Origin of the sequence: Hymenobacter psoromatis (genome assembly GCF_020012125.1) — a bacterium.
Lineage (GTDB): Bacteria > Bacteroidota > Bacteroidia > Cytophagales > Hymenobacteraceae > Hymenobacter > Hymenobacter psoromatis.
The window spans coordinates 3,668,715-3,725,510 of sequence record NZ_JAIFAG010000001.1 but is presented as its reverse complement, the minus strand read 5'-3'; the positions used below and the strand labels follow the sequence as shown (position 1 = coordinate 3,725,510).

The following is a 56,796-nucleotide window of genomic DNA, read 5'->3' as shown; positions in this document are numbered from 1 at the left end:
TGGGCATCGTGAACGCCGGCCAGCTCGCCGTGTACGACGAGATTCCGCCCGAACTGCTCGAACGCTGTGAGGATGTGCTGCTTAACCGCCGTGACGATGCCACCGAGCGCCTCGTGGACTTCGCCGAAACGGTGAAGCAGAAGGGCAAGGTGGAGGTAGTAGCCGACGCCTGGCGCTCGCTACCCGTGGCCGAGCGCCTGCAACACGCCCTGGTGCGCGGCATCACCGAGTTTATCGACCAGGATACCGAGGAGGTGCGTCAGCAATTGCCCCGCCCGCTCGACGTGATTGAAGGCCCGCTGATGGGCGGCATGAACGTGGTCGGCGACCTGTTTGGGGCCGGCAAAATGTTCCTGCCCCAAGTGGTGAAGTCGGCGCGGGTAATGAAGAAGGCGGTGGCGTACTTGCAGCCGTTTCTGGAAGCGGAGAAGGAAGGCACGGCCCGCCGCACGGCCGGTAAAATCCTGCTGGCCACCGTAAAAGGCGACGTGCACGACATCGGTAAAAACATCGTGGGCGTGGTGCTGGCCTGCAATAATTTTGAAATTGTGGACCTCGGCGTGATGGTGCCGCTGGAACGCATTTTGGACGAAGCCCAGAAGCAGGGCGCGGATATTATTGGCCTGAGCGGCCTCATCACGCCCTCGCTCGATGAGATGGTGTACGTGGCCCGCGAGATGGAAAAGCGCAAGCTCACTACCCCCCTGCTCATCGGTGGAGCCACGACCTCACGCCTGCATACGGCCGTGAAAATCGCGCCTTCCTACTCGGGCTCAGCCGTGTACGTGAACGATGCCTCGCGCTCGGTGGGGGTAGCGGCCAGCTTGCTGGGCTCGGGTAAAGACGCTTACACGCAGACAATTAAGGTGGAATACCAGGCCATGCGTGACGACCACGCCAGCCGCCAGCGCGACAAAAGCTACCTCAGCATCAAGGCGGCCCGCGCCAACGGCTTCCACGCCGATTGGGAAACTACGCCCATCACCAAGCCGAGCTTTTTGGGTACGCAGGTGTTAGATAATTACCCTTTGGAAGAGCTGGCGCGCTATATTGATTGGACGCCCTTCTTCCACACCTGGGAATTGAAGGGCCGCTACCCCCGCATTCTGGAAGATGAGAACCTGGGCGAAGCCGCCCGCCGCCTCTTCGAAGATGCGCAGCAGATGTTGGCCGAAGTCATTGCCGATAGAACCCTCACGGCCCGCGCCGTGCTAGGCTTTTGGCCCGCCAACACGAAGGACTACGACACCATCGAAATCTACGAAGACGACACCCGCCAGCAGGTGCGCGACGAGCTTTTCACGCTGCGCCAGCAGGGCGAAAAAGGCCCCGGCGTGCCTAACGTGGCCTTTTCGGACTACCTCGCGCCCCGCGAAACCGGCCGCGCCGACTACCTCGGCGGCTTCGCCGTAACGGCCGGGGTAGGGATTGAAAAGCTCATCGAAAAATACGAGGCCGACCACGACGACTATTCCAGCATCATGATAAAAGCGCTGGCCGACCGCCTGGCCGAAGCCTTCGCCGAGCGCCTGCACCAGCGCGTGCGCGAGGAGTTCTGGGGCTACGCGCCGAACGAAAACCTGAGCGGCGAGGAGTTGATTAAGGAGGAATACCGCGGCATCCGGCCCGCGCCCGGCTACCCCGGCTGCCCCGACCACACCGAGAAAATCACGCTTTTCCGCCTACTGGACGCGGAAAACCAGACGGGTATCATCCTCACCGAAAACCTGGCCATGTACCCCACCGCCGCCGTGAGCGGCATGTACTACGCCCACCCGGCGGCGCGCTACTTCGGCCTGGGCAAAATCGGCGCGGACCAGGTAGCCGACATGGCCGAGCGCAAGCACATGCCGCTGCCGGAGCTGGAGCGGTGGCTGATGCCGAATTTGAACTACGACCCGGCCTGATGTAGCGTGGACTCTGCGAGTCCGCGCGTAGGAACGTTCGATTGCTCCCACGCGCAGACTTCCAGAGCTCGCGCTACTTACTAAAACCCTCTTCCAAACTGCCCACGCGCGGCCTCGCAGAGTCCACGCTACTCTCCATGAAAGTAACCGACCACTTGGCCCGCGCCGCCGGCAAAACGCTGTTTTCCTTCGAGGTCCTACCCCCCCGCAAGGGCGAGAATATCCACTCGCTATTCGCGAATATCGAGCCGTTGATGGAGTTCAAGCCGCCGTTTATTGACGTCACCTACCACCGCGAGGAATTTGTGCTGCGCGAGCGGCCGGGCGGGCTCTTGCAGCGCAAGGCCGTGCGCAAGCGGCCGGGCACGGTGGGCATCTGCGCGGCCATCAAAAACCGCTTCGACGTGGATACCGTGCCGCACCTCATCTGCGGCGGCTTTGCCAAGGAAGAAACCGAGAATGCGCTGATTGACTTGCACTTTTTGGGTATTGATAATGTGCTGGCGCTGCGTGGCGACCCCATCAAGAGTGAAGGGCACTTCCAGCCGCACCCCGACGGCCACCGCTACGCTTGCGACCTCATCGGGCAGGTGGATTCCCTTAACCACGGCCGCTACCACGACCACGACGAGCAGTACCAGCCCGCTGGCTCCGAGCCCGTGCTGTGCACCGATTTCTGCATCGGCACGGCCGGCTACCCCGAAAAGCATTTTGAGGCCCCCAATCTAGGCTCCGACATCCGCTTTCTCAAGGAAAAAATTGACCGCGGGGCCGACTACATCGTGACGCAGATGTTTTTCGATAACGAGGAGTTTTTCAAATTTGAGAAGCACTGCCGCGAGGCAGGCATCACGGTACCCATCATCCCCGGCCTTAAGCCCCTGACTACCAAGGCGCAGCTCATCGCCCTACCCCGCGCTTTCTTCCTTAATATCCCCGAGGCGCTGGCCGAGGCCATTCATAAGGCTCCCGACAATGCCGCCGCCCGCGAGGTCGGCATTGCGTGGTGCCTGCACCAGAGCCGCGAGCTGCAAGCCCACGGCGTGCCCTGCCTGCACTATTACTCAATGGGCAAAGCCGATGCCATCAGGCGCGTCGCGGCGGAGCTGTTTTAGGGATTATGACTTACTAAAGAACGTCATGCTGAGCTTGTCGAAGCATCTCTACCACGCCGCTAGGGTTACTAACCCAACGAAGCGGTAGAGATGCTTCGACAAGCTCAGCATGACGTTCAACCCTAATCCTCAATTCCTAATGAAACTTCCCTTCCGGGTCGGGAAGCTTGGCCATCAACTCCCCGAGGAAATCGAAATCTAGGCTGGCGAGGTTAAGACTCTGGCCTTTATGGACGGCCTGCCAGGCGGCGGGATAATTTTCCTGGAAGTAGCGCACGCGGGCCTGGGTTTGCCAGGCGTTGGCGTTGGTACTGTCGGCCAGCAGGGCGCGCTCGACGTAGCTGCTGGCTTGTTGCAGCTCCTTTTTCTTCTTGGTTTGCTCGTAGCGGCCCACGGCGGCGGCCGCGGCGTCAGCGAGGAGCAGCGGATTGGTGGGGGCCACGACCAGGCCCTGCGACACCAGCTGCTCCACGGCGGCGGGGCTGACGTTGGGGCGGCGGCTCATGACCACAGCCAGGCCCTGGTAGGGCTCGGGGTTAGTAGGGTCGAGCGCCCAGGCCAGGTTGAAGCGTACTACAGCCGTATCGGGCTGACTATCATTTAAATACTCAAAGCCTTTACGGCTGAAAAACTTGCTGGCCTCGGGCCTGGAGGCGAAGTTGCGGTCCACATCGGCCAGCACCGCCGCGCCCACCAGCTGCTGCGCCTGCGCCGGGCTCACGCCGCCATACAGTGGCTGCAGCTGCGGCGGGCCGCTGGCCGCGGGGGGGGTAGGGGCCGCTTTGCGGCTCTTCTGCGCCTGAGCGGGCAGGCCGAGGGTGGCGGCCAGCAAAATGAGAAACGTGCCGCGTCGAACGCAGGGAGTCAGCCAAAAAAACACGCGGTAGGGAAATGAAGAGCCAAGTGAAAGAAGAAGCGGCCCGGTTGGGGATGGGCAAAAATAGCCCTGCCCCGGCGAAATGCCGGGGTAATAATTTCCTAACCAACTCGTAACCGGGCCGGGCCTACCAGAGGCGCGTGTCGGTGATGCCGGGCGGCAGCGGAGCCACGTTGCCCAGGCCTAGCACGCACCAGCCCGCCTCGACGCCAAACGCGCCGCCGGGCATCACGTAGCTGACCCAGCGTAGCAGCGTTTGGCCGCTGTATGTTCGGTCATCGGGGTCGAATTCCCGGATTAAAAGCGCGTCGCCGACCTGAAAATCAGCATCGTTTTCGCGCACGTCGAAGGGCTTGGTGCCGGCCGCTACGGCCTGGAAGCAGGGCGTCCAGAGCTGCAGCTCATGGGTGCGCGTGCGGGCAGTAGTGACGACGGACATGGGGGAAGCAGTGTAGTGTTGCATAAGGAAGGGCCATTGGAGAAGGCCGAATACATGTAATTTACGAACAAAACATGACAGTCTCTATTTCCGTGCCGCTTTGCTCCAACCACTTTGGCCGCCCCGCCGTAGGTCGGGGGCTCCCTACCCCCCTGCTTACCCTCTCCTTATGAAGCCTTTTTTTCGTTGGCTGGCGCTGCCGCCGCTGGGCCTGCTGCTGGCCGCCGCCACCGTGCTGCTGGCCAACGAGTGGGCCGTGGCCCGCGCCAGCCACCGCGTGGCCAACATCGCCTACGTGTCCGCCTCGGCCCCCGATTTTGACCCCAAAAGCCAGCTGCTCGACGTGTATCAGCCCACCAAAGCTAGCCCTACCCCCCGGCCGGTGGTGCTCTTCATCCACGGCGGCAGCTGGGACAGCGGCAGCAAAGATGATATCTTGTATAAAGCCATCGGGCGGCGCCTGGCCCGGCAAGGATTTGTGGGCGTGGTAATTAGCTACCGGCTCGCGCCCCAAGTGTTGGTGCCCGCGCAGGCTTACGACTGCGCCCGCGCCCTGGCCTGGACGGTGGCTCACATCGGCGAGTACGGCGGCGACCCGGCCCGCCTTGTGCTGATGGGCCACTCGGCGGGCGGTGGGCTGGCCGCCCTGCTGGCCACCGGCTCCGATACGCTGCTGGCGCGGGTGGGCCTACCCCCCCGCGCCGCCCACGCCGTGCTGCTCGACGACCCCGCCGGCCTCGACATGCTCGACTACCTCACCAAAATGCAATATGCCGGCGATGAAAAATACCTGGTGCCGTTCAGCCAGGACCCGGCGGTGTGGCGGCAGGCGTCGGCCCTGTACCACATGCGGGCCGGTGCGCCGCCGTTTAGCATCTATATCGGCGGCGATACCTACCCCTCCATTAAAATCAGCAGCGAGAAATTCCGGCAGCGCATGAAGCAGCTGGGCCAGGAGCCGAAGTACACGGTGCTGCCCGGCAAGAAGCACGTGGGTATGGTAACGCAATTGTTTTGGGAGAATAATCTGCTATATCAGGAGCTGCACCGGCTGGCGGAGTGAGCTGCCGCAATGCGAGCCCGCTAGTCAGAGCTTCAGTTGCAGCGGCAGTTTAAAACTGAACCTAGCCGGCTCGCCATTAATGAGCGCTGGTTTGAAGCGCTTCAGCTTGCTGACTGCTAGCATGGCTTCCGTATTAACGGATGGCCAAAGGCCCTCAATAACCTTTATATCTTCCACTTGGCCCTGCGTGTTGACAAAAAACGTAAGCACGACCTGGCCTTGAATGCCCATGCGGCGGGCATCTTCCGGGTACGTGAAGCGCTGGCCAACGGCCGCCGCAATAGCGCGCGGGCTGCCATCTCCTCCCGAGTACACGGGCATAATGTAGTACTCGAAGTAGGGCATGGTGGCTCCATTGGCGGCAAAGCACTCGCCATCAAGGCGCTTACCGGCGGCGTAGTGCTAGCGGCGCTTTAGCTGCCCACCGGGGTAGTAGTGGCGATGTTCGCCCGTAGTCTCGCCGTGCGTGAACTCCTTGTGGCTAAGCAGTTGGCCATCTTTCGCAAAATACTCGCTTACTCCATCGTAGCGGCGTATGCGAATATTATCAAACTCCTCCCGGCTTTGCAATTGCCCACTCAGAAAATAGTCGCGCACTTCGCCCGCCGTGCTGTCGCGCCATTCGGTTTCGCGGCGGTAGTGAGCCCCGACCGCCGAGGGCAGTACGTGCCAGGCGGAGTCGAGAAAGTCTTTTTTCAGCGGTGGAATTACTTGCTGAGCCGCCGCTTCGCTTACGGTAAAGCCGGCGCAGAGCAGGACCCATAATAAGTATTTCATGCTCAAAAATAAAGCAAGATTCGGGCTATGCCAACTCAAATTTTGCTTTTAATAAACTAAAAAAGAACGGTCATGCTGAGCTTGCCGAAGCATCTCTGCCACGCCGTTCAACAAAGCAGATGAAGCGGTAGAGATGCTTCGGCAAGCTCAGCATGACCGTTCTTTTTTATAATGTTCTTATTGTGCCAGCGGGTACTTCAGCCCCATGTTCTCAAACATGAACGCCCACTTATCAACTTGCTCACCAATGACTTGGGCCGTGGAGCGGCCCGCGCCGTGGCCGGCTTTGGTTTCGATGCGGATGAGCACCGGGGCCGGGCCCTGCTGGTCGGCCTGGAGGCGCGAGGCGAACTTGAACGAGTGCGCGGGCACCACGCGGTCGTCGTGGTCGGCAGTCGTGATGAGGGTAGCGGGGTAGGTGGCTGGCTTCAGGGCGTGGTAGGGCGAATATTTATACAAATACTGGAACATTTCGGGTGAGTCCTGGGCCGTGCCGTAGTCGTAGGCCCAGCCCGCGCCGGCCGTGAACTGGTTGTAGCGCAGCATATCCATCACGCCCACCGCCGGGAAAGCCACCTGAAACAGCTCCGGCCGCTGGCTCATGGTGGCCCCGATGAGGAGGCCGCCGTTGGAGGCCCCCGAAATGGCCAGGTAGTCCTTCGAGGTATAATTGCTCTTAACCAAGTACTCGGCTGCCGCGATGTAGTCGTCGAACACGTTCTGCTTCTTGAGCTTGGTGCCCGCGTTGTGCCAGCTTTCGCCGTACTCGCCGCCGCCGCGCAGGTTGGGCACGGCGTAGATGCCGCCGTTTTCGAGCAAAATGATATTGGAGGTGCTAAAGGCGGGCGTAATATTCACCCCGAAGCCGCCGTAGGCGTAGAGCAGGGTAGGGTTTTTGCCGTTCAGCGCCAAGCCCTTTTTATACGTCAGCAGCATCGGGATGCGCGTGCCGTCCTTGGAAGTGTAAAATACCTGCTTCGACTCGTATTTGCTCGGGTCGAACTGCACGCCGGATTTCTTGTAAACCGTGGATTGGCCGGTCACCAGGTCATATTTAAAAATGGTGGGCGGGTAGACGTAAGAGGTGAAGGTATAGTACGTTTCCTTATCCAGCAGCTTGCCGTTGAAGCCGCCCGCCGAGCCTACCCCCGGCAATTGGATGGTGCGCAGCTTCTTGCCGGCCAGGTCGTATTCTTCCACCAGCGAGGTCGCATCTTGGAGGTAAGTGGCGAAGATTTTGCCGCCTACCGTGCTCACGTCCAGCACGTTCTTGGTTTCGGGAATCAGGTTTTTCCAATTAGCTTCCTGGGGCGCGGCCGCGTCGGCGGTCACGAGCCGGAAATTGGGAGCCTGGTGGTTCGTGTAGACATAGAGCTTGCTGCCTACATTGTCTATCACTTGGTTGATGCTCTTTTCGTCGGGCACTACGTTCACGATGGCGCTGCCGGGCTTGCTCAGGTCCTGCAAATACAATTTATTACCGGTGGTGGTATTGGCGGCCGAGATGACCAAAAAGCGCTCGTCCTCCGTCACGCTGGCCCCCACGTAGCGGTTGGGGTCTTTTTCGCCGCCGAAGATGAGCTTATCGGTATTTTGGGGCGTGCCTAATTTATGGTAGAATAGCTTGTGAATCTGCGTTTTGCCGGCCAGCTGGCTGCCGGCCTTGGGCTTATCGTAGCTGCTATAGTAGAAGCCCGCGTTGCCCTTCCAGGCCAGGCCCGAAAACTTGACGTCCTTCAGCGTATCGCCCACGATGGTTTTGTCGCTGGTTTTCAACACAATCACCTTGCGCCAGTCAGAGCCGCCCTCCGAAATCTGGTAGGCCGCCAGGCTGCCATCGAGGGTGAAGTTGATGCCCGCCAGCGACGTCGTGCCGTCCTTGGAAAAGGTATTGGGGTCGAGAAACACCTCCGGCGCGCCGCTGCCCAGCTGCCGATACAGCACGTACTGGCTTTGCAGGCCGGTATTTTTGGAGAAATACGTGTACTTGCCCTCCTTGGTAGGCGAGGAGTATTTTTCATAATTCCAGAGCTTGGTGAGGCGCGTGCGAATGGCCTCGCGGAACGGAATCTTGCCCAAATAATCCTGCGTCACCTGGTTTTCGGCCTGCACCCACTCCTTGGTATCGGCAGCCTGGTCGTTTTCGAGCCAGCGGTAAGGGTCGGGCACTTTGGTGCCGAAGTAGGTGGTGGTGGTATCCACCTTCCGCGTCTCGGGGTAGGGTAGGGGCTTGATGGCCGCCATCGTTTGGGCGGCGGCCGGGCCGCCCGCCAGCAGCGCGGCCAGCAGTATGGCAAGGTTTTTCATGAGAAAAGCAAGAAGGTAGGGCCCGCAAAGTAAGCAGAATACGGGAGGCAACCAGTGTAAAGGGAACGGTCATGCTGATGAAGGAAGCATCTCGCCCGCTTCGTTGCAACGGCATTGCTTACTTGCGCGGGCGGGATGCTTCCTTCGTTAGCATAACCGCGCTTCTTTGCTGGCCAAACCAGCCACTCAGCCAAAAAGCGCGCCCTGGCGCTCGGGCCGCTCAAAGTCCAGCAGCCAGCGCTTGCGCAGCAGGCCGCCGGCGTAGCCGGTAAGCGCGCCATCGGCCCCCACCACGCGGTGGCAGGGCCACACAATGGCCAGCGGGTTCTGCCCATTGGCCGCGCCCACGGCCCGCACCGATTTCGGGTTATTCAAGAGCTGGGCCACGTCCAGGTACGAGGCCGTGCGGCCGTGCCCAATGCCCGCCAGCGCCGCCCACACTCGCCGCTGAAAGTCGGTGCCGCCAAGCGGCGCGCACGGCAAATCGAATTCGCGCAGCTCGCGGCCGAAATAGGCTTTTAATTGCTGATAAGGCGCTTGCAGGCAGGCAGCTACGGCCGCCGGGGGGGTAGGGGCCGGTGCCTCGCGGTCTACGAAGCCTACGGCGTGCAGGCCCGCGTCGGAGCCGCGCAAAGCCAGCATCCCAATGGGCGAGTATAAATGGGCGATGGCTTGCATAGCGCGTAGGGTAAGCTTTAGCTTGCCGACTGAACGAGTGTGAGGTAAACTTTAGTTTGCCGTAAATTACTGATTTCTGCAATAATACGGCAAGCTAAAGCTTACCCTACGCGCTACCCGGCCAGCACGCGCCGGGGCCGGGGGTTAGGAGCTTTAGGTATAGCCTGCCGCACCAGTTCTTGGGCTCGCAATAGGGCCGCGGCACTCTCCTGGTGCAGGTGGCGGCGGGGCGGGCCATCGGGCACTAATCCGGCATCCCAGAGACCGGAGCGGTGCCACTGGTCGAGGTGGTCCCAGTCGGGGCGGTCGATGATGGGGTAGAGGCACACCCCGAGCAGGGGTAGGCCCTTGCTTAGCGCCTGGGCGCACTCGCGGCCAATCATGTTCCACCACAGGGGCCGGTCTTCGCCGGGGTGGCTGGTTTCGGTAATCACGAAGGGGCGCTGGTAGCGCTTGTGCGCCTGGCGCAACAGCTCGCTAAGGGGCACCCAGCGGGGGTCCATCACGGGGTCGTTCCAGCCCAGGTGGCGGTGCGGGCGCAGCTGCCACTGGTTGTCGTAGTAGTAATTAAAGCCGATGATGTCGAGCAGGCTTTCGTGGCCGCCCAGCTCGGGGCACATGCGGCCCGAGAGGATGTCAATAGCCTGGAACTGGTCACGGTGCATCCGGCGGGCTTCGCGCTGATGGCTGACCCAGGGGTTGGGCGGGGCCACGATATTGATGAGCGGCTCAGTACTGAGAAAGCGGATACTTGGGTCGGCCTCGCGCAGGGCCCAACTACCCTCAATGTAGGCGCGCATCAGGCCGTATTTCACTTCCCAGCCCTGACCCACGCAGTAGGGCGAGGTGCCGCGCGCGTCGCCCCCCAGCCACGACATAAAGCTGACCTCATTGATGGGTGTGACAATGAGCGTGCCCTCGGGCCGCTCGGCGCGGTAAAAATCCACGAAGGCCCGGCACAGCGCCGCAAAGCGCCGCGCAAACATGGGGTGCAGCGGCGTCAGGTCGTCGGGGTAGCCGAAGTGGCACAAGTCCCACACCTGCTGAATGCCGTGGCGCTGCCCGGCTTGCAGCATCGTGCGCACCGTGCTGAAATCATACTGGTAGGGCGTTTTCTCAATCATCGCCCAGCGAATGCCTTCGCGCACAGTCTTGATGTTGAACGGCTTCAGGTCCTGGTAGTCTTCATCCAGCAGCTGCAAGTGGCCGGTGAGGGGTAAAAAATCCACCCGGTTGCCGAAGGCGTTGAGCTGGTCAGTGCATTCGTAGCCGCCCCACCAGAAGGAGGCGAACGGGTTGTCGGTCACTAGTTTTCCCATAATTTTTTTTAGTTCTTACTTGCTGATGTTGAGCCCGCGACAGTAGGAGGTAGGCCGCTACCCGGCCACTAGTAGGCGCGGCAGCGCTGCCTTCGTCAGCCCCCGCCAGCGCGGAAATGTTTTCGGCGAGCATGGCCCATAAACCCGTGCGACATGCCGCCGCGAATGCGCGACCGGCAAGAGCCCCGTGGGCCGCCAGGCCCCCGCGGCTAGCGAGTTTGGAAGATGCTGTTGACATAAACAACCTTTCTGTACGCGCCTGGCGGGGCCGGGGTTGGCGGCGGGCCGCCCGTATGCCGCGGGCCGGGGGGTAGGCGGCTCCCTAAAAATTACCTACAACTAGGTATTGCCTGGTCTACCCAACTGGCTGAACCTTTGCTGAAATGACCCGCGCCAGCCGGCCATGAGCGCCCAATAAGCATTTGGGAGTTAGCTTGTTACTTTAAGTGCAGGTTGAGGTAGAATTCCTGGCCCTATCCACGCCCCGTTGCCTATGCGCTACGCTTTACTTATTGGCTGGCTGTGGCTGCTGCCATTGGGGGCCGCGCTGGCCCGCCTCCCTACCTCCCCCGCGCCCGCCAACACCCTCCGGCTGCAAGCCCGCAATGACGGCCCCTGGCTGCCTTACTTCGCCTACTGCTTCGACCCCGGCGCGCAGTCCCTGAGCGGCGGCCGGGCGGCGGCCCTGTGGGCGGCGGGCCGCTTCCGGTCGATGCCGCCGGGCCGGGTGTTTCAGGCGGGCTTCACCCGCGACCGGCTGTGGCTGCGCGCCACGGTAGTGAACATGCTGCCCCAGCGCACGCGCTTCGTATGGAGCCTCTACTCGTTCGTGGATAGCGCGGCGCTGTTTGTGCAGCCCGATGGGCGGGGGCCGGCACGCTTCGTGGCCGGCACTAGCGGCCGGGTAGTGGCCAGGGCGCGGGGCTTTCCGGCGCGGGCCAGTTGCCTGCCCTTCTGGCTGGAAGCCCACGCCCAGGCCGTGGTGTACCTGGCCGTGGAAAACCACACCGGGGCCACCTACCTGCCCACCGACCTAACGACCACCGAAGATTTCCTGGCCTACGAGCAGGCTTTTTTCTTCACCAAAAACTGGACCTGGCTGCTGGGTTTCTACCTGGGCAGCGCCCTGCTCAGTCTACTGCTGTTTGCCTTCTTGCGCGACCGCCTCTACCTCTGGTACGGGGCTTACATCCTGTTCGGCACCTGGTTTTTGCTGATGGAAGACGGCCTCGATGCCTGGCTGCTGCCGCAGCCAGTGTATAGCCTGGGCTGGCAGCTGGGGCAGTATAGCCTGCTGCTGCTGGCCCTGGCCTGCCAGCTGCGGGTGCTGAGCCGGTTCGTGCGCCTGCGCCAGGGCTGGCCCCGCCTGCATCGCCTCAGCTGGGGGCTGAGCGGGCTGGCGGCCGCCGCCTCCCTGGCCTACGGGCTGCTGGTGCACCCGGTTAGCCGGGCGGGCGCGGGCGCGCTGGCCGCTCTCAACGGCAGCCGCGAGGCCGTGTTGTGGATAATGCTGGTGGGCGGCGGCCTGCTGCTGCTGGCCGTGGTCGTGCGGGGCCGCCGGCCGCAGCGCCGGCTGGCGGCCTCCTACGGCTTGGCCTACGCCTGCTTTTTTGGGGGTAGCCTTAATTTTATGCTCAATCGTTCGGGAGTGGTCAATATTCACCTGGTCAACCCCAACGCCCTGGCCTGGGGCCTGGCCCTGGAGCTGCTGTTGCTGAGCGCGCTGCTTCCGGCGCGCTTCCGGCAGGCCCAGCGCCAGAACGCCGACTGGCGCGTGCGCCACCTGCGCGAGCGCGCCGCCGCCGGCCAGCGCCTCATCGTGGCCCAGGAAGACGAGCGCGAGGCCCTGGCCCGCGAGCTGCACGATGCGCTGGCCCCCGGCCTCACGGCCCTGCACCTAGCCTGGCAGGGCCGGGCCGTGCGCCAGGCCCTCACCCACGGCCCGCCTGCCCTCACCGAGGCCCACGTGCACAGCGCGGCCCTGCTGCGCCAGTTGCGCCACGACGTGCGCGCCCTCAGCCACGCGCTGCTGCCCACGCCGCCCGGCGCGCCCCTACCCCTGCCCGAAGCCGTGGCCCTGCTCGCCGAAACCCTGAGCCTGACCGACGACGGCCCGCGCATCAGCTGCCACTGCGATGCCGCCGCCGCCGCCCTACCCCCACCCGTGCAGCAAGCCGCCTACCGCATGGTGGCCGAGCTGCTGCACAATGCCCTGCGCCACGCCCAGGCCCGCCACGTGCAGGTAGCGGTGCGCCGCCTGCCCACTACCCTGCTGTTGCGCGTGGCCGATGATGGCCTGGGCTTCGACCCGCAGGCCCCGCCGCCGCGCCGGGGTGGTCTGGGGCTGCGCGGCGTGCAGGCCCGCACGGGCTACCTGCGCGGCCAGGTGCGGGTGCGCAGCCAGCCCGGCCAGGGTACCACCGTGACGGTAGAGCTGCCCATCTGACTAAGCTCGCCGAGCCCCGACCAAGTGCCACAAAGTGGCAGGTAAGCCATCGGTCAAAAAAAAACCGGCACTTAAGGTAAAGTTAATGGACTGATGCTCAACCTATAAATTCAGCGCCTGAATGATTCTCAAAATGATGGATAAGGTAGCCGGGCCCATCCGCAAAACCGTGCTGACTAACTGACTCACTAACTTACTCCTTCGCCCCATGCCGTGCCGCCTGCTACTCGTTGATGACCACCCGGCCCTCACGCGCGGGCTGGCCGCGCTCTTCTGCCAGGAGCCGGATTTGGAAGTGAGCGGGCAGTTTGCCAGCGGCGAGGCGCTGCTGGCGTACCTGGAGGCCGGCCCTACCCCCCCCGCCAGCCTGCTATTGCTTGACCTGCACCTGCCCTCGCCTCACGACGGCCTGCGCCTGCTGCCGCTGCTACGCCGCCAGTGGCCGGCGCTGCGGGTGCTGGTGTTCAGCAGTGCCACTTCGCCGGTGCTGGTGGCGCAGGTGGCAACAGCAGGGGCGCACGGCTTCCTGGATAAGTCGGCCGAGGCCGATGCGCTGCTGGCCGCCATCCGGGCCGTGCACACGGGGCAACTCGTGTTTCCGGCGCGGGTGCGCACCCGCCCGCCCCTGCCCGGCCTACCCCCCGTGCCGGGGCAAGTCGATGCCGACGTGCTGCTGCGCCTGCGGCAGCTGTCGGCCCGCGAGCGCGAAATCGTGGGGCTGGTGCGCGAAGGGCTTTCGACCCGCGCCATCGCCGCCCGGCTCTCGCTGGCCGAGCTCACAGTCAGCACCCACCGCCGCAACCTGATGCAGAAGCTGGGTGTGCACGGCCTGGCCGAGCTAGTACGCTTTGCCCACGAGCATGGACTGTGAAAACGGGGCCCGGCAACTTGCTCTTTCGCTATAGGATAATCACCAGGAAAAAATTACCTAAAACTGGGTATTGTAGCTGGTTAAGGAGTGAGGGAGCTTTGTAGTGGGGGTTGGGCTACCGCATAGCCAGCCACCACTTACGCTCTCTTTCCTCAACTATGAAAACAAATAGTACTCCGCGTCGGAGCCGGGTAGCGGCGTGCCTGCTACCCGGTCTTTGGCTGCTGGCGGGCGCGATGCAGCCGGCCGCGGCGCAGAATTGGCTGGGCCTGGCCCAGAGCAACTACGGCGGCACCAACAGCGCCTACCTCAACCCCAGCGCCCTGGCCGACTCGCGCCTGAGTGCCTACCTGAACCTGGCCGGTGCCGGGGCCAGCTTCAACAATACTTACCTGCGCCTAAACCTGCCCCAGAAGCCCTAGGAAAGCGGCTTTTCTTTTAAAAAGGACTATCTAGTGGAGCAGGAGGGCCGTAGCGGGCCGCAGCAGGCCAGCGCCACCGCCGAGGTGCGCCTACCCTCCTTCATGCTGACGCTGGGGCCGCGCGCGGCCATCGCCTTCAGCAGCCGGGTGCGGGGCTTCGCGCAGGCCAGCGGCGTGAGCTACAGCCTGGCTCAGCTGGCGCGCTATGGCCTGGGCCAGGCCGACCAGCTGGGCCTGGCCAACCAGCTGCTCACCGACAACAGCTTCCACCTGGAGGCCAGCGCCTACCACGAGTTTGCCCTCACCTACGCCCGCACCTTCACCCCCAATACCACCCATTTTTTCAAGGGCGGCCTCACCCTGAAATACCTGGTAGGGCTGGGCGGCGGCTATGTGCGCAACGAGGGCGTGCAGTTTAAGGTGCTGGATAAGAACAGTATTGAGCTGCAAAGCCGCCAGCTCAGCTACGGCCTCACCGACTACCGGCTGTATGGGCAAAATGGCTTTACGGCGGGCTCGCTCTACGGCAACCAGCAGCTGGGCCGCGGCTACGGGGCCGACCTGGGCTTGACCTATGAGTGGCGGCCCGACTACGAGCAGCACAATTACCAGATGGATGGGCAGGACCGCCCCGACGACAGCCAGAACAAGTACCGTCTGCGCCTGGGCCTGGCCCTCACCGACCTCGGGGCCCTGGCCTACAATAACGACCAGCACGTGCGCCAGGGCCAACTGGCCAATACTGCCACGGTGCGCCTAAGCCAGCTCGATACGCTGAGATTCAAAACTTTGCAGTCAGTCGAAAACACGGCGCAGCGCCTGGTGGGCCTCAGCAGCACGAGCCGCGAATTCACAACCTACCTGCCGGCGGCCCTGCGCTTCACGGCCGACTACCAGGTGGCCGGCCACTTCTACGCCGGCCTGCTCTGGACCCAAAGCCTGCTGCCAGCGCGTAGCCTCGGCAGCCACACGGCCAGCCTGCTGGCCCTCACGCCGCGCCTCGAATTCAGTCGGGCCGAGCTGGCCCTGCCGGTGGTATGGGCCAATGGCTACCGGCAGCTGCAAGTGGGCGCGATGCTGCGGATGGGGCCGCTGGTGCTGGGCTCCGATAACCTGGGCGGCCTGCTGGGCCTGAGCACGGCCACCGGGGCCGATGTGTATTTTGGGCTGGCCCTGGCCCTGCGCCGCCACCGCCGCCCCGATAAGGATGGCGACGGCGTGAGTAACCGCTACGACAAGTGCCTCAAGGAAAAAGGCAGCTGGGCCACCCGCGGCTGCCCCGCACCCGCGCCGCCGAGTACACCGACTGAGGTGGCACCGCCTACCCCCCCGCCGTGGCCTGCACCCGCACCCAGCAAAAATCCGCCCTCGCCTCCGCCCACCGAAGCCCCACTTACGCCCGCGCCCGCGCCCAACTAGCCAAAGATTACTTTTTTATCCTTCCGCTTACCCACTCTTTCTCTTTTTGCTATGAACAAGTTGCTGACCCTCGTTTTTCTTGGCTTGCTGCTGGCCATCCTGCGCCTTTCGGCCCCTGCCCCCCACCACAAAGTGGCTCGCTTTGCGGCACCTACCCGCTACGCTGCCGGCCTGCCCGCTACTACTACCACTATACCGACCGGTAGCAAAGCCCTGGACGGTTACCTGAGCAGGCCCCGCTTGCTTGTCACTGCTCAATAACAGGCCGTGCCGTAAGGTTGCGGCTGCGCCCGCCCGAGTCCCCTAGCTTTTGGGGCTAGGGCACAGCTATAAGCTGCCAGGGGTTTCAGGGTTGGAAACCCCTGGGGCCAGACGTAAAAAACCCGGAAAACTGCCTTCACGACGTGAAAATCAGTTTTCCGGGCGTTCCGGTACTGCAAGTGTGAGCCGATTATTGGACTCGAACCAACGACCTGCTCATTACGAATGAGCTGCTCTACCAGCTGAGCTAAATCGGCAATGCCCGGCCAGCGAAGCCGCCGGGGCTGCAAAGATAAGGTGCCACGCCGCAGCCGCGCAACCTTAGGCAAAATTTTGCGCAACCCGGTAGGCCGCTTTGCGTCTGACTATGCGGCACCGCTAACCGCGCCTACCACCATGAGCATTCTGCGTTCTCTTGCCGCTGGCTTTGCCGGGGCTATTGTTCTCACCGCCCTGCACGAAACCGTGCGCCGCCTGCGCCCCCACGACGCCCCCCGTATGGACGTGCTCGGCGAGCGCGGCCTGCGCAAGCTGCTGCGCCTCGAAGACCTGCCGCAGCCCGACCACGCAACCGCCTACTCGGCTACCATGTTTGGCGACGTGCTTACCAACAGTCTCTACTACAGCCTAGTAGGGAGCGGCCGGCACAGCCTGGGCCGGGGGGTAGGGCTGGGCGTGGCGGCCGGGGTAGGCGGCGTGCTGCTACCCGGCCCGCTGGGACTGGGCACTGTCCCCAGCCGCCGCACCCCCCAAACCGAAGCCATGACCGTAGCCTGGTACACCATAGGCGGCCTGGTGGCCGGCCTGGCGGCAAGGCGCGGTAAATAGATAAATAAATAATAATTTTTCTGCTTACCCAATTGCCAATTCACTACCCCTTGGCCCTACGGTCAGGGTAGCCGCGCGGCCCACTACCAGCGCTCGGTTATCAGGCTCGTGGCCCACCGGGAAGCCATAACCCACGGGCCAGTCGTAGTGCAGCGCGTAGTGGTGAATAATCTCGTTCACCGTTTGGCCAAAGGGCACTACGTTGTCTTTTATCTCGGAAAAATGACCCACCACCAAGCCGGCCAGGCCGGCGAGCTGGCCGCTGCGATGCAGGTGCAGTAGCATCCGGTCGAGGTGATAGAGGTACTCATCAAGGTCTTCGATAAATAGGATGCGGCCCACGAAACTGGCCTGCGACGACGTGCCGGTGCTGGTGTGCAGCAGGCTCAGGTTGCCGCCCACTAGCTCACCGGTGGCCGTGCCGGGCCGGTTGAGGGGGTAGGGCGGCGCGGTGTACCTCACCGGCTCACCAAATAATACGCGGCGCAGGCTCTCGACCGCCGCCTCGCCGCCGGCCTGCCCAAAGAGCACCGGCATCACGCCGTGAATACTCTGGTAGCCCAGCCGCAGCAAGTGGCTGTTGAGCACGGTGATATCTGAAAAGCCTACTACCCACTTAGGCTGCTCGGCAAAGTGGCGAAAGTCCAGGGCATCGACTAGGCGGGCGGTGCCATAGCCGCCACGGGCGCAGAAAATAGCCCGGATGGCCGGGTCGTCGAGCTGGTGCTGAAAGTCGCGGCGGCGCAGGTCATCGTCGCCGGCAAACTGGTGGTGCGCCGCGTCGATGCTCTCGCCCAGCACTACCTCCAGGCCCCAGGCGCGCAGCATTTGCATGGCCGGCTCGATTTCAGCAGTGCTGATTTTGCGGGCCGGGGCCACCAGCGCCACGCGCTGGCCAGCTACCAAAAACGGCGGAGCAATGCTAGAAGACATAAGCAAAAGCAGCGGCCATAATCAGCCGCTAGTGTACAAAGAAACCACCGGGCGGTGGGTAGCGCCGCGGCCCCATCCGCCCGGCGCGGTTTCGAGGCCCGTGAACGCTGGCCCCGAAACTGGGCCGGACTGTCATTGCCAAGCTAGCCGGCGGGCGTATCTTCCTGCTCCAACCTATTCGCCGCTTGGCAATCACTTTTTTTACTCGCTACTTTATGAAATCACTTTTTCGCCTTTTGAGTGCGTTGCTGCTGCTGGCCGGCCCCGGCCGGGCGCTGGCGCAAGTTGCCCCGCCTGACACCACCGGCGGGCGCTACTACCAGCCGATTTTTACCAACGTCACGGTTACGAGCAACGTGGCCTACGGCTCGGCTACTACTTACCTGGGTGCTACCCAGCAGCTGCTGCTCGACGTGTATCAGCCCACCGGCGACACGGTGGCGCGCCGGCCGCTGCTCATTTTCGCGCACCAAGGGGGCTTTGTAACGGGCTCAAAGACAGATGCCTATATGGTAAGTATCTGCACCCGTATGGCGAAGCTGGGCTACGTGGCGGCCAGCATCGAGTACCGGCTGCTCTTCCCGCTGACGGGCATCGCCGCGCCCGCCGATACGGTGGGCTTGGCCCAGGCCGCCATCCGGGCTATGCAGGATATGCGGGCCGCCGTGCGCTTTTTCCGCCAGGATGCGGCCACCGCCAAGGCGTACCGCGTGCACGGCGGCTATATCGTGGTGGGCGGCTCGTCGGCCGGGGCCTTCGCAGCCCTCGAAACCGGCTACCTCGATAAGCCCAGCGAAGTGCCCACCTACGTCGGCCTGGCCGCGCTGGGTGGCATTGAGGGCACCGGCGGCAACGCCGGTTTCAGCAGTGCCGTAGCCGCCGTCATCAGCCTGAGCGGGGCCACTGAAAGCCCGAGCATCATCGAGGCCGGCAACGCGCCATTGTGCAGCGTGCACGGCAACGCCGACCGCACGGTACCCTACTTCCAGGGTAAAATCGGCTCCCTGCTACCCCCCAAGTACGTGTACGGTAGTGGCCGCCTTAACCCCCGCGCCACGGCCGTGGGCATCCGCAACACCCTGCGTACCCTCCAGGGCGCGGGCCACATTCCGTTCGAGAATAACGCCCAGTACGCCGACACAGCCTTCTGGACCATTCGTGATTTCCTGCGGCCGATTCTGCGACTGCCCGGTACCGCGCTGGCGGCGCGCTCGGCCGCAACGGCCGCGCCCCTGGCCTCGGCCTACCCCCTGCCCGCCCGCGACTACGTGCAGCTGGCCCTACCCCCCACCTGGCGCGCGCTTGGCGAAGCCGACCTGCTCGACCCGCTGGGCCGCGTGGTGCGCCGCCTCGCACCCACGGCCCAACTCTGGCAGGTGCCGCGCGGCGGCCTGGCCGCCGGCAGCTACTGGCTACGCTTCGCCGGGCAGGTTCCGGTACGGGTAGTATTTGAGTAGGGGTAGTTGATTAACAATCAACTACCAAATAAAACCGCTCTAACTGCTCGCTTATTTGCTTGGTTTCCAGCAGAAAGCCATCGTGCCCGTAGTCTGACTCTAGCTCGCCATAGCTGGCCCCGGCGATGCCCTGGGCCAACTCGCGTTGCTCATCAAGGGGAAAAAGCACGTCGGACGTGATGCCCAGCACCAGCGTGTGGGCCCGGATGCGGGCCAGCGCCGGCCCTACCCCCCCGCGGCCGCGGCCCAGGTGGTGGGTGTCCATTGCCCGGCTCAGGGTTACGTAGCTATACGCATTGAAGCGGGCCACGAGCTTGTCGCCCTGGTAGCGCTGGTAGCTACTGGCGCGGTAGTCGCGCAGGCGTGGGTCGGCCTCGTCGTCAGTTTGGGTGGCATTATAGGCCGCGTAGCCGCGATAGCTAAGCAGGGCCACGGCGCGGGCGGCGCGCAGGCCCGCGCTACCCCCCTCCGGCGCGTGGGCCAGGTAAGTAGGGTCGGCCTCGATGGCCAGTCGCTGCGCCTCATTAAAAGCAATGCCCCAGGCCGAATGCCGGGCATTGGTAGCAATAACTACCAGGTGCTGAATAACTTCGGGCTGGGCCACGGCCCATTCTAAGGCCTGCTGCCCGCCCAGCGAGCCGCCGATGAGCGTGTGAATACTGCCTAGCCCCAGGTGCTGCCGCAGCGCCTCATGCGCCGCCGCCAGGTCGCGGATGGTGAGCAGCGGAAACGCCTCATAGCGCGGCGCGCCGGTGGTCGGGTCGGAGCTGAGCGGGCTGGTACTGCCGTAGCACGAGCCCAGCACGTTGGCGCACACGATGTACCAGTGGGCGGGGTCAAAAAAGCAGCCCGGCCCAAACAGGCCCGCCCACCAGTCCAGCACGTCGGCGTTGGCCGTCAGGGCGTGGCACACCCACACCACGTTGTCGCGCGCGGCGTTGAGCTGACCCCAGGTGCGGTAGGCCACCTGCGCGCCGGCCAGCGCGGCCCCGCTCTCCAGCGGCAGGGGGGTAGGGAGGGGAAAAGATAACTCGGGCATAACGGCGGATAGGATAGCGGGCGAGGGAAAGGCACTACAACGCAAAATGGTGCCCCCGCCCAAAGGCAGTGGCACCATTGCTAAGAGCTTGATAATCTATACTTCGAGCGGTTGGGCGTGCTCCGGCTCGGGCTCGGGAATTGTATCCACAGCCTCGTCCTTCCCCTTAGGCACGGCGGCCGTAGCGGCGGCGATGGCCTGCGCCAGGTCGGCGAGAATATCCTCAATGTGCTCGATGCCCACCGATAGGCGCAGTAGCGTAGGCGTGACGCCCGAGGCGTGCTGCTCGGCTTCGCTCAGCTGCTGGTGGGTAGTGGCCGCCGGCTGAATAATGAGCGTCTTGGCATCGCCCACGTTGGCCAGGTGGCTGATGAGCTTCAGGTTATCAATCAGGGCCGTGGCCGTTTCCTTGCTGCCGTGCAGCACAAACGACAGCACTCCGCCGAAGCCGCGCTTCAGGTACTTGGCCGCGTTTTTATGGTGCGGGCTGCTGGGCAGGCCGGGGTAGTTCACGCTGGCCACTTCGGGCTGCTGCTCCAGCCACTGCGCTACTTTGAGAGTATTCTCCACGGTGCGCTCTAGCCGCAGACTCAGGGTTTCGACGCCTTGCAGCAGCAAAAACGAGTTGAATGGGCTTTGTGCGGGGCCAAAGTCGCGCAGCCCTTCTACCCGCGCCCGAATGATGAAGGCAATGTTGCCAAACGGCCCGTTTTTACCAAACACGTCGTTGAAAACCAGCCCGTGGTAGCCCTCGCTGGGCTCCGTAAACTGCGGGTACTTGCCGTTGCCGAAGTCGTAGGTGCCGCCGTCCACAATCACGCCGCCGATGCTGGTGCCGTGGCCGCCAATCCACTTCGTGGCCGACTCCACCACGATGTTCGCGCCGTGCTCCAGAGGCCGGAACAGGTAGCCGCCCGCCCCGAACGTATTATCCACCACCAGCGGAATATCGTGCTTCTTGGCCACCGCCGCCAGGCGCTCAAAATCGGGCACGCTGAACGCCCCGTTGCCAATGCTCTCGACGTAAAGGGCGCGCGTCCGGTCATCAATCAGCGCCTCGATGCTGTCCACATCGTCTCCTTCGGCGAAGCGCGCCTCGATGCCAATGCGCTTGAACGCCACCTTAAACTGGTTGTAGGTGCCGCCGTAGAGGTAGGAGCTGGAAACTAGGTTATCGCCGGGCTGCAGGATATTGTTGAGCGCGATAAACTGCGCCGCCTGCCCCGAGCCCACGGCCAGCGCCGCCACCCCGCCTTCGAGCGCCGCAATGCGCTGCTCAAACACGTCGGTAGTCGGGTTCATGAGGCGGGTGTAAATGTTGCCAAACTCCTTAAGGGCAAACAGGTTAGCACCATGCTCCGCGTTCTTAAACACGAAGCTGGTGGTTTGGTGAATGGGCACCGCCCGCGAGCCGGTGGTGGGGTCGGGCTGCTGCCCGGCGTGCAGTTGCAGCGTCTCGAAATGAAGGGTTGGAGTAGCCATGAGAAGAAGAACAAAAAGATATTAAAGCTGAAAATCAAGTAGAAGTAATGCGCAGTTGCTAGTCTAAGCCGGCACAGTGGCTGGTAGTCGCGCCAGCTCGGTCAGCAGAGCGGCCGGGTCGGGCCGGTGCTTAAAATTGGCCTCCACCTGCGCCCAGGCAATCAGGCCGTCGGGGCCAATGAGGAAGGTGGCCGTAAGCGGCAGCTCATCGTCGGCAGTGCCATTGTAAGCGGCCAGGTCGATGCCGACGCTGCGCAGGGTGTCGGCCACGTCAGCCCCTACCCCGTAGGCCAGGCCGTACTGCCGGGCCACGGCGTTGCCGGCATCGCTCAGCACCGGAAAGGTTAGGTCTTTCTCGTTGGCCGTCAGGCTGGTAAAGTCAGGCGTTTGGGGCGATATAGCTACCAGCGTGGCCCCGTGGCGGGCCAGTTCGGGCAGGGCCAGCTGGTAGGCGCGCAGCTGCACGCTGCAAAAGGGGCACCAGTTGCCGCGGTAAAACGTGAGCACCACTGGGCCTTGCTTCAGCAGCTCAGCCAGGGTCTGGGGCTGGCCGCTGGCATCGGGCAGGGTGAAGTTGGGCGCTGGCTGACCGGCGGCTAGGGCGTGGCGGGCAATGCCGGCAGCTTCGGTGCGGGCGATGCCCGCGTCGATGCCGCGTGCAGCGGCGGGGGGTAGGGCGGTGGCCAGGTGCTGAGCCGTGGCGGCCAGGGCCTGCTGAAAAGCCGACGCGGAAAATAGGGAAGCGGAAACGGGGGCAGACATAAAAAAGTTGAGGAAAAACAACGGCGGGAAGAAGGGTTTTTAAGCTTCGTGCTGCTGGCTGTTTGGCGGCTTCCGGGAAGTTGTTTCTCAGGTAGTCTTTTTAAGAATGCTTGGCAGTCAATAGATTGGCTTCTGCCAATCACGCCAAGCTGCCTGCGCCGGGGCTAAGCCAGCCGGCGGCAACACTACCCACGAAAAGAAGCGGAGCAAACAGCGCCGAAAGCGTTAGCCTCGGCAACAACAGCACCCGCGCATTCGCCGCATGGCGGGGGCCGGGCCGGCCACAATAGCTAGCAACAGGTTTTCCGGGCCGAGCGCTAAAGCGGCGGCGGCGGAGCGGGGGGTAGCGAAAAAAGTGGGGTGTGCCATGTGGTACTCGGTTTATAGCCCCCCAGGCCGCACACAGCGGCTACCGGGGTAGGAATTGGCACCTTTCAGCGGGTGAAGGTTGCCAGCGGGTCACGGAGCCTAATCTCTCGCCGCTTCTGTATAAAACATCTCAAAACTGCCCTGCCTGCTACGGGGAAGTACCGAATTGGTACGGGCAAAGATAGGAGCCGCGCCGTAATTCCCAAATTTGTCCGAAAAAAAGTTGGCGGCCTGCTACCAAAAAAAGAGGCTGCCCCACCGGAACAGCCTCTTTTTTGGCAATAGCGCAGCAAAATTCTAATTTTCAGCGCGTTTCCGCGCCAGCTGCTTCATCTGCAAAGTCTGCGGTTTTAGCGCACGCGCACGGCAATCTCCACCCGGCGGTTTTCCTGGCGGCCGGCGGCCGTAGCGTTGGTCGCCACGGGCTGCGTTTCGCCAAACGACTCGGTGGTGAGGTGGTCTGCCGGTAGCTTGTCGGTCGTCACCAGGTAGTTTTTTACGGCCTCGGCCCGCTCCTTACCCAACTCCTTGTTATAAGCCTTGTCGCCGCGCGCGTCGGCGAAGCCCAGTACGCGCACGTCTTTGCCAGCGTAACGCTTGGTAATAGATTCGCTGATTTGCTTGAGTGCTGCCGCGGCACTCGACTTCACAACAGCCTTATTGGTATCGAAAAGCACTTTTTCATCGACACCATACACCTGGTAGTCTTCGTTGCCGCGCACCGTGACGCCCGAGAGGTTGACTTCGGGCAGTTTCACGTCGGCGAGCTTGGCCTTAGTCATGTCGAAAGCATTGCTAATAGCAGTGCCAGCCTTGCTGGCGGTGCTATCAATGGCACTGGCCGCGCCAGCGGCCACCTGGCCGGGAGTAGCGCCCGTGCGGGCTACTACGGCCGTATCGGCGGTAGCCTCCCCGAGCGTATTTTTCTCGTCCGATTTTTTGAGGTTGTTGCAGCTGCTGGCCAGCAGAAGCGTCGCAGCTAGCAAGGAATAAGTGATTTTGGTCATGAGGGTAGGTAAGAAAGCGTAAAGTCAGCCCAAGGCTAACTGGGAAAGAACACGCTCCCTTACGAGTACTTAGGCGTTAGTGTTGAGCCTGAATTCCGGCCCCCGGCGCGGGCGGCCCACCCGTTTGGGCCACTACCCAGGTTCGAATGGCCTCTTGCGCGGCGGGTGAGAAGACGGCCTGCGGCTCGCCCGCCACGATGGGCCACTGGTCGCGGTCGGCCTGAAATAAGTGATTGACTCCCGGTAGCTTATGGGTCGTTACGTCCTTATTGCCTTTGAGCCCTTTGACCAGTACCGCCAGGTTATCATCGGGATTGAGCAGCTGGTCGGTGCTGCCGTAGAGCAGCAGCACGGGGCACGCCACCTGCGGCAAGCTCGCGGCCGGATTAGAAGACAAAAAAGCCCGGTAGGGCACGGTCGTCAGCTCGGCGGCCCGTGCCTGCGCGGTTGTTTCATCGAGCACCGGGTTATCCTTCTTCAGCATCTCGGCCACGATGGCCCGCGCCTGGCTGCGGTTGATGGTTTGCCGGATAGCGTCGATGATAAGCTGGTAGCGCTTAAGCGCGCCCGCCAGCTCGTTGGCGGGCATTTGCAGGTTGCGCAGGGCTATTTCGCGCTGTTTCATGGCAATATCGCTGCCCAGCAGGCCATTGGGGGCCAGCCCTACCACGAAGGCGGGGGGCTGCGAGCCGGCGGCGGCCAGTAGGGCCACGTTGCCTCCTTCGCCGTGGCCCACCAGGCCCAGCTGGCTCGACAGCAGCTCGGGGCGGGTGCGCAAAAAAGCCAGCGCCGCTTGGGCATCACCCACCAGCTCGGTGGTCGTGGCCTGGGCGGCCTCGCCGCCCGACTGCCCGGTGCCGCGGTCGTCGAAGCGCAGCACGGCGATGCCGCGCCGGGTCAAGTAGTCGGCCAGCTGGCCCAGCGGCGCGTAGTCGCCCACGGTGCCGTTGCGGTCCTGCGCGCCGATATCGCTGAGCATAGCCACGGCCGGAAACGGCCCTACCCCCGCCGGCACGGTGAGGGTGCCGGCCAGTTGCGGGCCAGCCGTGCCGTTGGCAAAGCTCACGTGCTCTTCGTGGTAGGGGGGGGTAAGGCGCGTGGCCACGCGGGCCAGGGCCGTGCGGGTCAAGCTCATGGGCACGCGCAGGCCGGGCTGCCGCCAGGTGCCTTGCAACTGGCCGCCATCGGGCAGCAGCAGGCCGTCGAAGCGGCTACCGGCTTCGGCCGAGACGAAGTGCACCGAGTCGGCGCTCGTCGTGACCAGCACGGCCAGGTTACTGACCTTCTGCATGGGCACGTCGAGGGTGGCGAAGTACTCGCCGCTGCTGAGCCGAACCAAGCGAAAAACCACTTCGAGCTGCCCACCGGGAAATTGCAGTGGTCCTTTCCACAAGCCTTCGAGCGAGGTATCGGCGGGCCGGGAGGCGCTCCGGCCAGGGAGGGCCAGCGCCAGCAAAAAAATCAGCAAACCGTAAAAATAAATTCGGGTAGCAGTCATCATACGTACTAAAAAATAGCGGAATACCAAATACACAAGCAAAAGAAAAACGAACAGCTAACGCTAAAATTTACTTTATCAAATAGTTAGTAGTACTATCAGGAGCTTCTTGGGCAGTAAGGCTAGCTTGCGCAAACTACAAGCCACCTTGGAAGCACTAAGGTAAAGCACGCCCGCTTTATCGGAAAAATACTACGAATACCAGCCGCGCACGCGGCCGGCCGGGTGGCGTCTATTCACTCACGAACACCCGCTTCACCCGCTCGCTCACGTTGGTGAGCAGCTCGTAAGGGATGGTGCCGATGCGGGCGGCCAGCTCGGTCGTGGGCAGCCCCTCGCCGAAGACGATGGCCACGTCGCCGGGCCGGGCCTCGGGCACGTCGGTCACGTCCACCATCACCATATCCATGCACACCGAGCCCACCACCGGGGCGCGGCGGCCGTGCAGCAGTACTACCCCCCCGCCGCTACTGAAGCGCCGGTCGTAGCCGTCAGCGTAGCCGATAGCCAGCGTGGCTACGCGGCGCTCGTGGGTAGTGGCCGCGCCGCGGCGACCGTAGCCCACGGTGGTGCCAGGGGGTAGGGTTTTTATCTGGGAAATGGTAGTTTTTAGTGTGCTCACAGCCCGCAGGTTGGCGGCGTTTTCAGCCCCCGCCTCCACGCCGTAGAGGCCCACGCCGAGGCGCACCATATCGAGTTGCGCCTCCGGGAAGCGCCGGATACCCGCCGAATTGAGCACGTGTTTACTAGCTGAATAGCCCAGCACCTCTTCAATGGCGGCGGCCATGCGCCGGAAAGTGGCCAGCTGCCCGCGGGTAAAATCGTCGTGGGCCGGGTCATCGGCGGCGGCCAGGTGGGTCATGATGCCGGCCACCGGCAGGGCGGCGCGGTGAGTTGCCAATAGGGCCAGTAGCGCGGGTAGTTCTTCCTCATCGAAGCCCAGGCGGCGCATCCCCGTATCGAGCTTGAGGTGCAGGGGGGGTAGGAAGCCGGCTTCGTCCTGAGCAGCTTCGCGGGCGGCTTGCAGGTAGTCGTGCAGGCGCTCCAGCGAGTATATTTCGGGCTCCAGGCGGTAGCGGCGCAGCTGGCCGAAGCTGTCGGGGCCGGGGTTCAGGACCATGATGGGCAGGCTGATACCGTTGTCGCGCAGCTGCTGGCCCTCGTCGGCGTAGGCCACGGCCAGGTAGTCGGCCCGCTGAAATTCGAGCAGACTGGCTACCTCATACGAGCCGCTGCCGTAGGCAAACGCCTTGACCATCACCATCAACTTCGTGCCCGGCCGCAGCTGCTGGCGGTAGTAGTGCAGGTTGTGGGTCAGCGCGTCGAGGTTTACTTCCAGCACCGTGCCGTGCTGCGGCTGCTGCAAGGCCACCACCACGCGCTCAAAGCCAAAGCGCCGCGCCCCTTTTATCAGGATGGTTTCGTTTTGAAAATCACCCGGCCGCAGCTTGGATAGCAGCGCCTCGGTGGTAGGGTAGGTTTGAATTAAAAATGATGAATTAAAAATTAAAAATCGATTATCTGCTGCTTCAGCATTTACTGAGTCAATTTTTAATTCATCATTTTTAATTTTTAATTCCTGCGAAAGCTCCTCTCCTACCCCTATCAGCCGCGTTACGCCGTGGGCGCGCACCAGGGCCGCCACGCGGGCATACAGCTCCGCGCCGCTGAGGCCCGACTCCAGCACGTCGCTGAGAATGAGCGTGCGGCCGCCGGGGCGAGCCTGGCGGCTCAACGCATCGAGGGCCAGCGAGAGGCCGGCGAGGTCGTTATTATAGGTATCGTCGAGGAGGTAGCAGCCGTGGCGGCCGGCCTTCATTTCGAGGCGCATGGCCACCGGGTGCAGGCGCAGCAGGCGGCGCTGAATTTCGGCCGGGGCCAGGGCCTTTGTCGGGTCGAGCTGGCGCCACAGCAGCACGGCCAGGCAATGCAGCGCATTTTCTACCGAGGGCTCATCGGCGAAGGGCAGCGTGAAGCGCGCGGCGGCTTGGCCGGCCAGGTGCTCAGCCGGAAAGTGGGCGGTAGCGGCCGTGTCGCCGAGGCGTACGCGCACGGTGGTGGTGCCGGCCGTGGTGGCTTTGAGCCGAAAGCGCAGGCTCGCGCCGGGCGCGTCGTGGCGCGTCCAGGCCAGGGCGGGCAGGGCGCGGGCCTGCACCGCGGCGGCTACGGCCAGCTGGTCGGCGCAGTACACCAGCAGCTCGAAGCCGGGTCCTTCGAACAGGCACAGCTTCTCGCTCAGCTTTTCGTTTTCCGAAGAAAAACCCGCATCGTGGGCCGTGCCGAGGGTCGTAAAAATGCCGTGCGTGGGCCGGATGATGGCGGCCAGCCGCTCCATCTCGCCGCGCTCCGAAATGCCGGCCTCGAAGATGCCCAGCGTGTGGCGGCCGGGTGCCAGCTCCCACACGCTCAGCGGCACGCCCACCTGCGAGTTGTAACTCTTGGGCGAGCGGCAAATATCCTCGTCGGGGGCCAGCAATTGCGCCAGCCATTCCTTCACGATGGTCTTGCCGTTGGAGCCCGTGATGGCCCAGACCGGGCCCGTAAAATCTATCCGGTGCCGCGCCGCCAGCGTTTGCAAAGCCACCAGTGTATCGGGCACCAGCACGAAGCCCGCACCTGCGAACGCCTCCAGGCTGGCGGGGGGGTAGGCGACCACAAACAGCCGGATACCCTTGGCATACAGCGCCGCCAGGTGGTGGTGGCCGTCGTGGTTGGGGCCGCGCAGGGCGAAGAACACGGCCCCCGCCGTGAGGCTCACGCGGCGGCTGTCGAGCAGCAGCGTGGCCACGGGCACATCGGCGGCGGGCGCGAGGAGCAGGGTGCCGCCGAGCAGGGGGGGTAGGGCAGAAAAAGGAATGAGCATGGCCCGACAAAGGTCGGGACGCGCGGCGGCGCGAGCGGGAGTTGCCGTTGCCGGAGTATGCCTTACTTTTAGCCAAAGCATTCCTTACCCTCTATACCCCCGCCTGCTTCATGCGTTCAGCCCTTTTCTTACTCCTAAGCATGTTGCTGATGAGCCACTTAGCCCTAGCCGAAAAAAGCCCCGTGCCGCTGCGCGTAGCCACCTACAACCTGCGCATGAGCGCGGCCAACGATGGTGCCGACTCCTGGCCCAACCGCAAGGAGCTGGTCAAAAGCCTGGTGCGCTACTACGATTTCGACGTGTTCGGCACGCAGGAGGGCTTTCAGGGGCAGCTCACCGACATTGCCGAGCTGCCGCAGTATGCATTTGTGGGCAAGGGCCGCGAAGATGGCAAACAGGCCGGCGAGCACTCGGCTATTTTTTATAAAAAAGCCCGGCTTCAGCTGCTGCAAACCGGCGACTTCTGGCTCAGCCAGACGCCCGACCGGCCCTCGCTGGGCTGGGATGCCACCTGCTGCAACCGCATCTGCACCTGGGCGCAGTTCAAAGACCTCAAAACCAATAAGGTATTCTTCTTCTTCAGCGTGCATTTCGACCACCAGGGCGTGGAGGCCCGCCGCCAGTCGGGCCTGCTGATGGTGCAGAAAATCAAGGAAATAGCCAAGAGCGCGCCCATCATCTGCGTGGGCGACCTGAACTCAACACCCGACACCGAGCAGGTGAAAACGCTGCAAACGCTGCTGCGCGACGCTTACCAGGTAACGCAGCAGCCTGCCTACGGCCCCGTTGGTACCTACAACGCCTTCAAGCTCGATGCCCTGCTCACGGACCGCATTGACTATATTTTTGTGAGCCCTGGCATTCAGGTGCTCACCTACGCCGCCCTCACCGACTCGATGCGCGGCCATTACCCCTCCGACCACTTCCCGGTGGTAGCCGACGTGGTGATACCCTAAGCTGCCAGCGAGCGCGGCTGGGCTCGGGGCAGCTACCGCGCAGGCCCATCCCCCGCACTACTGGCGTGGACGAATTATCTAGTGTTACTGCTCACTCAGCAAGTGGCGCTTACTGATGCAAGAGAGGGAATTTGTCGTCATTAATTCAGTTTATTTTTTTTTTGATACTATTATATTTTCAATAAAAACTGATGCGATACTACATGCTATGAACCAACTCCTGAAACAGCTAAATATGAGGTTCGCCACAGCCGTGGCGGTAGCTCTCTTGCTCTTGGGTGCTGCATTGCTGTTTATCGGGCATCTTTTTGCTCAACTTGGCTGGCCTGATGCCTTTCGGGGCATGGTAACCGGCTTGGTCGTAATTGCCGCCGCAGTCGTAGGTTTTCTGGTCTTTTGCCTACGCATTTTTTTTAAGCTCAGAAGACTACCTCTACCTATTGACACCGAACGACTATCTACTAGCTTGACCTTATATATCAGATTTTTTGTCCCCTACTACCTTTTAGCAGTTGGCTTGGTTGCGTCAATAATTACCTATTTTTCGGCTTATGCAGCGGACATTTTTTGGCCAGTATTTTCGTTCTTTCTCCTTCTGTTTATAGTGAGTTGTTACCTCAGTTCCAGAATTTACGATGTTTTTGAAAGCCCTGATTCATTCTTTATCTCTGGTCTTAGGTTAACCAGCACCCTGCCTAAATCAACAAACTTAAGCCTTAGCAATTATTTGATTATAGCCACCATAAAGAGTCCTAAAAAAACTTACTTTTATTTCCCGGCCCTGTCTTCCAGATTAGCGCGAGCCTAGCGCAACTCGTAGATAAGCACTCGGGCAAGCTTGCTTTGTAGCAGCAACGACCGCTCGACCGACGCAGCACTGTTTTGCCGCTAGCGTGGCAATGGAGCTAAAAGCTCAACACTACAAGTCGGCCCGAATTACGCTGCGCTAAACTCGGGTCAGCGTCTGCCATCCCCGCTCCGGCCCTACCTTCGGACTCTCTTTGCCTACTTGCTAATAAAGCCGCCCGATGGCCGTTTCCGCTTCCCTTTTCCCTACCCCCGCGCCGCTGTGGCAGCGGGCCTTGCCGCATCTGCTGGCCGTGTTGTTCTTCGTGGTGTTGGCCGTGGCCTACTTCGCGCCCATCGTGTTTGAGCACCAGACCCTGGCGCAGCACGACATCACGCAGTTTCAGGGCGGCGCGCACGAGACACAGCAGTGGGCCGCCGAGCACGGTCACGAGCCGCTGTGGACCAACTCCATGTTCAGTGGGATGCCGACGTACCTGATTTCGGTGCACTTCCCCGGCGACTTGTTCGTGTACGTGCAGAAGTTTATCGCCCTGGGTTTGCCGGGGGTAGTGAGCAATTTATTTGTGGCGCTGCTCTGCGGCTACGTGCTGCTGGTGGCGCTGGGCGTGCGGCCGCTGGTGGCGGTGGCCGGCGCGGTGGCGCTGGGCTTTTCGAGCTATAACCTCGCTATTCTGGCGGCCGGGCACAACACCAAGTCGTGGGCGCTGGCCTACGCACCGCTGGTGCTGGGCGGGCTCATCCTGGCGATGCGCCAGAATAAGTGGCTGGGCGCGGCGCTTTTCACCTTTGGCCTCACCATGAATGTGCGCGCCAACCACCCGCAGATTACCTATTACCTGGGCTTACTGGTGCTGATTTACGGCATAATTGAGCTGGTGGCGGCCATTCGGGCCGGGCGCCTACCCGACTTTTTCAGCCGGGTCATTTTGCTGGGGGTAGGCGCGCTACTGGCCATCGGCGTGAGCTTTGGCCGCCTTTATACCACGTATGAATACAGCAAATTCAGCAACCGCGCGCCTTCGGAATTAAAATCCTTACCCGCCGCCCCTGGCCAGGCCGCGCCCAGCGCCCAGCAGCAGGACCGCGACTACGCCTTCGCCTACAGCTACGGCGTGGGCGAGACGATGACGCTGCTGGTGCCCAACTTCTACGGCGGCAGCAGCGCCATGCCTCTGCCCAAGGACTCGCATATTGCCGCTGCCGGCCTGCCCGAAGAATACCTGAGCGCCATGCCCACCTACTGGGGCGACCAGGCCTACGTGGCCGGGCCGGTGTACGTGGGCGTCACGGTGTGCTTCCTGTTCGTGCTGGGCCTGTTTGTGGTGGATAAACGCACGCGCTACTGGCTGCTGGCCGGCACGCTGGTGTCATTTATCCTGGCCTGGGGCAAGAATTTCGATTCGATTAATAACCTGATTTTTGACTACCTGCCGGGCTACCGCAGTTTCCGCGCGGTGAGCATGGCGCTGGTAATGGCGCAGCTGGCGATGCCGCTGCTGGCGGCGCTGGCGCTCGCGCGCATTCTGCGGCCGCGGGCCGCGCTGGCCACCGGCCCTACCCCCCCCGTAGCCACCGAACCCCTGCATCCGGCGCTGGCCAAGGCGGCGCGGGCGGCGGCGGGCACGCCGGTCGTGGTGGTCGATTCGCCCGACAACCGCTTGCGCACCAGGCAGCTGCTCTACGCCGGAGCCATCACGGCGGGCTTCCTGCTGCTGACTTGGGTCGCCAGCCTGAGCTTCGACTACGCCTCGCCGCAGGATGCGAACCTGACCCAAAGCGGCTTCACGCCGCAGCTGATGAGCGCCCTGCGCGCCGACCGGGCCGAGCTGCTGCACAACGACATCTGGCGCGGGCTGCTGCTGGTGGGCCTCACGCTGGCGGCGCTGTTCTTCTATTTGAAAGGAAAAATCGATGCCCGCGTGGCCGCGCTGTCCGTGGCCGCGCTGGTACTGCTCGACCTCTGGACGGTGGATAAGCGCTACCTCGGCGCGAAGAATTTTCAGAACGAAACCATCGTGGAGAGCTTCCAGGAAAGCCCGGCCGATAAGCAGATTTTACAGGATAAGGACCAGGATTTCCGCGTATTGAACCTCGGCAACCCATTCAATGAAGCGCGTACGTCGTACTTCCACCACAGCATCGGCGGCTACCACGGGGCCAAGCTGCGCCGCTACCAGGACCTGATTGAGCGCCAGATTTCGCAGAATAATACCAGCGTGCTCAATATGCTGAACACGCGCTACGTTATCCTACCCCCCCAAAAGCAGGGCGAGGCCGAGCAGGTGCAGCGCAACCCCGGCGCGCTGGGCAACGCCTGGTTTGTGCGTGAGCTGAAGGCCGTGCAGAGCCCCGACCAGGAAATGGCCGCCCTCACCGGCCTCAACGCCAAGCAGACGGCCGTGGTAGACGTGACCAAATTCCCAGCCGTGAAGCCGGCCGTGTACACCGACTCGTCGGCCACCATTGCCCTCACCGACTACGCGCCCGATGCCCTCACCTACCGCTACTCGGCAGCCCAGCCAAGCACGGTCATCTTCTCCGAAATCTACTATGCCGATGGCTGGCAGGCTTTCCTGGATGGCAAGGCGGTACCACATTTCCGCGCCGATTTTGTGTTGCGGGCCATGCAGGTGCCGGCCGGCGCGCACGAAATCAAGTTTGTATTTGAGCCCAAGGAATACAAGGTTGGCAACACAGTGTCGCTGCTTTCCAGCATTGGGGTGCTGCTGGCCGTGGTAGCAGCAGGTGTATTCGGCTTTCGCCAGCGGCGGGAAGACGAGGCATAATTTCCCGCCTGTCATTGCGAGCGCAACGAAGTGGAGCGCGGCAATCTTTCCGCACGTTCGCACGGATTAGCCCAATAACTCAAGCGGCAAGGAAGGATTGCCGCGCTCCACTTCGTTGCGCTCGCAATGACAAACGATTTTTTAACGCCCATCCCGCACCCCGCCGCTGAGCGACGCGGCGTGCGGCTGCTACTCTGGCGCGATGACCTGCTGAACCCCGCCCTACCCGGCAACAAAGCCCGCAAGCTAAAATACAACCTCTTGCAGGCCAAGGCCGAAGGCCAAACCAAGCTACTCACCTTCGGCGGGGCGTACTCCAACCACCTAGCCGCCGTGGCCACCGCCGGCCGGCTTTATAATTTTGAAACCATCGGCTTGGTGCGCGGTGAAGAGCGCCTACCCCTCAACCCCACGCTAACCCGCTGCGTGGCCGACGGCATGCGGCTGCACTACCTCGACCGCACCACCTACCGCCGCCGAGCCGAGCCTGAGTTCCTGGCCGAGATGCAGCGCCAGTTCGGCCCCGCCTACCCTCTGCCCGAGGGCGGAACGAACACCCTGGCGCTGCGCGGCGTAGCCGAGCTGATTGGCGAGCTGCGCCAGCACACTGACTTTGACGCGGTGGCCGTGGCGGCGGGCACCGGCGGCACGCTGGCCGGCCTCACGCTGGGCCTGGCCGAAGCCGCCTACCCCGCCCGCGCCGTGAGTATGGCCGCGCTCAAAGGCGCTGATTTTCTGCGCACTGAGGTAGATGAGCTGTTGGCGGCCACGGGCTGCGTGGGCGGCCGCTATGAGCTGCACACGGGCTACCACTTCGGCGGCTACGCTAAGCTGCCGACCGAGCTACGGGGGTTTATTCAGCAGTTCGAGACCGATTATGGAGTATTGCTCGACCCGATTTATACCGGTAAGCTACTATTTGGTGTGCTGGATTTAATTGAGAAGGGGCATTTCGCGCCGGGCAGCACTGTGGTAGCCGTACACACTGGCGGCCTGCAAGCCTGGGCGGGGTTTTCATAGTGAGCAATGAGTAATTTTGATTTAACTGCTCACTGTTTAGTGCTCACTGTTACTTGCAAAGCTGCCAGCACGAAAACAAAGGGCAGTACCGGGGCCAGGAAGCGCACGTCGTAATCGTCCACGGTGAGCATGACGATGGCGGCTTGCAGCAGCGGTACGGCCGCCAGGAATGCCCGCGCCGGCTGCCACGCCGCCGCGCGGCGGGTACCGCGCACCGCTAAGTAGTAGAGCGGCCACAACATAAAAACGCTCACTAGTCTGTGAATCAGCGAATAGTATGGCTTGATGCTGCTGAAAAATACGAGAAACTTGCCTAGCATTAGTTGGGCCAGGAAGCCGGGATTGTGGGCGGCGAAGTAGAGCACCCGCGACATTTGTCCGATGCCTGCGGGCGGCAGTACTAGCGGCGCGCTCGGGTGAATGGCCCACACGGGGGTAGCAAACATCAGCTCGCCGCGCATGTAGGTTTCCACAATAAAAAAGCTGACCAGCTGGTAGTTGAGCCACCACACTGCCAGCGGCGCGGCCAGCACGCCGGCCCCGATAAGCCCCCAAAATAACCGCCGCCGTGTCGTGTAGAGCGCCGCCAGCCCGGCCAGCCCAGCGGCGGCGGCCACCACGAATCCATTGGGCCGCACCAGCGCCGTGAGCAGCAGGCAACCAATCAGCACTACCCAGGCTCGCCCGCCGCCGCCGCGCACTCGCACCAAGGCCCAAAATGAAAACACTGATAGGCTGATAAACAGCGACTCGGTGAGCAAGTAGCAGTTGAACTGCTGCACGTCGGGCCATAGCACGAATAGGCCCGTGGCCAGCGCGGCTGCGCCGCGCCTACCCCCCGCCAAGCGCCGCACGGCCGCATAGAGCGCGGCCGCCGCCAGCCCCGAGACGGCGATTTGCCCCAGCACGATGCCCCACCAGCCGGCGTGCAGCCGCAGCCACACGCTCTGGTACCAGGGGTAGAGAATGTAGCGCTGATTGTGAACATACTGAAAGTCATCAGCTAACCTACCCTCGCTGGGCTCCAGGCGGTAGTAGCCGTGCTGGGCCAGGTTGGTGGCGTAGCCCAGGTAACGGGCGCTGTCGTTGGCGTAATGGGGGCCGTGAAACTTCACCAAAAAGGCCGCCTGCACCAGCAGCCACAACCCTAGCAATAGCCAGCAGTGGTAGGACCAGAGGCGGCGGGCGGGCTTAAAAGTGAGGCTTGATAGTTGGCTTAACACGCTTCAAAGCTACGTGCACTGAACCCCAGCCCCGCATTTGGGGTATGCCTCCTTACCTCAACCGTAGGCCGGCCCCAAGCTGGCGATTTGCTCACTTTTTTATGTTGCCTCGCCTTGTCCGCCGCCTGTTTCCCTTACTTGTTCTTGTAGCGCTAGGCGTGTTTTTGTGGCGTAAAATTAGTCCCGCGCTAGCCGGTTTTAATCCGCTGGCTCCGCGCGAGCCGCGGGTGACGGTGACCCACAACACGGTGCTGACTCAGGTGGAAGCGCTCGGCAAGCTGGAGTTAGTGCGCTACCGCTTCAAGGACGTGGTGGAGTATAAGCGCACGGCCAAATATCCTTTTCTGCCCGATGCCAAGGCAGCGCTTATCGTGGGTGGCGAGGCCGTGGGCTGCCTCGACTTGCGCAAAATCCGCTCTCAGGATGTGACCCTGGAGGGCGACTCCGTAGTGCGCCTCATCCTGCCCGACCCCGAGCTGTGTGGCTTCCAGGTTAACCACAGCCAAAGCCGGGTTTTTAGCACCACAAACGGTTTTTTTGACGACGGCACGCTGGTGGATGAAGCCTACCGCTATGCCGAAGCGCAGGTGCGCCGCTCGGCCCTGCAAGCGGGTATCCTGACCGAAACGCAGCGTAACGCGCAGCAGATTCTGGTACCCCTGCTGCATACGCTCACCGGGCGGCGCGTTATCATCGGGCAACGGCTGGTGGCCCCGGCGGCCCAACGCAAGCTGTAGCCGGTGGCTTTTACAAAAAAAACGTCATGCTTTCTATTGTCAGCATGACGTTTTTTTACCGAATAAACCCTACCCCCCTACGCGGCGCGGAAGCCGGTGGCCTGGCGGATGGTGCGCTCGTTGCCGGTAGCGGGGTCGGCGTAGCTGTGGTCGCTTACTTCTATTGACAAATGCTTGCCAAGCAGTTGCTTGGTATCTAGGTCTTTGCCCTCCTGGGGCTTAATGCCCACGGCCGAATACAACGAAAGGATGATGGGGTGGCCGGCCGGCGAGTTGTAGAAGCGCTGGTCTACGTAGCCATCTTCACTTTCCAGGTGAGCGGCAAAAAACGGCACGTTCTGGTGCTCGCTGGTGCCTTCCTCAATGCTGGTGATGGTGACGGTGTGGCGGCCATCGGGCAGGAAACCTTTGTCCTGGCCTTTTTCAACGGAGATTTTCATGTGAGTACGAATTGATTGCTAATTCAATTAGTGCTAACGTAATTGTCCGGGCCAGGGTTGCGGTCGTTTGGCTAGGCCGTGGCGGCCGCGCCAATATGCACGCTGGCCAGCGCTTTTTCGAGGGCCGTGTCCTGCACGCCGGGCATGGAGGTGCCTTCTACCCGCACTACCTCCATATCGGTCAGGCCCAGGAAGCCGAACACGGTTTTCAGGTAAGGAGCCACGAAGTCGTAGCTGACCATCGGTCCTTCGGAATACACACCGCCGCTTGCCACCGCGATGTATACTTTTTTATTTTTCACCAAACCCTCGGGCCGGCCATTCACATAATTGAACGTTTTGCCGGCGCGTACGATGTGGTCAATCCAGGCTTTAAGCGTAGAAGGAATGCCAAAGTTGTAGAGCGGGGCTTCCACTACGAGTACGTCGGCAGCCATTACTTCCGCAATGGCGTCGTCGGAGTGCTTAGCGGCTTCGTGCTGCTCGGGCGTGCGCTTCTCAACCGGCGTAAACAGTGCATTCAGTTTAGCTTCTTCCAGGTGTGGGAAGGGGTGAGTAGCCAGGTCGCGCACTTGCACGGTGCTGCCAGGGTTGGCGGCTTGGAGCTTCTCAATGATACCCAGGCCCAGCTTCTTGCTGAACGAAGCCCCACCACGGGGGCTGGAAATAACTTGCAGAATTTTCATAAATGACGCCTTGAAGGGCGAACGAAAAGGGTAAAAGACGGACTGATATAGCCCGGCAGTACTACCAATTCGGGTACCAACATGTTTTCGTCTAGCCGGCGGTCAGCTCCGAAATAGATAGCAGTATTTTCAGCGGGTTTGCTAGCCTGCTTGCTCGTGCTTACTTACTATCATTCAGCTCGCCCAGCGCTTCCTGAATCAAATCCGACTCGTAGCCTTTCTGGGTGAGGTAGGCCATGAGCTTCATTTTGCGCTTTAGCGGGTGGGTTTCTTTTTCGCGGGCGTCGCGCTGGCCCAGCAGCTGCTTGAGCTTTTCATAGTACTCGTCGTTTTCCAGTTCTTTCATCCCGCTCTGAAGGCAGTACTCACTGAGGCCTTTAGCCTTGAGTTCGAGGCGAATGCGGCGCCTACCCCAGCCATTGGTGCGGTGCTTGCCGCGGGCGTAGGCCTGAGCGTAGCGCTCCTCATCAAGCAGCTTTTCGCGGCTGAGGCGGATAATGATTTCGCCCGCGTCGTCCTCGTCGAGGCCGTAGCTTTTCAATTTTTCTTCGACCTCCTTCTGGGTACGCTCCTGGTAGGCGCAGTAGGCCGCGATTTTGGGCAGCGCCTCGCCGGGCGTGTAGTTTTTGGGCGCTTTAGTGGGGTCTTTGAACATGGGTAGGAGAGGGGGCCGCGGCAAAATACGGGAACGAAGCCCCGGCCGGCCCGTTGTAGAGGCAGCTCGCCGGCTCCTAGCTAACGGCCGGCGAGCTCCAAATGTGCCCCCGCGCCGGGCCTACCCCCCGTTTTTACCCCGTATGCGCGTCTCGCCCGGAATTCTTTTTATGCTGGCCTCCACGGCCCTGCTGGCCACGGTCAACGTGGCTGTGAAGAAGCTTGCCGACGTGCCCACGGCTGAAATTATTTTCGCGCGCTGCTTTATCTCGCTCAGTCTCACGGTGTGGCAGCTGCGGCGCACGGGCGTGGCGGTGTGGGGGCCACCGGCGGCGCGCTTCAACCTGCTGGGGCGCGGCATTTTCGGGGCCGGCTCGCTGGTGCTGGGCTTTCTAGCCCTCAAGGTGCTACCCTTGGGTGGGGCTGTTACGCTCAGCTTCCTGGCCCCGGTAATAACGGCGGTGGCCGCCATCTGGCTGGTGGGCGAGCCGCTAAAGCCCTGGCAGTGGTTATTTTACGGCCTGGCGGTGGCGGGCGTGGTGGTGGCTAAGGGCACGGCGGGGCTACTGTCGGCGGGCGTGCTGCTGGGGGTAGGGGCGGCGGTATCGTCGGGCCTGAGCAGCGTTTTCTTGCGGCGGATAGGCGATAAGCTCGCGCCGCTGGTGCCGGTTTTCTACTTCAACGTGGTGCCGCTGGCCATCGCCTCGGTCTGGATGCTGTTTGACCTGAAGCTGCCGCACGGCACCGATTGGGCCTGGCTGGCGCTGGCGGGCAGCTTCACGCACGTGGCGCTCTGGTGCCTTACGCAGGCCTTCCGGGCCCACGCCGCCAACCACCTGGCGGCCCTCGATTACCTGGGCCTGCTCTACGGCATCGCGCTGGGCTACTTTGTTTTTGGTGAAAAGATTAGGCCCCAGGTCTACCCCGGTATTGCGCTGGTGCTGCTGGGGGTAGGGCTGAACGCCTGGTATACGGCCCGCCAGGGCCGGGAAAAGTCCTGATTTTTCCCGGCCCTACCCCCCGGCCCGTAGAGATGCGACTCTTCGTGTCCTTTTCGCTGAATAAGCGTTCACGTGCTAAGAGCCGCGAAGGGTCGTGTCTCTACAACCCATACCTAGCCGGCGGCGGGCCTATCTTGCCCGTTACTTTGGAAATACGTTAGGTTATGCCAATTATCGCGCGCGCATCGTTTTATTACCTGGTTATTTTAGGGCTGATGGCAACGCTGGGGGCGCAGGCCGGCACCATCCGGGGCAAGGTGAGCGGGCCCGACGGCACTGGCTTGCCCTTCGCCAACGTGGCGGTGCGCGGCTCGGCCACCAGCACGGGCTCCAATGAGCAGGGCCAGTATCAGCTGCGGCTGGCGGGCGGCACGTATCAGCTTGTTTTTCAGTACGTAGGCTATAAGCCGCGCACCGAAATCGTGCGCGTGCCGGCCGGCGACTCCACGCTGACTTGTAACATTGCGCTGGCACCCGAGGCCTACAGCCTCACCGAAGTGACGGTGCGTGGGACCGACCGTGACCCGGCCTACGCCATCATTCAGCACGCGCAGCAGTGGCGCGCCTACCACCAGCGCGAGGTGGCGGCCTTCCGGGCCCGCATCTACATCAAAAGCCTGGGGCGGCTGAGCGAAACGCCGAGCAAGATTTTCGGGCTCGTGAAAGTGGGCCCGGACCTCAAGCCGGGCATTTTTTACCTCTCCGAAAGCTTGTCGGAAATTGCCTTTACCCAGCCCGACGTGGTGAAGGAGCGGATGCTGTCGAGCCGGGTAAGCGGCGACTCGCACGGCATTAGCTTCAATCGGGCCAGTGCGGGCCGGGGCCTCAGCTTTTACAATAACCTGGTAAAATCGGGCTTTTCGGAGCGCGGCTTCGTGTCGCCGATTGCTGCCAACGCGTTGCTTTTTTACCAGTACGAGCTGGTGGGCAGCAGCCAGCAAAACGGTGAGTTGGTGCACAAAATCCGGGTTATTCCGCGCCGCCGCTCCGACCCGGTTTTTTCGGGCTTCCTCTACGTCGTGGATGGCTCGTGGCGGCTGCACTCTGTGGATTTGCACCTCAATAAAGATGCTCAGCTCGACTACGTGGACGACCTGCACATTGAGCAGCTGTTTGCGCCCGCCCCCGGCGCGCCCTGGGCCTGGGTTATCCAGTCGCAAAAGCTGGCAGTCGATTTCTCGGCCCTAGGCTTCAAAGGCACGGGCTTCATCACGGCTGTTTTCTCGGACTATAACCGCGTGGTGCCCACTTACCCCGCGCCGCCTACTGAGTTAAAAGTCAAGAATGAAGAGGTAAGAGTTGGAGCGGGCAGTCAACCAGCAACCAGCAACCAGGCACCCATTATCGCCCCGGTCACCACCAAGGAGCTGACTCGCCAGATTAAGCGCGAAAAGCCCAACCTGCGCGGCCTGAGCAAGCAGGTGCGCCAGCAAGTGAAGCAGGCGCAACGCGATTCGCTGCGCAACGACCCCCTCTCTCAAATGAAGCGCGGCCAAGTGCAGTTGGTGGAAAAAGGCGTGAACGAGCGCGACACCACCTACTGGAGCCAGGTGCGCCCGGTGCCGCTGACGGAGGAGGAAAAGGTTGATTATCACCGCAAAGACAGCAGCGAGGTCATCCGCAACTCGCGGCCCTACCAGGACTCGCTCGACCGCAAGCGCAACGAGCTGGGCGTGGGCAAGCTGCTACTCACCGGCTACACCTATAGCAACACCTTCGCCAAGCGCACCTTCGCGGTGCAGCCCATCTTCAACGAGCTGCAATACAACACGGTAGAGGGCTATGTGCTGAACGCGGAGGCCACTTTCACGCAGCGCACCGCCGACCGCCGCTTCGTGAGCCTGACGCCTACCCTGCGCTACGGCTTCAGCAACCACCAGCTGCAGCCCAGCCTAGCCCTGACCTGGCAGCTGCACCCGCAGCAGCTGAGCCAGCTGGGGCTGGTGGCGGGCCGCACTATCGAGAATTTTGACCGCAATTCGCAGCTCACGCCTTTCATCAACTCGTTGTATTCGCTGCTGGCGAATAAGAATTACGCCAAGCTCTACCGCCGCGAGGGGGCCGAAATCAATTACCTCTGGGAGCCGGCCAACGGCCTCACGGTGCGCGGCGCGGCCAGCTATTTTCGGCGCACGCAGCTCTTTAATACCGCCGACTACCTCTGGCACGATGTGCCGGGCCGGGCCTTTACGCCCAACCAGCCAGTGGCCGACGAAGCGCCCGACAATGCCACCGCCTTCGGCCGCAGCAACGCCGCCGTGCTGGGCCTGAGCCTGAGCTACCGGCCCGGCCAGCGCTACATCACGCGGCCCGATATCAAGTTTAATCTGGGCTCGAAGTGGCCCACCTTCAACGTGCAGGGCCGGCTGGCCGTGCCGCACCTGCTGGGGGCCGACGTGCGCTACCTGCTGCTGCAGGGTTCGGTGCGCTATGCGCACCAGTTTGGGCTGCTGGGCACCTCGGCGGCTTCGGCCACGGTGGGTGGCTTCGTGGGCAAGCAGGAGGGCCTGACCTTTGCCGACTACCACCACTTCTCGGGCAACCGCACCCTGCTAGCGGCCGATTTTGCGCAGTTTCAGCTACTCGATTATTACCAGTACAGCACCCGCGCCAGCTACTTCGAGGGGCATTTTAATCATCATTTCAACGGCTTCATTTTCAATAAAGTCCCGTTGCTGCGCGCACTAAAGTGGCAGGAAGTCATCTCGCTCAATTACCTGCACACGGCCCAGATTGGGCAGTACCTGGAACTGGGCGCGGGCGTGGAGCACATCCTCAAAATCATGCGGGTAGATTTTTACACCGGGCTGCAAAGCGGGCAGCGCGCCGGCGCGGGACTAAGAGTTGGCCTGGGTTTCTGACCACGGATTGCTGCGGATTTTTCGGATTAGTCGGATTTTGGGGACGATTCACAATTTGCAGCCTCATAGCTTGCTGGAACTTTATAAAAAAGGCTACCTGAAGAGGTAGCCTTTTTGCTTCGACTTCTTGACGCTAAGCGAATAGTCCCCAAAATTTGATTAATCCGAAAAATCCGCAAGAATCCGCGGTTCAGACTTCTTCATAATCTACATACTCGCCGCCGCGAAATTCGTGTTTGCGTTTATCTTCAACGGTGGGTGGCACGTACTCGACGCGCACCTCGCCGGGCTTGGTAGGCGGCTTTTGCTGGGCTTGCTGTGCCTGCTGGTGGTAGCCGCCACCCATCGGATTGCCACCCATTGGGTTGCCGCCGGGGGGGTAGAAGCCGCCCTGCTGCGCCTTGTGCACCTGCTGCCGCACGAAGCCGCCGAGCACCGCCCGCAATACCTGGGGCAGCACGTACCGTACAAGTAAGAAAAAAACCAGCAGCGAAAGCGTGTAGCCCATGAGTTATCAGAAAAGAAAGGCAATTTACGGCGGGCCGGGGGCTAAGTTTTGGGCGGGAATGCTGCTGGCTGGCTTAGCCAGCCTAGCCACCGCCCCGCGCCAACTCCCTACCCCCGATTTTGCGGGCCTCTACCGCCCGGTGCCCGACCAGCTCCTGCCGGTGCTGCGCCGCGAGGGTGATAGTCTCCGCATTTTTATCAACCACCGAGCTGCCGTGCCTGGTTCCGCCGCGCCCGCGCTGCGCCTCACGGGCTGGGCCGGCTACGAGGCCAAAGAGCCGCTGTGGCAGGAAGTGCGCGCCGCCCGGCCCTACCCCGGCTCCGATTCCAAGGCCCCGGTGCAGGTGCTCACGGCGGCCGTGGCCGCTGCCCGCCTGCCAGCCGGCGCGGTGCTGCAAGTCAGCCTCGACCAGCCCGTGCTTACCAACCAACCCACGGCCGACCAAAACCCCGCCACCACGGCTTGGCTGCACCTCACGCCGGAAGTACTCGCCCGGCCTTTCGTGCTGCTCGACTCGGCCGGGCTGGTGCTCGACCATCCGTATCTGAACGCGGGCGAGGGGGTAGCGGTGGCCGAGTTTGGGCTGGCACAGCCGGTGCGCTGGCGGCGCTACCCCACCGGCACGGCGGCCCTACCCCCCTTCACCGACCCGCGCAGCCAGGTGGCCGCCCCGCGCCGGCTGGCGGTGCTCGACTCGTCGGCTGCGCCCACGGCTCCCAACCAGCTGCTGCGCCTGCGCGCTACCGGCCTCTACGCGCTGAAGGTGGGCGGCGCGGGTGGCGAGGTCGTGCGCACGGTGCCGCTGCTGGTGGTGCCGGCCAGCTTTCCAGGTCAAAGCACCGCGCCCGAAGTCATTGAGCCGCTGCTTTACCTCACCACCGCCACCGAGCGCCGGGCCCTGCTGAAAGCGCCCGAACCCAAGCGGGCCATCGACCGCTTCTGGCTGGATGCGACGGGTGGCGACCAGGCCCGCGCCCGCACGAAAATCCGGGAGTATTATAGCCACGTAACCGCGGCTAATGAGCTGTTTAGCGGGCACAAGGCTGGCTGGCTCACCGACCGCGGCTTGCTCTACGTGGTGCTGGGGCCGCCCCCCAGCGTGCGCCGCCTGCCCGACGGTACCGAGCGCTGGCGCTACGATGCAGCCGGCAGCCGGGGCGAGCCCGTGACTTTCACCTTCCGCCCCCGCCCTAGTACCTTAGCTCCTGATAATTACGAACTGGTGCGCCGGCCCGAGTACGAAACGCTCTGGTATGCCGCCGTAGAACAATGGAGAAGAACGACGAACGCCCGCTAACCGACGGGTTCAGCGATGATTACGTGCCGCGTCGCTTTCGCGAAGGGGCTGAGGGCGGCGAGCGCCCTACCCCCCGCGGCGAGCGCAACGACCGCCGCCCGGCCAGTGGCGACGGGGCCAACCGCGCCCGCCCGCAGCGCCCGTTTTACGATGACCAGGGCCGCCAGGTAACGCCCAGCCGCGACCGCAACGCCACGCCCTACAAGGAGCACAACACCCGCCCGGCCGCCGACCGCAGCATCGACATGCTCTTCGGCCTGCGCCCCATTCTGGAAGCACTGAACGCGGGCCGCACCCTGGACCGGGTTTTCCTACTGCGCGGCACCAAAAACTCGCTCACGCAGGACATCTCGGACCTGGCCCGCACGGCGGGCGTGCCCGTGTCCTACGTGCCCATCGAGAAGCTGGAAAACCTGACCCGCAAGAACCATCAGGGCGCGGTCGCCTTCGTGTCGCCCATCGATTTTGCGCCGCTCGACACGCTGCTGGCCGGCTTGTTTGAGGACGGCAAGGTGCCGTTTATCCTGCTACTGGACCGCGTGACGGACGTGCGCAACTTCGGGGCCATTGCCCGCACCGCCGAGTGCCTGGGCGTGCAGGCTCTGGTAGTGCCCGCCCACGGCGCGGCCCAAATCAACGGCGACGCCGTAAAAACTTCGGCCGGCGCGCTCAATATTCTGCCCGTGTGCCGCGAGTCTGACCTGAGGCAGACCATTAATTTCTTGAAAGACAGCGGCCTGACCATCGTCGCCTGCACCGAAAAGGCCGATGCCGACCTCGGCCAGTCGGCACCCGCCAGCCTCAGCGGCCCCATTGCCGTGCTTGTAGGCTCGGAGGAAGACGGCATCGCCCCCGAGCTGCTGCGCCTCTGCGACCAGCGCCTGCGCATCCCCATGAGCGGCCAGATTAAGAGCCTCAACGTGGGCGTAGCCGCTGGCATCGTGCTGTTCGAAGTAGCGAAAAACCGGGGGTAGGGGCGGGGCTTGCCCCCGCGCAGCGTTGAACGAACCCAGCGCGAGTTGTTCGGGGCCGGTATCGTTCAACGCCGGGCGGCGCAAGCCCCGCACCCTACGCGAGCGCCATTTTACCAACCAGCGCCCGCGCAATCAATTGCGCGTGGTGGCGGCCATTCTCAATAAACCAGCGGCTGGTAGCCAGGCCGCCGCACACGGTGCCGGCCACGTACACGCCGGGGCGAGCGGTTTCGTGGGTTTCGGGGTCAAAAATGGGGGGTAGGGCCGGGTCGCTTTCGTTCAGCGGCAGGGCCAGTTGCTCGGTCAGCAGCGTGTAGTCGGGCCGGTAGCCGGTGAGGGCGTACACGTAGTCGGCGGGCAGGCTGCGTGGGCCGTCGGGGGTAGTAATTTCCACCGTCTCGGGCGTGAAAGCATCGATGGTGGTATTGAAATACGCCTTGATGCGGCCCTCCTTAATGCGGTTGAGCAGGTCGGGCCGAATCCAGTATTTCACGCTTTCCGACACTTCGGGGCCGCGCACCACCAGCGCCACGCGCGCCCCGGCGCGGGTAAGGGCCAGCGCCGCCTTCGCCGACGAGTTTTTGGCCCCTACCACCACCACGTCGCGGTCGGCGTGGGCGTAGGGCTCTTTGTAGTAATGATTGACGTGGGGCAGGTTTTCGCCGGGAATATTCATCCGGTTGGGCACGTCGAAGAAACCGGTGGCCACGACCACGGCGCGGGTGGCGATTTCACCCTTATCGGTTTCCACCACAAAATTGCCGGCCTCGCCACGCAGGCCCGTTACGCGCTCATAAAGGCGCAGGTCGAGTTTTTCGGCCGTGGCCACGCGCTGGTAGTAGTCGAGGGCGTCTTCGCGGTGGGGCTTGTAGCTGGCCATCGGGAAAGGGTGGCCGCCGATTTCGAGTAGCTCGGGCGTGGAGAAAAACTCCATATTAGTGGGGTAGCCCACCAGCGAGTTCACGAGCGCGCCCTTGTCCACGACGGCCGCCGTGAGGCCCTGGCGCTGAATTTCGAGGGCGCAGGCCAGGCCCACGGGGCCGGCCCCAATCACGACAACATCCTTTTCAATCATCAGTCAACAAGTATCAGTTATTAGTCAGTGTTTAACCAACGAGGCGCGGTTGGGTTGGGTTCGGCGAGGCGACCTTTGCAGGCATTGAGTGGAATAGGGGGGGTAGGGTAAAAAAAGAACGTCATGCTGAGCTTGTCGAAGCATGACGTTCTACAAGCTCAGCATGACGTTCTAGTAGATTGTTAAATGATAAATGTTACCTGTTAAATGAATACCTTGCGTTCCTGTGACTTGTGCGGCGGCACCGCTTTCCGGCCCCTGCCCTTCTACTACCTCTTTGATGGCCAGCGGCTGCAAGGCACGCGCTGCACCAGCTGCGGCCTGGGGTTTCTGGACCCGCAGCCCACGCCCGCGCAGCTCGAAAAGCTGTACGGCAAGGAGTATTTCACCGACCGGCCCAACTACGACCGTACCGAGAAGGAAAAAACGTTTATCGAAGAAGGTAAAACGCTGGATTTGAGCCGGGTGAAGGAGGATAAATTCACTACCTATATGCAGCGGCACTACCCCGGCCGGCGCTTTCGGTACCTGGAGGTGGGCTGCGGCCCTGGCTACACCCTCAAAAGCTTGCAAAGCCTGGGCTGGGAAACCCACGGCCTCGAAATATCGGCCCACGCCGCCGACTACGCCCGCCGCGAGCTGGGCCTGCCCGTGGTGACCGGCAACATCGAAACCACCGAGGATTTTGAAGAAAACCAGTTCGACCTGGCCTACCTCGGCGACGTGCTGGAGCACCTGCTGTCGCCGGCGGCGGCCATCCGCAAGTTTGGCCGCATCCTGAGCCCTGGCGGGCTACTGGTGCTGGCCCTACCCAGCGTGACGAACCTGCCGAGTATGCGCCTGGGCTTTGCCGCCTACCAGGCCCTAGGCCGCCAGCGCCGCATGGATATTCCGCCCTACCACCTCTATGAGTTCACGCCCAACACCATTCGCAAGCTACTAGCTAAGAACGGCTTCTCCGTAGTGGATTTGCTCAATCCGGTAAAAGCGCCGGCTAATATCCGCCTGGGCGGCAACCCGCTGGAGCAGGCCGCCAAGCTGGGCACGCAGTACCCCACGTACTGGCTTAATAAGCTCACCGGCCGCTTTGGCGACCGCATGTTCGTGGTGGCGAAGAATGAGAAGTAGCGCGAGGTGAAAACTGCGCGCTACTTCTTGCGCAGCGCTTTGAGCGCCCCGGTTGACCACAGCACCACGCCTATCAGCACGGGCTGGCCGAATAAGCGAGCCAGCCGCTTGCCGTCGGTATCGAGGTTGAAAGCGGAAATATGCTGCGTGTACTGGTGAATATTACCCGGAAAAATAGCTACGTAAAACGCCGCCAGCCCCAGGCCCATGCGCACCCGGTTTTTCCCTTTCAGAAATAGCAGCGCCAGCCCCAGGCCAATTTCGACCACGCCCGAGAGCAGTACCACGGTATCCTTATCCATAGGCACCCAGTCGGGTACCTGCGCCTGAAAATCCTGGCGCACGAAGGTGAGGTGGCCCGTGCCGGCCGTTACCATAAAGCTGCCGAGCAGGCAGCGGGTTACGTTTTGCAGGGTAGTGGTTTTGGGGGCGGGCAGGTTGGCTAGCTGGCGAAGGATGGTTTCCATGCCATTGCATACGGCTAGCTGGCGGCCGGGGTCTGGCCCAGCAGTTAGCTTACCAACTCTACCCGCACCAGCTTGCCGTTGAAGATAACCTCCTCGCCCGCCCGCCGCCCGTGCAGCGCCACCGCCAGCGGCGCGGCCCCCGACACGGCCATAAACTCCTGGCCCCCGGCCGTGCGCAGCCGGCCCGCACTGATGCTCACGTAGAACAGCCCCAGGCTGGTAGCGGCCAGCGCACCGGTGCGCACGGCATCGCTGGCCAGCTCGGGATTTATTTTTTGCAGTGCGGCCAGCAAATTTTGCGCCTCGTGGAGCTGGGCGGCGTGGCGGTCGCGCTCCTGCTGAGCCATCGCGCGGCCGGTTTCGTACTTGTCGCCGGCGCTGCTCTTAGTTTCGGAGTTGCTGGACTCCTGGGCGGCGGCCATGCCGGCGCGGGCCGCGGCGAGGCGGGTGTGCACGTAGGCGAGGCAGGCCGCGTGGCAGTCTGATTTGGAAAACATTATGGCGGAAGAAACGGGTGATAGGGCAAACAAAGGTCGGCGCGGGTGGCAAATCCAAGCCAGACAGCCGTGCCGAAGTAGTAGTATTTCAGTGGAAAATAATCTAAAACCGGCGACCAATTACCGCAGGTGGCTTTCGTCGTCGGGCACGGCCTACTTTAGCGGCGTGGCGGCCGGCTACCCTTTGCCGGCGGCGCGGTTTTTATGCGCAATATTTTCGTAGTAGGCAGCCTGCTGGCCGTGAGCAGCCTAACGCAGCCAGCCCTGGCCGCCGACCCGATTTACCAGGTGCGGGGGCAGGCCGTAAGTGTGCACACCAGCACGATTAATCTGGAAATTCAGGTGTACGCGCCCGGTACGGTGCGTGTGTGGCGTGCTCCAATGGGCGCTAAGTTCCAGAAAACCAGCCTGTCGGTTATTAAAATCCCCGAGGTGGCGGCCAAGTTTGAGGTAACCGAAAGCCCTACCGAGCTGACTATCAAGACCAGCCGCCTGCGCGTGGTGCTGGATGTGCGCAGCGGGACCGTGCGCTTCGCTACCCTGGCGGGCGCGTCGCTGCTGCGCGAGGCCGAGCCCGCCGACTCGCTGTTCACCCCGACCCTCGACGTAGGCAAGCCGTCGCACGTGGTGCGGCAGCGCTTCGCCCTTAGCCAGGGCGAGGGACTGTACGGGCTGGGTCAGTTTCAGGATGGCGTGATGAACTGGCGCGGCCACCAGGTGAAGCTGCGCCAGACTAACCAGTTTGTGGCCAACCCCTTTCTGGTGTCTACGGCCGGCTACGGCGTGTTGTGGGATAATTACTCGACTACCACCTTCCGCGACAACGCGGCGGGCGCGTCATTTGCCTCTGAGGTAGGTGATTATATCGACTACTACTTCGTGTACGGACCCGCCCTCGACGCGGTGGTGGCGGGCTACCGCGACCTCACCGGGCCAGCTCCGCTCTTCGGCAAGTGGGCGCTGGGCCTGTGGCAGAGCCGCGAGCGTTATAAAAGCCAGGATGAGCTGCTGGGCGTGGTGCAGGAATACCGCCGCCGCAACGTGCCGCTCGATAATATCGTGCAGGACTGGCAGTACTGGGGCACCGACAACCACTACTGGAACTCCACCGAGTTTGGCAACCCTGGTTTCCCCAAACCCAAGGAGATGGTGGACCAGGTGCACGCCCTCAACGCCCACCTGATGATATCGGTATGGCCGTCGTTTGGCGATAAAACGGCCATTTTTCAGCAATTGAAGCAGGATAATCTGCTGTACGACTTCAAAAACTGGCCGCCCGACGGCGGGGTGCGGGTCTACGATGCCTTCAACCCCAAGGCCCGCGACATTTACTGGAGCTACCTGAATAAAAACCTGTTTTCCAAGGGTATAGATGCCTGGTGGCTAGATGCCTCGGAGCCGGAGCAGTTTGACCGCGAGGGCCGGATGGACTCGACCCAAACTGCGCTAGGCAGCTTCAAGAGCGTGCGCAATGCCTTCCCGCTGGAACACATCAAGGGCGTGTACACCCACCAGCGGGCTACTACCTCCGACAAGCGCGTATTCATTCTGACGCGCTCGGCCTTTGCCGGGCAGCAGCGCTACGCGGCCGCCACCTGGTCGGGCGATATTCAGGGCAGCTGGGAAGTGCTGCGCAAGCAGATTTCGGGCGGCCTAAACTTCTGCCTGGCCGGCATCCCGTACTGGACCACGGATATCGGGGGCTTTTTTACGGGCAAAACCTACCCCCTCGGTGTGGCGGACCCCGCGTTTCGGGAGCTGTACGTGCGCTGGTTCCAGTTCGGGGCGTTCTCGCCGCTGTTCCGCTCGCACGGCACCGACACGCCCCGCGAGATATATCAGTTTGGCAATAAAGGCGACTGGGCCTACGACGCGCAGGCCCGCTACGTGAGCCTGCGCTACCGGATGCTGCCCTACCTCTACTCGCTGTCGTGGCGCGTCACCAACCAAGGCTATACCCTGATGCGCGGCCTGGCAATGGATTTTCCCCGCGATGCTAAAGTATATGGCATTGATAACCAGTATATGTTTGGCCCCGCCCTACTTGTAAACCCCGTGACGGAGGCGCAGTATAGCCAGCGCGCTCCGGCCGCCGACAAGCCAGGCGTGCTCGATTTCAGCACCATCAAAACGCAAAGCCAGTACCTGCCCGCCGGCACCGCCTGGTACGACTTCTGGACCGGCGAGCGCCTACCCGGCGGCCAGACCGTGACGCGCCTCACGCCGATTGACGTGCTGCCGCTCTACGTGCGGGCCGGCTCCATCCTGCCCCTCGGCCCGGTGGTGCAGTACGCCGCCCAAAAAACCACCGCTCCTCTGGAGCTGCGCATCTACCCCGGTGCCGACGCCGATTTCACGCTCTACGAGGATGAAAACGATAATTACAATTACGAAAAAGGAGTCTACGCCACCATCCCGCTGCACTGGAATGAGAAGACCCAGCAGCTGACCATCGGCCGCCGCGCGGGCCGCTACCCCAGCATGGCCACGGCGCGTAGCTTCAAAGTAGTATTCGTGAGCAAAGGCCAGGGTGCGGGCGACGGCCCGGCCGCGAAAACCGCCCGCGTGGTGCCGTACCAGGGCAATTCGGTGGCCGTGAGCCGACGGTAGGGGGGTAGGGCCAGTTGGGCGGGCTACCGGTTTGTTCAGCCCGCCCAACGGCCTTTACGGCAGCCGACGCAGCGTCAGCACCTGCCCGCCGCCCGCCGCCAGCGCCAGCGGCAGCGTAGTTTCGCGGCTCACGGTCAGCGTTTTCTTCAGCAAATGGTTGGGCTCCGTGGCCACGTCCGCGGCGTCGGCCCACAGGGTGGCTTCGTACTGGCCGGGGGGTAGGAAATCGAGTTTCAAAGAAAGGCTGCGGGCCTGGCTGTTGGTGAGCGCGCCCACGAACCAATCCGTCCCTTGGCGGCGGGCGATGCACACGTACTGCGATACTTCGGCCAGCGGCACGCGGGTTTCGTCCCACACGGTGGGTAGGGCCCGAATAAACTCGAAGCCCGGCTGGCCCTCGTAGGCGGCGGGATAGTCGCAGACCATGCCCAGGTAGCTTTCCAGCACCACGTACATGGCCAGCATGTGGGCGCGCGTGCCAATCATCAGCGGCCGGGTGTACTGCACCCGAAACTGCGCCGGTGGCACCGCCCGGAAGCCGCCCAGGTGGTAATCGGTGGGCCCGGCCAGCAACCGCGTAAAGGGCATGTTGAGGTCGTGGTCGGGGGTGATGGCCGGTCCCCACTTATTATTTTCGTAGTTGAAAGTGCCCTCGCGGGTCAGCTCATTGGGATAGGTGCGCGACAGGCCGGTGGGCTTGGCCGCGCCGTGAAACTGAATGTGGATGTGGTGCGCGGCGGCTTTGCGCAGCATTTCTTCCTGCATCTGAATCATCTGCTGGTCGTCGCGGTCCAGAAAATCGACCATCATGCCCTGCACGCCCCAGGTCTGAAACTGCGCCAGCGCCTTATCCAGCTGCGCGTAAAATGGCTGCCAGTGCACCCACACCCGCAGCCCTACCCCCTTGCTTTTGGCATAGTCGCCGATGCGCTGCATATCCAGCCCCGGCACGGGCTTCGTGATGTCGGTGTGCGGGCCGGGGGAGTAGCCCTCGCCGTCGTTCTGGTACCACGCCGAGTTGCCGTAGCCGATAACCGTGTGGTAGTCAATGCCGTGGCTGGCGCAGAAATCAATGTAATACTGGTTGAACTCGAAGCTGCGGCCGGGCGCGAACGTGGTATCGGGCGAGATATCGCCGTTCCACCAGTGGAAGGCGCTCTTGCCCGGCTTCAGCCAGCTAAAATCCTGCGTGGGCGGGTCGTTGAGGCTGGTGATGATATTGGACTCCAGCAGCGTCCCTACCCGCTGGCCCAGCAGCAGCACCCGCCAGGGCGAGCGGTGCGGCAGCGCGGCCCGCACTTTCACGGCCGTCTGGCCCGGCAGCGGCGAGAGCCGGCTCATCAAAACCCCTTCGTGCTTAGCCAGGTACATACTGGCGTAGTCGCGCAGCGCCGCCTCGGTAATGGCCAGGTAGGGCCCGCCGGGGTACTCAAACAGCGTGGGCATATCCATGAGGGTGTCGGCCCGTACTTTGCTCAAAGGCAGCCGACTATAAAATCCCTCGTGCGAGGTCGTATAATTTTCCCGAAACAGCGTTAGCACTGTGGGATTACCGGCCAGCCGGAAGGTCGAATTCTCATCGGTTAGTACGTAGTCAGTCTGCTTTTCCGACTTGGGAAACTCGTAGCGGAACGCCAGCCCGTCGTCGTAGGCCCGCACCACCAGGTTCACCGGCCGCCCTACCCCCGCTTTTTCGCGCAGGGCCACGGTCAGCTGCCGGTAGTGGTTGCGCACCCGGCTGGCCTTGCCCACCGGCAGGCTATAGTGCTCATCCACCGCGGTTTGGCGGGCGCTCAGCTGCGTCAGCCCCGCGCCCCAGGCCCCGCCCGCCTGGAACACCAGCCCCAGCGGCGACGCCTCTACCACGGGCTTGCCGTGAAAGGTTACGTCGTACTCCGGCGCTTGCGGCGTGAGGCGCAGGCGGTACGTCAGCTGCCCATCGGGCGAGCGGAGCGTCAGTGCTTTTTGGGCGAAGGCGCTGGTAGCCAGTAGCCAGGCGGCCAGCAGCAAGAGGTAACGGGTAGGCATGGGCGGGAAAGGAGGGGTAGGAGCAAGGTACGCAACCGGCCGTCAGCCGCTCATTCCCGCAGCCACTGCGGGGCCCGGTACTCACCCGCCCCGAAGAACAGCGTCAGCACCTCCTCCACCAGCTCAGGTCCGTTAGCGCTGTTGGTGAAAATCAACACGCTTTCTTGCTGGCCAGGCAGGGTCATAAAGAATCCCTTGAAGTTGCCGTTATCACCCCATTGCCACTGCGCCAGCCCCCGGCTGGTGGTGGCCAGCCCTACCCCGCACGCCCAGGCAATGTAGGGGTCGGTGGCGGTGGTGGGCTGCCCGCACCGGTCGGCCGGGGTAGCGGGCGTGCGTAGCAGTTGGGCAGTGGCCGGCCGCAAGCCCTCGCCCGTGCGCAGTGCTTGCAAAAACCGGCTATAGTCGGTGGCAGTGGAGTAGAGGGTAAACCCCGCGTTGGGCTCCGTAAAGTGGTCGATGGGGGTAGGTTTGCCCGCGCTATCGTGGCCGGCACTGGCCGCGTTGGCAAACGACGCGCGCCACTGAAAGCTGCTGTTTTTCAGCCCGAGCGGCTTGAATATCTCTTCCGTAGCCAGTGTTTCCCACGGCTTGCCAGTGATATGCTCCAGCGTTTTCTGTAAAAACGTGTAGCCCTCGCCTGAGTAGTTCCAGCAGCTATCGGGGGCGTATTTCAGGACCAAGGCCGAGGTTTCCCAGCCGGGGCTCGTCGGGTTCTGGGACCAGTTAGGCAGGCCGGCCGTGTGCGCCAGCACCATGCGCGCCGTGATGCGGGCGGCCCGCGCCTGGCCTTGCAGGCGGGGGTAGGGAGCATATTGCAGCAGCGGCTTGTCGAGGTCGAGCAGGTGGCGGTCGAGCAGGCGCAGGGCCACGTAGGCCAGCATTTCCTTGCCCAGCGAAGCCGCCTCAAAGATAGTAGCGTCCATAACGGGCTGGCTCGTGCCGGCCTCGCGCACGCCCAGGCTGTACGTCTGCGTGCGCGGGCCGTGGGTGTACACAAGCTGCATTCCCGGCACCTGGTGGCGCTGCATTAGAGTAGCCAGCTCGGCGGCGTGCTGCGCGTGGGCCGGTAAGGTTGGCAGGACAGCCAGTAGTAGAAGGAGGAGCTTTTTCATAAACTACGGGTAGTCACTGGGTCCGGCTGGCAAGGTAGAGCCAGCCCCCGGTTGCTTATTTCCGTATCCGGTACCAGGCGCGGACCTGCTCTGTCATGTTGGGGGCGGCGGGGTTGAGGCGCACGGTGGGCGCGATGCCCACGTTGTCAATTATCTCGCCGCGCTTAACCCGGAAGCTACGGGAAGTGGGCCAGCCCAGACGCAGTTTGTAGCAGGGTAGCTCCGCGAATTGTAGGTTGGAATAGTCAAGCGTGCCGTAGGAATTTTCGCCAAACAGCGTCGTTTTTTGGCTCTGGCGGGCCAGCAGCAAAAACTGCTCGGTGGTGCTGCCCGAATAGCGGTTTTGCAGCACGGCTACCCGTTTTAACGCGGGGTGCTGCTGGCTCCGCTTCACCCGAAAAACCGAGAATTCTTTTTTGCCATCAGGATTAACAAACTGGCCCTGCCGGGCATCGAGCTTCTTGCGCCGGTTAGCGTATTTCTTTTTCTCCTGCGGGGTCATGTTGGGGTAGAGTTGGCCGCTGTATTTGCTGTTGTTCAGGGCCGTAGACCATAACTCAATTCCGGTTTCCTGCACCGGGCCGGTATAGAGGTAGGGTGCGAGCGAGCGGTAGCTGCCATCCGAGCCGCCGCCGTTGTTGCGCACGTCTAGAATCAGGAGTTTCGTGCGGGCCAGATTCGCGGCATTGGCCTTCGTAATGCTGTCAATGCGCGGGCGGTACTCGTCGCCGAACGAGCCAATTTGGTAGAGGGCCGTGGTATCGTCCAGCATTTGAAAGCTGAGTGGGGCAGCCCCCGGCGGCACGGCTACCGGGCGGGGGTAGGTGCGGTACCACGGCCCATTGATGTTCAGTTCCCCGTCGCGCACCACACGCACCGGGCGGTTTTCCACGCTGTGGTCGCGCATATAGTAGCGGGCGGTAGCCGGGCCGGCCTCGGGGTTGGCAAACGCAAATTTCACCTGCCCTGGCAGCCAGTACAGGCTATCGGCTTTCAGCACAAAGCCTTTATACTGAGCGGGTCCCGAGGCCACGATGCCTACCACGTAGCCGCCGCCGCTCCCGTCAAGCCAAATGCCTTCCAGCGGCTGCTTAGGCCGCGCCGGGTCGTTGAGGTACTGGCGGAAGCTGGCCCGCGTCCAGGGCAGGCGCTCCGTAGCGGTGTACTGCGCCCGAATGGCTGCCGAATCCAGGCGCAAAGCGCTGTTGTTTTGCAAGGCCATGTGTTTATCGTGAAAAAATAACAGCCACTTGTACAGCACTACCCCACAATTGCCCGCGTGCGCCGTATCGGCCTGCGCCCGGATGGCGGCCGTGAGTGAGTCGAGCCGAGGCCGGGTGGTGGTCGTTACCTTGTCGCGGTAGCCGGAGTAGTTAGTTTCAATTAATTGCCGCATCGCCACAAAATTTTGGGCGCAGCCGCAATTGGTGGGAGCTTGGGCGCAACCTAGCAAAGGCAGCCAAAGCAGCAGAGACAGTAGTTTTTTCATAGGCACAAGCGGGCTGGTAGTCGGGGCGTAAGGTATGCGCCGACTACCAGCCCGCTGCCTGATTCGTTACAGAAACCCGTTTTAATGCGCCTTCAGCCAGTTGTCCCCTACCCCCACCTCCACTTCGAGCGGCACGCCGCGGGGTAGCAGCAGCGCCTGGGTCATCAACTCGCGGATTTTGGGGGTGATGTAGTCCACTTCTTCGCGCACGGCGTCGAACACGAGTTCGTCGTGCACTTGCAGTATCATTTTGGTGCCGAGGCGCTCTTTTTCCAGCCAGTCGTGGATGTTTATCATCGCCATTTTGATGATGTCGGCGGCCGTGCCCTGGATGGGGGCGTTGATGGCGTTGCGCTCGGTGTAGCCGCGCAGCGTAGCGTTGCGCGAGTTGATGTCGCGCAGGTAGCGGCGGCGCTTGAGCAGGGTTTCGGCGTATTCCAGCTCGCGGGCGCGGTTGATGCTGTCGTCCATGAACTGCTTCACGCTCGGGAATTCCTGGAAATAGGTCTCGATAATATCGGTGGCTTCCTTGCGGCTGATGCCGATGCGCTGGGCCAGGCCAAACGCCGAGATGCCGTAGATAATGCCGAAGTTCACGGTCTTGGCCTTGCGGCGCATCTCGCCATCTACTTCGTTCAAAGGCACATGGAATACCTTGCTGGCGGTGCTGGCGTGCACGTCCTGGCCCAGCCGGAAGGCTTCAATCATGGTTTTATCACCCGAAAAATCGGCCATGATGCGCAGCTCCACCTGCGAGTAGTCGGCGGCCAGCAGCAGGTGGCCGGCATCGCGCGGCACGAAGGCCTTGCGGATTTCGCGGCCCTTCTCGGTGCGGATAGGGATGTTTTGCAGGTTCGGGTTGGTGCTGGATAAGCGCCCGGTGGCCGTCACGGCCTGGTTGAAGCTCGTGTGCACGCGGCCATCGACGGGGCTCACGAGCTGGGGTAGGGCCTCCACGTAGGTGCTGCGCAGCTTGCTGAGCTGGCGGTATTCCAGGATGAGGCCCGCAATGGGGTTATCGGCCGCCAGCTGGCTCAGGATTTCCTCGCCGGTGGCGTACTGGCCGGTCTTGGTTTTCTTGATTTTGCCGCGCCCGACGTCCATTTTGTCAAATAGCACTTCGCCGAGCTGCTTGGGCGAGCCGATGTTGAACTCCTGGCCCGCTTCGCGGTAAATCTGCGTTTCCAGCTCCTGCACGTAACCTTGCAGCTCGGCCGAGTACTCGGTCATGGCCGCTGAGTCAATCTTCACGCCCGCAAATTCCACGTCGGCCAGCACCGGCACCAGTGGGTTTTCGACTTCATTCAGCAGCTCCAGCAGGCCCAGGTCCTTGAGCATCGGCTCGAAGACGTGGCGCAACTGCAAGGTCACGTCAGCATCCTCGCAGGCGTAGTCGCTGACGGCGGCCGGGTCGAGGTCGGCCATCGTTTTCTGGTTCTTGCCCTTGGGGCCGATGAGGTCCGTGATGGGCACCGGCGTATAGTGCAGGTAGGTTTCGGCCAGCACGTCCATGTTGTGGCGCATGTCGGGCTCGATGAGGTAGTGCGCCAGCATGGTGTCGAAGAACGGCCCGTTCACGCGCACCCGGTAGTTCTTAAGCATCAGCAGGTCGTACTTGATATTCTGCCCGATTTTTAGAATAGTACTCTCGAAAAACGGGCAGAACTCCTCCACCAGCGCCTGCGCGGTGTCGTCCTGCGGCACGGGTACGTAGTACGCCTCGCCCGCGAGCCAGCTGAAGCTCAGGCCCACCAGCCGCGCCGTCATGGTATTCAGCCCGGTGGTTTCGGTGTCGAAGCTCACTTCCGCCTGCTGCAACAGGAAGCCCAGCAGCGACTTACGCAACTCCGGCGTGTCTACCAGGTGGTAATTATGGGGCACGTCGGCCAGCGTTTTGGTCGTGCCGTGGTATTCCTGGCCCGCCTCGCCAGGCAGAAATTCACCGTTTTCGGCCGCGATGACGACTGCCGCGCTACCCTCGCCAAACAGTGAGCCCTGGCCCGCCGGGGCCGCTACTTTCGGCCGCCGCGCCCCGCGGCCCACTGGCCCGGCCGGCGGGCGGCTACCCCCCGGTGCCGCGTCGGTGCCCAGCACCCGCACGGCCAATTGCCGGAATTCTAATTCCTCAAACAGCGTCCGCAGACGCTCGGCGTCGGGCGCTTCCAGCAGGAGCTTATCTGGCTCAAAGTCAATCGGCACGTTAACATGAATCGTCGCTAATTCCTTACTCAAAAGACCCTGCTCGGCGAAGTTGCGCACGTTTTCCTGCTGCTTACCCTTGAGCTGGTCAGAGTT

The 56,796-nt window shown here is 62.5% G+C and carries 47 protein-coding genes, 1 tRNA gene and 1 riboswitch (2 of these 49 running past the window's edge); of the genes, 21 read left to right on the top strand and 27 right to left on the bottom strand.

The window, feature by feature from the left end; genetic code table 11:
* Together metH and metF are read left to right on the top strand one after the other, a co-directional pair.
* On the top strand, positions 1-1,907 hold the 3' portion of the coding sequence (metH, locus tag LC531_RS16060) for a methionine synthase (RefSeq protein ID WP_223652032.1). 1,888 nt of this gene lie to the left of the window's left edge; 1,907 of the gene's 3,795 nt are visible here — the last part of the coding sequence; its start codon lies beyond the left edge, outside the window; it ends in the stop codon at positions 1,905-1,907.
* Positions 1,908-2,044: 137 nt separating this feature from the next.
* On the top strand, positions 2,045-3,022 hold the full coding sequence (gene metF, locus LC531_RS16055) for a methylenetetrahydrofolate reductase [NAD(P)H] (RefSeq protein ID WP_223652030.1): 978 nt from the start codon (positions 2,045-2,047) through the stop codon (positions 3,020-3,022).
* Between the two features lie 136 nt (positions 3,023-3,158).
* On the opposite strand, the gene LC531_RS16050 is transcribed toward metF, so the two are convergent.
* A complete protein-coding gene (locus tag LC531_RS16050; RefSeq protein WP_223652028.1) occupies positions 3,159-3,902 on the bottom strand; it encodes a hypothetical protein in 744 nt (247 codons plus the stop codon).
* A gap of 124 nt (positions 3,903-4,026) precedes the next feature.
* Positions 4,027-4,338 (bottom strand): ASCH/PUA domain-containing protein, encoded by a 312-nt coding sequence (locus LC531_RS16045; RefSeq protein ID WP_223652026.1) that lies wholly within the window; start codon positions 4,336-4,338, stop codon positions 4,027-4,029.
* 169 nt (positions 4,339-4,507) lie between these two features.
* Here LC531_RS16045 and LC531_RS16040 point away from each other — a divergent pair, with 169 nt between their 5' ends.
* On the top strand, positions 4,508-5,401 hold the full coding sequence (locus LC531_RS16040) for an alpha/beta hydrolase (RefSeq protein WP_223652025.1): 894 nt from the start codon (positions 4,508-4,510) through the stop codon (positions 5,399-5,401).
* A 24-nt stretch (positions 5,402-5,425) separates the two neighbouring features.
* Here LC531_RS16040 and LC531_RS16035 read toward each other — a convergent pair whose 3' ends face one another.
* The 5 genes from LC531_RS16035 to LC531_RS16015 form a co-directional block, all read right to left on the bottom strand.
* The gene (locus LC531_RS16035; protein ID WP_223652023.1) at positions 5,426-5,746 is read right to left on the bottom strand and encodes an energy transducer TonB; all 321 of its coding nucleotides are present in this window, start codon (positions 5,744-5,746) and stop codon (positions 5,426-5,428) included.
* A 57-nt stretch (positions 5,747-5,803) separates the two neighbouring features.
* Positions 5,804-6,178, bottom strand: a complete 375-nt coding sequence (locus LC531_RS16030) for a toxin-antitoxin system YwqK family antitoxin (protein WP_223652021.1) — start codon at positions 6,176-6,178, stop codon at positions 5,804-5,806.
* Positions 6,179-6,355: 177 nt separating this feature from the next.
* Complete coding sequence (locus LC531_RS16025) at positions 6,356-8,485, bottom strand: prolyl oligopeptidase family serine peptidase (protein WP_223652019.1); 2,130 nt, start codon at positions 8,483-8,485, stop codon at positions 6,356-6,358.
* A 186-nt stretch (positions 8,486-8,671) separates the two neighbouring features.
* Entirely contained in the window at positions 8,672-9,163 is a 492-nt protein-coding gene (locus LC531_RS16020) for a methylated-DNA--[protein]-cysteine S-methyltransferase (RefSeq protein ID WP_223652017.1), read from the bottom strand.
* A gap of 113 nt (positions 9,164-9,276) precedes the next feature.
* A complete protein-coding gene (locus LC531_RS16015; RefSeq protein WP_223652015.1) occupies positions 9,277-10,482 on the bottom strand; it encodes an amine oxidase in 1,206 nt (401 codons plus the stop codon).
* Positions 10,483-10,975: 493 nt separating this feature from the next.
* Between LC531_RS16015 and LC531_RS16010 the strand changes: the two genes are divergently transcribed.
* The 5 genes from LC531_RS16010 (at position 10,976) to LC531_RS15990 (ending at position 15,901) form a co-directional block, all read left to right on the top strand.
* On the top strand, positions 10,976-12,928 hold the full coding sequence (locus tag LC531_RS16010; protein WP_223652013.1) for a 7TM diverse intracellular signaling domain-containing protein: 1,953 nt from the start codon (positions 10,976-10,978) through the stop codon (positions 12,926-12,928).
* Between the two features lie 208 nt (positions 12,929-13,136).
* On the top strand, positions 13,137-13,799 hold the full coding sequence (locus LC531_RS16005; RefSeq protein WP_223652011.1) for a LuxR C-terminal-related transcriptional regulator: 663 nt from the start codon (positions 13,137-13,139) through the stop codon (positions 13,797-13,799).
* 158 nt (positions 13,800-13,957) lie between these two features.
* Positions 13,958-14,221: a hypothetical protein gene (locus LC531_RS16000; RefSeq protein ID WP_223652009.1), complete on the top strand. Its 264-nt coding sequence runs from the start codon at positions 13,958-13,960 to the stop codon at positions 14,219-14,221.
* 33 nt (positions 14,222-14,254) lie between these two features.
* Positions 14,255-15,640, top strand: coding sequence for a DUF5723 family protein (locus tag LC531_RS15995; protein WP_223652007.1), 1,386 nt, complete (start codon positions 14,255-14,257; stop codon positions 15,638-15,640).
* A gap of 51 nt (positions 15,641-15,691) precedes the next feature.
* Complete coding sequence (locus LC531_RS15990) at positions 15,692-15,901, top strand: hypothetical protein (RefSeq protein ID WP_223652006.1); 210 nt, start codon at positions 15,692-15,694, stop codon at positions 15,899-15,901.
* 184 nt (positions 15,902-16,085) lie between these two features.
* Here LC531_RS15990 and LC531_RS15985 read toward each other — a convergent pair.
* Positions 16,086-16,158, bottom strand: a tRNA-Thr gene (locus LC531_RS15985).
* Positions 16,159-16,297: 139 nt separating this feature from the next.
* Here LC531_RS15985 and LC531_RS15980 point away from each other — a divergent pair.
* The gene (locus tag LC531_RS15980; protein ID WP_223652003.1) at positions 16,298-16,729 is read left to right on the top strand and encodes a hypothetical protein; all 432 of its coding nucleotides are present in this window, start codon (positions 16,298-16,300) and stop codon (positions 16,727-16,729) included.
* Between the two features lie 24 nt (positions 16,730-16,753).
* Here the strand turns inward: LC531_RS15980 and LC531_RS15975 are convergent, their stop codons facing one another.
* Complete coding sequence (locus tag LC531_RS15975; protein WP_223652001.1) at positions 16,754-17,662, bottom strand: S66 peptidase family protein; 909 nt, start codon at positions 17,660-17,662, stop codon at positions 16,754-16,756.
* Positions 17,663-17,877: 215 nt separating this feature from the next.
* On the opposite strand from LC531_RS15975, the gene LC531_RS15970 reads away from it, so the two are divergent.
* Positions 17,878-19,119 carry an alpha/beta hydrolase gene (locus tag LC531_RS15970; protein ID WP_223651999.1) on the top strand — a complete coding sequence of 414 codons (1,242 nt, stop codon included), beginning with the start codon at positions 17,878-17,880 and terminating at the stop codon, positions 19,117-19,119.
* A 10-nt stretch (positions 19,120-19,129) separates the two neighbouring features.
* On the opposite strand, the gene LC531_RS15965 is transcribed toward LC531_RS15970, so the two are convergent.
* The 6 genes from LC531_RS15965 to LC531_RS15940 form a co-directional block, all read right to left on the bottom strand.
* Positions 19,130-20,158: a homoserine O-acetyltransferase family protein gene (locus LC531_RS15965; RefSeq protein ID WP_223651998.1), complete on the bottom strand. Its 1,029-nt coding sequence runs from the start codon at positions 20,156-20,158 to the stop codon at positions 19,130-19,132.
* 96 nt (positions 20,159-20,254) lie between these two features.
* Positions 20,255-21,640: an O-acetylhomoserine aminocarboxypropyltransferase/cysteine synthase family protein gene (locus tag LC531_RS15960; RefSeq protein WP_223651996.1), complete on the bottom strand. Its 1,386-nt coding sequence runs from the start codon at positions 21,638-21,640 to the stop codon at positions 20,255-20,257.
* 63 nt (positions 21,641-21,703) lie between these two features.
* Positions 21,704-22,402, bottom strand: coding sequence for a peroxiredoxin-like family protein (locus LC531_RS15955; RefSeq protein ID WP_223651993.1), 699 nt, complete (start codon positions 22,400-22,402; stop codon positions 21,704-21,706).
* A 378-nt stretch (positions 22,403-22,780) separates the two neighbouring features.
* Positions 22,781-22,898, bottom strand: a riboswitch (SAM riboswitch).
* A 223-nt stretch (positions 22,899-23,121) separates the two neighbouring features.
* The gene (locus tag LC531_RS15950) at positions 23,122-23,778 is read right to left on the bottom strand and encodes an OmpA family protein (protein ID WP_223651991.1); all 657 of its coding nucleotides are present in this window, start codon (positions 23,776-23,778) and stop codon (positions 23,122-23,124) included.
* 76 nt (positions 23,779-23,854) lie between these two features.
* On the bottom strand, positions 23,855-25,279 hold the full coding sequence (locus LC531_RS15945) for an alpha/beta hydrolase (RefSeq protein WP_223651989.1): 1,425 nt from the start codon (positions 25,277-25,279) through the stop codon (positions 23,855-23,857).
* 229 nt (positions 25,280-25,508) lie between these two features.
* On the bottom strand, positions 25,509-28,139 hold the full coding sequence (locus tag LC531_RS15940; RefSeq protein ID WP_223651986.1) for a bifunctional UDP-N-acetylmuramoyl-tripeptide:D-alanyl-D-alanine ligase/alanine racemase: 2,631 nt from the start codon (positions 28,137-28,139) through the stop codon (positions 25,509-25,511).
* 110 nt (positions 28,140-28,249) lie between these two features.
* Between LC531_RS15940 and LC531_RS15935 the strand changes: the two genes are divergently transcribed.
* From LC531_RS15935 to LC531_RS15920, 4 genes are all read left to right on the top strand, one after another.
* On the top strand, positions 28,250-29,095 hold the full coding sequence (locus tag LC531_RS15935) for an endonuclease/exonuclease/phosphatase family protein (RefSeq protein ID WP_223651984.1): 846 nt from the start codon (positions 28,250-28,252) through the stop codon (positions 29,093-29,095).
* Between the two features lie 208 nt (positions 29,096-29,303).
* The gene (locus LC531_RS15930) at positions 29,304-29,903 is read left to right on the top strand and encodes a hypothetical protein (protein WP_223651982.1); all 600 of its coding nucleotides are present in this window, start codon (positions 29,304-29,306) and stop codon (positions 29,901-29,903) included.
* Between the two features lie 220 nt (positions 29,904-30,123).
* Positions 30,124-32,691 (top strand): YfhO family protein, encoded by a 2,568-nt coding sequence (locus LC531_RS15925; protein ID WP_223651980.1) that lies wholly within the window; start codon positions 30,124-30,126, stop codon positions 32,689-32,691.
* Between the two features lie 126 nt (positions 32,692-32,817).
* Positions 32,818-33,711 carry a 1-aminocyclopropane-1-carboxylate deaminase/D-cysteine desulfhydrase gene (locus LC531_RS15920; protein ID WP_223651978.1) on the top strand — a complete coding sequence of 298 codons (894 nt, stop codon included), beginning with the start codon at positions 32,818-32,820 and terminating at the stop codon, positions 33,709-33,711.
* A 29-nt stretch (positions 33,712-33,740) separates the two neighbouring features.
* Here the strand turns inward: LC531_RS15920 and LC531_RS15915 are convergent, their stop codons facing one another.
* Positions 33,741-34,934, bottom strand: coding sequence for a hypothetical protein (locus LC531_RS15915; RefSeq protein ID WP_223651977.1), 1,194 nt, complete (start codon positions 34,932-34,934; stop codon positions 33,741-33,743).
* Positions 34,935-35,035: 101 nt separating this feature from the next.
* Here LC531_RS15915 and LC531_RS15910 point away from each other — a divergent pair, with 101 nt between their 5' ends.
* Positions 35,036-35,671 carry a DUF4230 domain-containing protein gene (locus LC531_RS15910; RefSeq protein WP_223651976.1) on the top strand — a complete coding sequence of 212 codons (636 nt, stop codon included), beginning with the start codon at positions 35,036-35,038 and terminating at the stop codon, positions 35,669-35,671.
* Between the two features lie 77 nt (positions 35,672-35,748).
* Here the strand turns inward: LC531_RS15910 and LC531_RS15905 are convergent, their stop codons facing one another.
* The 3 genes from LC531_RS15905 to LC531_RS15895 all read right to left on the bottom strand — a co-directional run bounded on the left by LC531_RS15905 (position 35,749) and on the right by LC531_RS15895 (position 37,452).
* Positions 35,749-36,111: a hypothetical protein gene (locus LC531_RS15905; RefSeq protein WP_223651975.1), complete on the bottom strand. Its 363-nt coding sequence runs from the start codon at positions 36,109-36,111 to the stop codon at positions 35,749-35,751.
* A gap of 71 nt (positions 36,112-36,182) precedes the next feature.
* Positions 36,183-36,797, bottom strand: a complete 615-nt coding sequence (locus LC531_RS15900) for an FMN-dependent NADH-azoreductase (RefSeq protein ID WP_223651974.1) — start codon at positions 36,795-36,797, stop codon at positions 36,183-36,185.
* Positions 36,798-36,957: 160 nt separating this feature from the next.
* Positions 36,958-37,452 (bottom strand): regulatory protein RecX, encoded by a 495-nt coding sequence (locus tag LC531_RS15895; RefSeq protein ID WP_223651973.1) that lies wholly within the window; start codon positions 37,450-37,452, stop codon positions 36,958-36,960.
* Between the two features lie 142 nt (positions 37,453-37,594).
* Between LC531_RS15895 and LC531_RS15890 the strand changes: the two genes are divergently transcribed.
* Positions 37,595-38,452, top strand: coding sequence for a DMT family transporter (locus LC531_RS15890; protein WP_223651972.1), 858 nt, complete (start codon positions 37,595-37,597; stop codon positions 38,450-38,452).
* 164 nt (positions 38,453-38,616) lie between these two features.
* Complete coding sequence (locus tag LC531_RS15885) at positions 38,617-41,313, top strand: DUF5686 and carboxypeptidase regulatory-like domain-containing protein (RefSeq protein ID WP_223651971.1); 2,697 nt, start codon at positions 38,617-38,619, stop codon at positions 41,311-41,313.
* Between the two features lie 190 nt (positions 41,314-41,503).
* Here LC531_RS15885 and LC531_RS15880 read toward each other — a convergent pair whose 3' ends face one another.
* A complete protein-coding gene (locus LC531_RS15880) occupies positions 41,504-41,821 on the bottom strand; it encodes a DUF4834 family protein (RefSeq protein WP_223651970.1) in 318 nt (105 codons plus the stop codon).
* Between LC531_RS15880 and LC531_RS15875 the strand changes: the two genes are divergently transcribed.
* A complete protein-coding gene (locus LC531_RS15875) occupies positions 41,820-43,118 on the top strand; it encodes a GWxTD domain-containing protein (protein ID WP_223651968.1) in 1,299 nt (432 codons plus the stop codon). The genes LC531_RS15880 and LC531_RS15875 overlap by 2 nt on opposite strands.
* Positions 43,091-44,092, top strand: coding sequence for a 23S rRNA (guanosine(2251)-2'-O)-methyltransferase RlmB (gene rlmB, locus LC531_RS15870; protein ID WP_223651966.1), 1,002 nt, complete (start codon positions 43,091-43,093; stop codon positions 44,090-44,092). Before LC531_RS15875 ends, rlmB begins: the two co-directional genes overlap by 28 nt.
* Positions 44,093-44,186: 94 nt before the next feature.
* Here rlmB and LC531_RS15865 read toward each other — a convergent pair whose 3' ends face one another.
* Positions 44,187-45,167 (bottom strand): YpdA family putative bacillithiol disulfide reductase, encoded by a 981-nt coding sequence (locus tag LC531_RS15865; RefSeq protein WP_223651963.1) that lies wholly within the window; start codon positions 45,165-45,167, stop codon positions 44,187-44,189.
* 207 nt (positions 45,168-45,374) lie between these two features.
* Between LC531_RS15865 and LC531_RS15860 the strand changes: the two genes are divergently transcribed.
* A complete protein-coding gene (locus LC531_RS15860; RefSeq protein ID WP_223651961.1) occupies positions 45,375-46,295 on the top strand; it encodes a class I SAM-dependent methyltransferase in 921 nt (306 codons plus the stop codon).
* 20 nt (positions 46,296-46,315) lie between these two features.
* Here the strand turns inward: LC531_RS15860 and LC531_RS15855 are convergent, their stop codons facing one another.
* Positions 46,316-46,762 (bottom strand): DoxX family protein, encoded by a 447-nt coding sequence (locus tag LC531_RS15855; protein WP_223651960.1) that lies wholly within the window; start codon positions 46,760-46,762, stop codon positions 46,316-46,318.
* Positions 46,763-46,806: 44 nt separating this feature from the next.
* Entirely contained in the window at positions 46,807-47,259 is a 453-nt protein-coding gene (locus LC531_RS15850) for a 3-oxoacyl-ACP synthase (protein ID WP_223651958.1), read from the bottom strand.
* Between the two features lie 204 nt (positions 47,260-47,463).
* Between LC531_RS15850 and LC531_RS15845 the strand changes: the two genes are divergently transcribed.
* Positions 47,464-49,869 carry a glycoside hydrolase family 31 protein gene (locus LC531_RS15845; protein WP_223651957.1) on the top strand — a complete coding sequence of 802 codons (2,406 nt, stop codon included), beginning with the start codon at positions 47,464-47,466 and terminating at the stop codon, positions 49,867-49,869.
* 54 nt (positions 49,870-49,923) lie between these two features.
* Here LC531_RS15845 and LC531_RS15840 read toward each other — a convergent pair whose 3' ends face one another.
* The 4 genes from LC531_RS15840 to polA all read right to left on the bottom strand — a co-directional run.
* On the bottom strand, positions 49,924-51,897 hold the full coding sequence (locus LC531_RS15840) for a glycoside hydrolase family 97 protein (RefSeq protein WP_223651956.1): 1,974 nt from the start codon (positions 51,895-51,897) through the stop codon (positions 49,924-49,926).
* 50 nt (positions 51,898-51,947) lie between these two features.
* Complete coding sequence (locus LC531_RS15835) at positions 51,948-53,012, bottom strand: serine hydrolase domain-containing protein (protein WP_223651955.1); 1,065 nt, start codon at positions 53,010-53,012, stop codon at positions 51,948-51,950.
* Between the two features lie 55 nt (positions 53,013-53,067).
* Positions 53,068-54,501 carry a S41 family peptidase gene (locus LC531_RS15830; protein WP_223651953.1) on the bottom strand — a complete coding sequence of 478 codons (1,434 nt, stop codon included), beginning with the start codon at positions 54,499-54,501 and terminating at the stop codon, positions 53,068-53,070.
* 81 nt (positions 54,502-54,582) lie between these two features.
* On the bottom strand, positions 54,583-56,796 hold the 3' portion of the coding sequence (gene polA, locus LC531_RS15825; protein ID WP_223651951.1) for a DNA polymerase I. The gene runs 675 nt beyond the window's last position; only the last 2,214 of its 2,889 coding nucleotides appear in the window; its start codon lies beyond the right edge, outside the window — the gene reads right to left on this strand; it ends in the stop codon at positions 54,583-54,585.

What these genes read in the sequence shown, in the direction of transcription:
- LC531_RS15865 (WP_223651963.1), bottom strand. Translation starts at nt 45,167, where the DNA reads ATGATTGAAAAGGATGTTGTCGTGATTGGGGCCGGCCCCGTGGGCCTG.
- LC531_RS16035 (WP_223652023.1), bottom strand. Translation starts at nt 5,746, where the DNA reads ATGCCCTACTTCGAGTACTACATTATGCCCGTGTACTCGGGAGGAGAT.
- LC531_RS16025 (WP_223652019.1), bottom strand. Translation starts at nt 8,485, where the DNA reads ATGAAAAACCTTGCCATACTGCTGGCCGCGCTGCTGGCGGGCGGCCCG.
- LC531_RS15980 (WP_223652003.1), top strand. Translation starts at nt 16,298, where the DNA reads ATGAGCATTCTGCGTTCTCTTGCCGCTGGCTTTGCCGGGGCTATTGTT.
- LC531_RS15965 (WP_223651998.1), bottom strand. Translation starts at nt 20,158, where the DNA reads ATGCCCGAGTTATCTTTTCCCCTCCCTACCCCCCTGCCGCTGGAGAGC.
- LC531_RS15925 (WP_223651980.1), top strand. Translation starts at nt 30,124, where the DNA reads ATGGCCGTTTCCGCTTCCCTTTTCCCTACCCCCGCGCCGCTGTGGCAG.
- LC531_RS15970 (WP_223651999.1), top strand. Translation starts at nt 17,878, where the DNA reads ATGAAATCACTTTTTCGCCTTTTGAGTGCGTTGCTGCTGCTGGCCGGC.
- LC531_RS16005 (WP_223652011.1), top strand. Translation starts at nt 13,137, where the DNA reads ATGCCGTGCCGCCTGCTACTCGTTGATGACCACCCGGCCCTCACGCGC.
- LC531_RS15830 (WP_223651953.1), bottom strand. Translation starts at nt 54,501, where the DNA reads ATGAAAAAACTACTGTCTCTGCTGCTTTGGCTGCCTTTGCTAGGTTGC.
- LC531_RS15890 (WP_223651972.1), top strand. Translation starts at nt 37,595, where the DNA reads ATGCGCGTCTCGCCCGGAATTCTTTTTATGCTGGCCTCCACGGCCCTG.
- LC531_RS15850 (WP_223651958.1), bottom strand. Translation starts at nt 47,259, where the DNA reads ATGTTTTCCAAATCAGACTGCCACGCGGCCTGCCTCGCCTACGTGCAC.
- LC531_RS16010 (WP_223652013.1), top strand. Translation starts at nt 10,976, where the DNA reads ATGCGCTACGCTTTACTTATTGGCTGGCTGTGGCTGCTGCCATTGGGG.
- LC531_RS15840 (WP_223651956.1), bottom strand. Translation starts at nt 51,897, where the DNA reads ATGCCTACCCGTTACCTCTTGCTGCTGGCCGCCTGGCTACTGGCTACC.
- LC531_RS15860 (WP_223651961.1), top strand. Translation starts at nt 45,375, where the DNA reads ATGAATACCTTGCGTTCCTGTGACTTGTGCGGCGGCACCGCTTTCCGG.
- LC531_RS15940 (WP_223651986.1), bottom strand. Translation starts at nt 28,139, where the DNA reads ATGCTCATTCCTTTTTCTGCCCTACCCCCCCTGCTCGGCGGCACCCTG.
- LC531_RS15885 (WP_223651971.1), top strand. Translation starts at nt 38,617, where the DNA reads ATGCCAATTATCGCGCGCGCATCGTTTTATTACCTGGTTATTTTAGGG.
- LC531_RS15910 (WP_223651976.1), top strand. Translation starts at nt 35,036, where the DNA reads ATGTTGCCTCGCCTTGTCCGCCGCCTGTTTCCCTTACTTGTTCTTGTA.
- LC531_RS15975 (WP_223652001.1), bottom strand. Translation starts at nt 17,662, where the DNA reads ATGTCTTCTAGCATTGCTCCGCCGTTTTTGGTAGCTGGCCAGCGCGTG.
- LC531_RS15955 (WP_223651993.1), bottom strand. Translation starts at nt 22,402, where the DNA reads ATGTCTGCCCCCGTTTCCGCTTCCCTATTTTCCGCGTCGGCTTTTCAG.
- LC531_RS16000 (WP_223652009.1), top strand. Translation starts at nt 13,958, where the DNA reads ATGAAAACAAATAGTACTCCGCGTCGGAGCCGGGTAGCGGCGTGCCTG.
- LC531_RS15935 (WP_223651984.1), top strand. Translation starts at nt 28,250, where the DNA reads ATGCGTTCAGCCCTTTTCTTACTCCTAAGCATGTTGCTGATGAGCCAC.
- LC531_RS15920 (WP_223651978.1), top strand. Translation starts at nt 32,818, where the DNA reads ATGACAAACGATTTTTTAACGCCCATCCCGCACCCCGCCGCTGAGCGA.
- LC531_RS15880 (WP_223651970.1), bottom strand. Translation starts at nt 41,821, where the DNA reads ATGGGCTACACGCTTTCGCTGCTGGTTTTTTTCTTACTTGTACGGTAC.
- LC531_RS16030 (WP_223652021.1), bottom strand. Translation starts at nt 6,178, where the DNA reads ATGAAATACTTATTATGGGTCCTGCTCTGCGCCGGCTTTACCGTAAGC.
- LC531_RS16040 (WP_223652025.1), top strand. Translation starts at nt 4,508, where the DNA reads ATGAAGCCTTTTTTTCGTTGGCTGGCGCTGCCGCCGCTGGGCCTGCTG.
- LC531_RS15905 (WP_223651975.1), bottom strand. Translation starts at nt 36,111, where the DNA reads ATGAAAATCTCCGTTGAAAAAGGCCAGGACAAAGGTTTCCTGCCCGAT.
- LC531_RS15845 (WP_223651957.1), top strand. Translation starts at nt 47,464, where the DNA reads ATGCGCAATATTTTCGTAGTAGGCAGCCTGCTGGCCGTGAGCAGCCTA.
- LC531_RS15835 (WP_223651955.1), bottom strand. Translation starts at nt 53,012, where the DNA reads ATGAAAAAGCTCCTCCTTCTACTACTGGCTGTCCTGCCAACCTTACCG.
- LC531_RS15875 (WP_223651968.1), top strand. Translation starts at nt 41,820, where the DNA reads ATGAGTTATCAGAAAAGAAAGGCAATTTACGGCGGGCCGGGGGCTAAG.
- LC531_RS16015 (WP_223652015.1), bottom strand. Translation starts at nt 10,482, where the DNA reads ATGGGAAAACTAGTGACCGACAACCCGTTCGCCTCCTTCTGGTGGGGC.
- LC531_RS15855 (WP_223651960.1), bottom strand. Translation starts at nt 46,762, where the DNA reads ATGGAAACCATCCTTCGCCAGCTAGCCAACCTGCCCGCCCCCAAAACC.
- LC531_RS16020 (WP_223652017.1), bottom strand. Translation starts at nt 9,163, where the DNA reads ATGCAAGCCATCGCCCATTTATACTCGCCCATTGGGATGCTGGCTTTG.
- LC531_RS15990 (WP_223652006.1), top strand. Translation starts at nt 15,692, where the DNA reads ATGAACAAGTTGCTGACCCTCGTTTTTCTTGGCTTGCTGCTGGCCATC.
- LC531_RS15945 (WP_223651989.1), bottom strand. Translation starts at nt 25,279, where the DNA reads ATGATGACTGCTACCCGAATTTATTTTTACGGTTTGCTGATTTTTTTG.
- LC531_RS15900 (WP_223651974.1), bottom strand. Translation starts at nt 36,797, where the DNA reads ATGAAAATTCTGCAAGTTATTTCCAGCCCCCGTGGTGGGGCTTCGTTC.
- LC531_RS15930 (WP_223651982.1), top strand. Translation starts at nt 29,304, where the DNA reads ATGAACCAACTCCTGAAACAGCTAAATATGAGGTTCGCCACAGCCGTG.
- LC531_RS15895 (WP_223651973.1), bottom strand. Translation starts at nt 37,452, where the DNA reads ATGTTCAAAGACCCCACTAAAGCGCCCAAAAACTACACGCCCGGCGAG.
- LC531_RS15960 (WP_223651996.1), bottom strand. Translation starts at nt 21,640, where the DNA reads ATGGCTACTCCAACCCTTCATTTCGAGACGCTGCAACTGCACGCCGGG.
- metF (WP_223652030.1), top strand. Translation starts at nt 2,045, where the DNA reads ATGAAAGTAACCGACCACTTGGCCCGCGCCGCCGGCAAAACGCTGTTT.
- LC531_RS16045 (WP_223652026.1), bottom strand. Translation starts at nt 4,338, where the DNA reads ATGTCCGTCGTCACTACTGCCCGCACGCGCACCCATGAGCTGCAGCTC.
- rlmB (WP_223651966.1), top strand. Translation starts at nt 43,091, where the DNA reads ATGGAGAAGAACGACGAACGCCCGCTAACCGACGGGTTCAGCGATGAT.
- LC531_RS15950 (WP_223651991.1), bottom strand. Translation starts at nt 23,778, where the DNA reads ATGACCAAAATCACTTATTCCTTGCTAGCTGCGACGCTTCTGCTGGCC.